This window comes from Burkholderia sp. Ac-20365 (assembly GCF_017104715.1).
Lineage (GTDB): Bacteria > Pseudomonadota > Gammaproteobacteria > Burkholderiales > Burkholderiaceae > Paraburkholderia.
Genome location: NZ_JAAGPI010000013.1, coordinates 1 through 56558, shown reverse-complemented (window position 1 = coordinate 56558; position 56558 = coordinate 1). Strand labels below are relative to the sequence as shown.

Annotated in this window: 55 protein-coding genes and 1 pseudogene (1 of these 56 running past the window's edge); 32 read left to right on the top strand and 24 right to left on the bottom strand. The window is 61.2% G+C overall.

What is annotated here, in order from left to right; translation table 11 throughout:
- A protein-coding gene (lon, locus tag G3O01_RS22790; protein WP_205807735.1) for an endopeptidase La crosses the window boundary here: on the top strand, positions 1–1891 show its 3' portion. Its footprint begins 509 nt before the window's first position; only the last 1891 of its 2400 coding nucleotides appear in the window; its start codon lies off the left edge, out of view; the stop codon is at positions 1889–1891.
- A gap of 45 nt (positions 1892–1936) precedes the next feature.
- A complete protein-coding gene (locus tag G3O01_RS22785) occupies positions 1937–2383 on the top strand; it encodes an ester cyclase (RefSeq protein ID WP_205807733.1) in 447 nt (148 codons plus the stop codon).
- A 45-nt stretch (positions 2384–2428) separates the two neighbouring features.
- On the opposite strand, the gene G3O01_RS22780 is transcribed toward G3O01_RS22785, so the two are convergent.
- The gene (locus tag G3O01_RS22780) at positions 2429–2626 is read right to left on the bottom strand and encodes a hypothetical protein (RefSeq protein ID WP_205807729.1); all 198 of its coding nucleotides are present in this window, start codon (positions 2624–2626) and stop codon (positions 2429–2431) included.
- A 324-nt stretch (positions 2627–2950) separates the two neighbouring features.
- Between G3O01_RS22780 and G3O01_RS22775 the strand changes: the two genes are divergently transcribed.
- Positions 2951–3253: a DUF6566 family protein gene (locus tag G3O01_RS22775; protein ID WP_205807728.1), complete on the top strand. Its 303-nt coding sequence runs from the start codon at positions 2951–2953 to the stop codon at positions 3251–3253.
- A 26-nt stretch (positions 3254–3279) separates the two neighbouring features.
- Here G3O01_RS22775 and G3O01_RS22770 read toward each other — a convergent pair whose 3' ends face one another.
- The gene (locus G3O01_RS22770; RefSeq protein WP_205807727.1) at positions 3280–3660 is read right to left on the bottom strand and encodes a TraR/DksA family transcriptional regulator; all 381 of its coding nucleotides are present in this window, start codon (positions 3658–3660) and stop codon (positions 3280–3282) included.
- 419 nt (positions 3661–4079) lie between these two features.
- Between G3O01_RS22770 and G3O01_RS22765 the strand changes: the two genes are divergently transcribed.
- From G3O01_RS22765 to G3O01_RS22705, 13 genes are all read left to right on the top strand, one after another.
- Positions 4080–4304, top strand: a complete 225-nt coding sequence (locus G3O01_RS22765; RefSeq protein WP_205807726.1) for a hypothetical protein — start codon at positions 4080–4082, stop codon at positions 4302–4304.
- A 48-nt stretch (positions 4305–4352) separates the two neighbouring features.
- On the top strand, positions 4353–4577 hold the full coding sequence (locus G3O01_RS22760) for a hypothetical protein (protein WP_205807714.1): 225 nt from the start codon (positions 4353–4355) through the stop codon (positions 4575–4577).
- Between the two features lie 73 nt (positions 4578–4650).
- On the top strand, positions 4651–4884 hold the full coding sequence (locus G3O01_RS22755; RefSeq protein WP_205807712.1) for a hypothetical protein: 234 nt from the start codon (positions 4651–4653) through the stop codon (positions 4882–4884).
- Between the two features lie 365 nt (positions 4885–5249).
- Positions 5250–5816, top strand: a complete 567-nt coding sequence (locus G3O01_RS45780; protein ID WP_205807725.1) for a hypothetical protein — start codon at positions 5250–5252, stop codon at positions 5814–5816.
- 94 nt (positions 5817–5910) lie between these two features.
- Complete coding sequence (locus G3O01_RS22745) at positions 5911–6138, top strand: hypothetical protein (protein WP_205807724.1); 228 nt, start codon at positions 5911–5913, stop codon at positions 6136–6138.
- Between the two features lie 49 nt (positions 6139–6187).
- Entirely contained in the window at positions 6188–6412 is a 225-nt protein-coding gene (locus G3O01_RS22740) for a hypothetical protein (RefSeq protein ID WP_205807722.1), read from the top strand.
- 48 nt (positions 6413–6460) lie between these two features.
- A complete protein-coding gene (locus G3O01_RS22735; RefSeq protein WP_205807721.1) occupies positions 6461–6685 on the top strand; it encodes a hypothetical protein in 225 nt (74 codons plus the stop codon).
- A 48-nt stretch (positions 6686–6733) separates the two neighbouring features.
- Positions 6734–6958: a hypothetical protein gene (locus tag G3O01_RS22730; RefSeq protein ID WP_205807719.1), complete on the top strand. Its 225-nt coding sequence runs from the start codon at positions 6734–6736 to the stop codon at positions 6956–6958.
- A 48-nt stretch (positions 6959–7006) separates the two neighbouring features.
- On the top strand, positions 7007–7231 hold the full coding sequence (locus G3O01_RS22725; protein ID WP_205807717.1) for a hypothetical protein: 225 nt from the start codon (positions 7007–7009) through the stop codon (positions 7229–7231).
- Between the two features lie 48 nt (positions 7232–7279).
- Entirely contained in the window at positions 7280–7504 is a 225-nt protein-coding gene (locus G3O01_RS22720) for a hypothetical protein (RefSeq protein WP_205807716.1), read from the top strand.
- Positions 7505–7552: 48 nt separating this feature from the next.
- Positions 7553–7777, top strand: coding sequence for a hypothetical protein (locus G3O01_RS22715; RefSeq protein ID WP_205807714.1), 225 nt, complete (start codon positions 7553–7555; stop codon positions 7775–7777).
- 73 nt (positions 7778–7850) lie between these two features.
- Entirely contained in the window at positions 7851–8084 is a 234-nt protein-coding gene (locus tag G3O01_RS22710; protein WP_205807712.1) for a hypothetical protein, read from the top strand.
- Between the two features lie 496 nt (positions 8085–8580).
- A complete protein-coding gene (locus tag G3O01_RS22705; protein WP_205807710.1) occupies positions 8581–9696 on the top strand; it encodes a transglutaminase domain-containing protein in 1116 nt (371 codons plus the stop codon).
- A 107-nt stretch (positions 9697–9803) separates the two neighbouring features.
- Here the strand turns inward: G3O01_RS22705 and G3O01_RS22700 are convergent, their stop codons facing one another.
- Entirely contained in the window at positions 9804–9968 is a 165-nt protein-coding gene (locus tag G3O01_RS22700; protein ID WP_205807708.1) for a hypothetical protein, read from the bottom strand.
- Between the two features lie 368 nt (positions 9969–10336).
- Here G3O01_RS22700 and G3O01_RS22695 point away from each other — a divergent pair, with 368 nt between their 5' ends.
- Positions 10337–11386, top strand: a complete 1050-nt coding sequence (locus G3O01_RS22695; RefSeq protein ID WP_205807706.1) for a proline racemase family protein — start codon at positions 10337–10339, stop codon at positions 11384–11386.
- Entirely contained in the window at positions 11386–12399 is a 1014-nt protein-coding gene (locus tag G3O01_RS22690) for an aldo/keto reductase (protein ID WP_205807697.1), read from the top strand. Before G3O01_RS22695 ends, G3O01_RS22690 begins: the two co-directional genes overlap by 1 nt.
- Before the next feature lie 28 nt (positions 12400–12427).
- Here the strand turns inward: G3O01_RS22690 and G3O01_RS22685 are convergent, their stop codons facing one another.
- The 4 genes from G3O01_RS22685 to G3O01_RS22670 form a co-directional block, all read right to left on the bottom strand.
- Positions 12428–12628, bottom strand: a complete 201-nt coding sequence (locus G3O01_RS22685; protein ID WP_205807679.1) for a hypothetical protein — start codon at positions 12626–12628, stop codon at positions 12428–12430.
- 120 nt (positions 12629–12748) lie between these two features.
- A complete protein-coding gene (locus tag G3O01_RS22680; RefSeq protein WP_241024189.1) occupies positions 12749–13927 on the bottom strand; it encodes a lactonase family protein in 1179 nt (392 codons plus the stop codon).
- A 122-nt stretch (positions 13928–14049) separates the two neighbouring features.
- The gene (locus tag G3O01_RS22675) at positions 14050–14967 is read right to left on the bottom strand and encodes a helix-turn-helix domain-containing protein (protein ID WP_205807677.1); all 918 of its coding nucleotides are present in this window, start codon (positions 14965–14967) and stop codon (positions 14050–14052) included.
- A gap of 183 nt (positions 14968–15150) precedes the next feature.
- The gene (locus G3O01_RS22670) at positions 15151–16137 is read right to left on the bottom strand and encodes a porin (protein ID WP_241024187.1); all 987 of its coding nucleotides are present in this window, start codon (positions 16135–16137) and stop codon (positions 15151–15153) included.
- Between G3O01_RS22670 and G3O01_RS22665 the strand changes: the two genes are divergently transcribed.
- The 5 genes from G3O01_RS22665 to G3O01_RS22645 all read left to right on the top strand — a co-directional run bounded on the left by G3O01_RS22665 (position 16136) and on the right by G3O01_RS22645 (position 21792).
- Entirely contained in the window at positions 16136–16414 is a 279-nt protein-coding gene (locus tag G3O01_RS22665) for a hypothetical protein (RefSeq protein WP_205807674.1), read from the top strand. The genes G3O01_RS22670 and G3O01_RS22665 overlap by 2 nt on opposite strands.
- A 374-nt stretch (positions 16415–16788) precedes the next feature.
- Entirely contained in the window at positions 16789–17772 is a 984-nt protein-coding gene (locus tag G3O01_RS22660) for a hypothetical protein (RefSeq protein ID WP_205807671.1), read from the top strand.
- A gap of 194 nt (positions 17773–17966) precedes the next feature.
- Positions 17967–19274, top strand: a complete 1308-nt coding sequence (locus tag G3O01_RS22655) for an MFS transporter (RefSeq protein ID WP_205807669.1) — start codon at positions 17967–17969, stop codon at positions 19272–19274.
- Positions 19275–19433: 159 nt separating this feature from the next.
- Complete coding sequence (locus tag G3O01_RS22650; protein ID WP_205807667.1) at positions 19434–20969, top strand: methyl-accepting chemotaxis protein; 1536 nt, start codon at positions 19434–19436, stop codon at positions 20967–20969.
- Positions 20970–21057: 88 nt separating this feature from the next.
- Complete coding sequence (locus G3O01_RS22645; RefSeq protein WP_205807658.1) at positions 21058–21792, top strand: metallophosphoesterase family protein; 735 nt, start codon at positions 21058–21060, stop codon at positions 21790–21792.
- A gap of 48 nt (positions 21793–21840) precedes the next feature.
- Here the strand turns inward: G3O01_RS22645 and G3O01_RS22640 are convergent, their stop codons facing one another.
- From G3O01_RS22640 to G3O01_RS22600, 9 genes are all read right to left on the bottom strand, one after another.
- Positions 21841–23685: a PD40 domain-containing protein gene (locus G3O01_RS22640; RefSeq protein ID WP_205808191.1), complete on the bottom strand. Its 1845-nt coding sequence runs from the start codon at positions 23683–23685 to the stop codon at positions 21841–21843.
- Between the two features lie 194 nt (positions 23686–23879).
- On the bottom strand, positions 23880–24776 hold the full coding sequence (locus G3O01_RS22635) for a phosphate ABC transporter substrate-binding protein (RefSeq protein ID WP_205807656.1): 897 nt from the start codon (positions 24774–24776) through the stop codon (positions 23880–23882).
- Positions 24777–24810: 34 nt separating this feature from the next.
- On the bottom strand, positions 24811–25668 hold the full coding sequence (locus G3O01_RS22630; RefSeq protein ID WP_205807654.1) for an aldolase/citrate lyase family protein: 858 nt from the start codon (positions 25666–25668) through the stop codon (positions 24811–24813).
- Positions 25669–25708: 40 nt separating this feature from the next.
- Positions 25709–26695, bottom strand: coding sequence for a protocatechuate 3,4-dioxygenase (locus tag G3O01_RS22625; RefSeq protein WP_205807652.1), 987 nt, complete (start codon positions 26693–26695; stop codon positions 25709–25711).
- A gap of 62 nt (positions 26696–26757) precedes the next feature.
- A complete protein-coding gene (locus tag G3O01_RS22620; RefSeq protein WP_205807650.1) occupies positions 26758–28044 on the bottom strand; it encodes an MFS transporter in 1287 nt (428 codons plus the stop codon).
- 80 nt (positions 28045–28124) lie between these two features.
- Entirely contained in the window at positions 28125–28973 is an 849-nt protein-coding gene (locus G3O01_RS22615; protein ID WP_205807649.1) for an amidohydrolase family protein, read from the bottom strand.
- 23 nt (positions 28974–28996) lie between these two features.
- Positions 28997–30022, bottom strand: a complete 1026-nt coding sequence (locus tag G3O01_RS22610) for an amidohydrolase family protein (RefSeq protein WP_205807647.1) — start codon at positions 30020–30022, stop codon at positions 28997–28999.
- 20 nt (positions 30023–30042) lie between these two features.
- The gene (locus G3O01_RS22605; protein ID WP_205807645.1) at positions 30043–31020 is read right to left on the bottom strand and encodes an ABC transporter substrate-binding protein; all 978 of its coding nucleotides are present in this window, start codon (positions 31018–31020) and stop codon (positions 30043–30045) included.
- A gap of 170 nt (positions 31021–31190) precedes the next feature.
- Positions 31191–32216: a porin gene (locus G3O01_RS22600; protein ID WP_205807634.1), complete on the bottom strand. Its 1026-nt coding sequence runs from the start codon at positions 32214–32216 to the stop codon at positions 31191–31193.
- A gap of 417 nt (positions 32217–32633) precedes the next feature.
- Here G3O01_RS22600 and G3O01_RS22595 point away from each other — a divergent pair, with 417 nt between their 5' ends.
- The 5 genes from G3O01_RS22595 to G3O01_RS22575 all read left to right on the top strand — a co-directional run bounded on the left by G3O01_RS22595 (position 32634) and on the right by G3O01_RS22575 (position 39029).
- Complete coding sequence (locus G3O01_RS22595) at positions 32634–33368, top strand: ABC transporter substrate-binding protein (RefSeq protein WP_205807632.1); 735 nt, start codon at positions 32634–32636, stop codon at positions 33366–33368.
- A 131-nt stretch (positions 33369–33499) separates the two neighbouring features.
- Positions 33500–34486, top strand: a complete 987-nt coding sequence (locus tag G3O01_RS22590) for an alpha/beta hydrolase (protein WP_205807630.1) — start codon at positions 33500–33502, stop codon at positions 34484–34486.
- A gap of 122 nt (positions 34487–34608) precedes the next feature.
- Positions 34609–35502 carry a LysR family transcriptional regulator gene (locus G3O01_RS22585; RefSeq protein ID WP_205807628.1) on the top strand — a complete coding sequence of 298 codons (894 nt, stop codon included), beginning with the start codon at positions 34609–34611 and terminating at the stop codon, positions 35500–35502.
- 95 nt (positions 35503–35597) lie between these two features.
- Entirely contained in the window at positions 35598–37556 is a 1959-nt protein-coding gene (locus G3O01_RS22580; protein ID WP_205807626.1) for an aconitase family protein, read from the top strand.
- A 30-nt stretch (positions 37557–37586) separates the two neighbouring features.
- Positions 37587–39029: an MFS transporter gene (locus G3O01_RS22575; RefSeq protein WP_205807624.1), complete on the top strand. Its 1443-nt coding sequence runs from the start codon at positions 37587–37589 to the stop codon at positions 39027–39029.
- Between the two features lie 30 nt (positions 39030–39059).
- Here G3O01_RS22575 and G3O01_RS22570 read toward each other — a convergent pair whose 3' ends face one another.
- A complete protein-coding gene (locus G3O01_RS22570; protein ID WP_205807622.1) occupies positions 39060–39965 on the bottom strand; it encodes a LysR family transcriptional regulator in 906 nt (301 codons plus the stop codon).
- 101 nt (positions 39966–40066) lie between these two features.
- Between G3O01_RS22570 and G3O01_RS22565 the strand changes: the two genes are divergently transcribed.
- Together G3O01_RS22565 and G3O01_RS22560 are read left to right on the top strand one after the other, a co-directional pair.
- Positions 40067–43660 carry an indolepyruvate ferredoxin oxidoreductase family protein gene (locus G3O01_RS22565; RefSeq protein ID WP_205807620.1) on the top strand — a complete coding sequence of 1198 codons (3594 nt, stop codon included), beginning with the start codon at positions 40067–40069 and terminating at the stop codon, positions 43658–43660.
- A gap of 643 nt (positions 43661–44303) precedes the next feature.
- Complete coding sequence (locus G3O01_RS22560) at positions 44304–46517, top strand: TonB-dependent siderophore receptor (protein ID WP_205807618.1); 2214 nt, start codon at positions 44304–44306, stop codon at positions 46515–46517.
- Here the strand turns inward: G3O01_RS22560 and G3O01_RS22555 are convergent.
- The 7 genes from G3O01_RS22555 to G3O01_RS22525 all read right to left on the bottom strand — a co-directional run bounded on the left by G3O01_RS22555 (position 46469) and on the right by G3O01_RS22525 (position 53687).
- Positions 46469–48103, bottom strand: a complete 1635-nt coding sequence (locus G3O01_RS22555) for a PepSY-associated TM helix domain-containing protein (protein WP_205807616.1) — start codon at positions 48101–48103, stop codon at positions 46469–46471. The two genes, G3O01_RS22560 and G3O01_RS22555, sit on opposite strands and share 49 nt — an antisense overlap.
- 5 nt (positions 48104–48108) lie before the next feature.
- Positions 48109–48411, bottom strand: coding sequence for a hypothetical protein (locus G3O01_RS22550; RefSeq protein WP_205807615.1), 303 nt, complete (start codon positions 48409–48411; stop codon positions 48109–48111).
- Positions 48408–48680: a hypothetical protein gene (locus G3O01_RS22545; protein ID WP_205807613.1), complete on the bottom strand. Its 273-nt coding sequence runs from the start codon at positions 48678–48680 to the stop codon at positions 48408–48410. Before G3O01_RS22545 ends, G3O01_RS22550 begins: the two co-directional genes overlap by 4 nt.
- 86 nt (positions 48681–48766) lie before the next feature.
- Positions 48767–49762, bottom strand: coding sequence for a helix-turn-helix domain-containing protein (locus G3O01_RS22540; protein ID WP_205807611.1), 996 nt, complete (start codon positions 49760–49762; stop codon positions 48767–48769).
- Between the two features lie 88 nt (positions 49763–49850).
- Positions 49851–50621, bottom strand: a complete 771-nt coding sequence (locus G3O01_RS22535) for an aldolase (RefSeq protein WP_205807609.1) — start codon at positions 50619–50621, stop codon at positions 49851–49853.
- A 27-nt stretch (positions 50622–50648) separates the two neighbouring features.
- Entirely contained in the window at positions 50649–51980 is a 1332-nt protein-coding gene (locus G3O01_RS22530; protein ID WP_205807608.1) for an MFS transporter, read from the bottom strand.
- Between the two features lie 117 nt (positions 51981–52097).
- Entirely contained in the window at positions 52098–53687 is a 1590-nt protein-coding gene (locus G3O01_RS22525) for an FAD-dependent monooxygenase (RefSeq protein ID WP_205807606.1), read from the bottom strand.
- Between the two features lie 333 nt (positions 53688–54020).
- Here G3O01_RS22525 and katG point away from each other — a divergent pair, with 333 nt between their 5' ends.
- Together katG and G3O01_RS22515 are read left to right on the top strand one after the other, a co-directional pair.
- Complete coding sequence (katG, locus tag G3O01_RS22520) at positions 54021–56285, top strand: catalase/peroxidase HPI (protein ID WP_205807604.1); 2265 nt, start codon at positions 54021–54023, stop codon at positions 56283–56285.
- Positions 56263–56558 (top strand): annotated as a pseudogene (locus G3O01_RS22515) (hypothetical protein); the annotation flags it as partial. The gene katG and the pseudogene G3O01_RS22515, both read left to right, overlap by 23 nt.

Sequence of the window (56558 nt, the reverse complement as noted above, 5' to 3'; positions counted from 1 at the left end):
CGAACTGGTGAAAGCGCTGGACGCGATCGATTCACCCGGTCTGCTGGCCGACACCGTGGCGGGTTTGATCGAGATATCGCTCGAAGCCAAACAGGAGATTCTGCAAACCCTCGAGTTGTGCAAGCGGCTCGACAAGGTGCTCGACGCGGTCGCGGGGCGTATCGAAGTGCTTCGCTTGTCGCGCGAAATCGGGGACCAGACGCGTAGCCGCATCGACAAGCGTCAGCGCGAGATGATGCTGCGCGAACAGTTGAGGACCATACAACACGAACTGGGCGATGACGTCGAAGGCCAGGAACAGGCGCGCAAGCTGACCGAGGCGATTGCGAAGGCCAATATGCCGCCCGACGTCGAAACGCATGCCCGCAAGGAACTCGCCCGGCTGGAACGGATGCCGGAGGCTTCTTCCGAGTATTCGATCAGTGTGAGCTATCTGGAATGGCTGACCGAACTGCCGTGGCAACTTCCGCCCGAAGCGCCCATCGACATCGCGCGGGCGCGAAACATCCTCGATGAAGCGCATTTCGGCCTCGATAAGGTCAAGCGCCGCATCCTCGAATACCTTGGTGTCAGAAAGCTCAATCCGCAAGGCAGGGCGCCCATTCTGTGCTTTCTGGGGCCACCAGGGGTAGGCAAGACGTCATTGGGCCAGAGCATCGCGCGGGCGCTGGAGCGGCCTTTTGTGCGCGTGAGTCTCGGTGGCGTGCATGATGAGGCCGAGATTCGCGGTCATCGGCGTACCTATATTGGCGCGATGCCGGGAAATATCGTCCAGGCCATCCGCAAGGCAGGCGCGCGCAACTGTGTGATGCTGCTGGACGAACTCGACAAGCTTGGACAAGGTGCGCATGGCGACCCTGCTGCTGCCATGCTGGAGGTGCTGGATCCCGAGCAGAATGCCACGTTCAGGGATAACTACCTGGGCGTGCCGTTCGATCTGTCCGCTGTCGTGTTCGTGGCTACCGCTAACCAGCCGGAAGGCATTCCCGGTCCGCTGAAAGACCGCATGGAGGTGCTAGATCTGCCGGGATACACAGAGGCCGAGAAGTTCGAGATCGCGCGGCGCTACCTTGTTCCGCGTCAGCTGGAAGCCTGCGGCCTCACATCAGCGCAATGCGATCTGCGCGACGAGGCGTTGCGGTCCATCATTCGCGACTACACCCGCGAAGCCGGCGTGCGCAGCCTGGAGCGGCAAATTGGTGCGGTATTCCGGCATGTCGCATTACGCGTGGCGGAAGATCCTGCCACGCGCGAGAAGATCGAACCTGACAATCTGCCGTCGATACTCGGATATCGCCGCTTCGAGAGCGAAGTGGCGATGCGCACCAGCATGCCGGGCGTGGTGACGGGACTCGCGTGGACACCCGTTGGCGGCGATCTGCTCTTCATCGAAGCGAGCAGCACGCCAGGCGGCGGCAGGCTGGTCCTGACCGGTCAGCTGGGCGATGTGATGAAGGAAAGCGCACAAGCGGCGATGACATTGGTCAAATCGCGTTGTGACGCGCTTCATATCGACTGTACGAGCTTCGACAAGCGCGACATTCACGTCCATGTGCCCGCTGGTGCGGTCCCGAAGGACGGCCCGAGTGCGGGCGTAGCCATGTTCATTGCGATCGCGTCGCTGCTGATGGGACAGGCCGTGCGCAGCGATTGCGCCGTGACGGGCGAAATCAGTCTGAGAGGCGTCGTGTTGCCTGTCGGCGGGATCAAGGAAAAGGTTCTGGCCGCTCTGCGCGGAGGCATCAAAACGGTATTGCTACCCGCGCGCAATGCGGCGGACATCGAGGACATTCCCGCCGATGCACGCAGCCAGTTGCGCTTCGTGCTGCTTGAGACCGTCGATGATGCGGTGCGCGAGATCATTGAACCCAGCGCGCCGAAGTCTGCCTAGCACATGTTGTCACGATCAACTCAACACTCCGGAGAGCAGTAGACCATGACCCAGGCAATCAGCGAAGACGTTGTCCACACGACCATCAATGCGTTCTACCGGGCTTTCGCCGAGAAAGACGTCGACCTGCTACGAGAGGTCGTGACGCCGGACTGGGAATATCTTCCGGAACCGTCGGGTGCAAAGCCAGGTGCCGATCAGATGGCGGGCCCATTTGCCCGAATGGCCGTCGCGCTTCCTGACATGAAAATTACGATTCTCGATCTGTTGATCCACGGAGACCGGGTCGGTGTTCGCGCTGAAATTACGGGAACCCAATCGGGAGAATTGCTTGGCATCGCGCCGAGCGCAAAGCAGATCAAATTTGCCATTCACTCGTTTCATCAGTTGCGCGGTCCGCTGGTTGCCAAAACCTGGCATCTGGAAGACTGGATGTCCGTGTTCAAACAGATTGGTCAACTACCCACAACGCTCGACGTGCATCCCGTCTGAATCGTCATGCGGCGCATTCTGGCGAGTGAAAAGGCGCGTGAAAACTCACGCGCCCAGTTCCTGAAAAGCATGACCGTTTTTATTGAGCTCGGCCAGAATGGTGGGAGTGAGTTCACTCTCCCATACGTGTCCTTCGAACTGCCATTCCTGCGGATTCGCAAGATCAGTCAGGCCTGCCCCGTTTCGAACATATAACCCAAGTGTCGGCTTCTTGAGGTTGATGTAGAAATCGAATTCCTGCATTTTGGAAACTCCATGGAATCGCTTTAATGATGCATTGCTGCAGAAACCAGTAGATGAAACGGAAGCACAAGCAACGCTGTGCCGACTACGCCGAGTAGCCATAACGCTACGAACCAGAACATGCGTTTCACGAACGTGTTATCAGGATCGCTGCCTGCTTTCGACACGGCATCCTCCGGCATATTGGTGAACATGCATAAGCATAGGTCAGCATCCGGATACGATGGCTCCGATAGCAGATATCGGTGAACAAAACGGATACGCCGCCGATCAAAACAATCGTGATCGGCACCGCACATTGTCTCTGTTCAGGCGAAATCACTGATGGATACGAGCACCTCTTTCCCCGATGGCTTTCTGATTACGGTTCGACCAGAACGCAACGCGTATGGTGCATGGGTCGCGCATTTAAACATCAGCCGTGGTGGCCAGACGGTTGTCGATACGCGCCCGGAAACGATTCAACCCGAGTGGTCGACCGAAGAAGAAGCGATCCGCGACGCGACTGAGTGGGGGCGTCGTTATATCGATCACCACTTCGGAGAGCAGCAACCCCGATCGTGGGTTGTTGACCGCTCTCGCGCTGAACAGTGGTTTGAAGGAATCGAAGAGAAAAAAGACCGTTGATGCGACTGACGCGAAGGCATCAGCGTCTAATTGCCCGAGTCCCGTTTTTCTTGCTCCTGGACCGTCAGGATAGCCTCCGGTACCGCTTTGAGCCTCTCGACCGGGATTGGGTCACCGCTCAGGTCCGAAAAGCCATAGGTTCCATCCGCGATTTTCTGCAGCGCGCGTTCGATGTCGCTAATCCTTAGATCATTTACATTACGCAGGTTCTGGTTGATTTCCTGCTGCGCCATCGCCTGCGCCGCGTCCTCGAACTCTTCAGCTTCGCTGCCGTGCTGCTCCTGATCCATACGCTCGTTTGCGATCGTGTTCTCTTCCCCACCAAGCAACGTTTGCCGCAAAGCGTCGAGACGCTCGCGCTGCTGCTCGAGAAATTCTTTGCTCAACGTCTCCCTTTGATCCGACATGACGTGTCTCCTGATTGACCTGACGCATTGAGTTGCATCTCGCGCCCAACTGGCACCTCGATGATGAACGAACGTGGCGCCGGCGAGCAAGACGGCTTTGACGCGTCCTTATCATGCTCGCAAAAAATCGGGGAGCGTATGGTGCACGCGATAGCGCGACAGCCGCATTGCCTGCTGTTCGATTCAAGCCGACAGCTTCAAGGGGATCTGTTTGCGAAACGCAGACCTACTTCTGTACTGATCCCTCTGCAAAAGGAGCCTCCGAGAAAGACAATCGCATAAATCTCTATTATTTTCATATAGTTAGCCATGTCTTGCCGAGTGTTCGGCACGACTGGCACATCCCATGCATATGTAGCAGCGAGCGCAAACAAATCGTGCTCTTCCAACCCGAAACAACTGATCCAAGGAGATTGACCATGAGCTCGCTGACCATCAAAGACCTCTCGCACAACGCAGAACTGTCCGTCGAAACGCTCGCCTCCGTACGCGGCGGCAGCAACTACAACGTCGGCAACATCAATGCCGCATTCGGCGGCGGCTTCGCCAGCCCGGGCGTCGTAGTCGCACCCGTCACGCAGACCGACACGAAGGTCGTGATCCCGACGATCCAGAACTTCGGCGGCCTGCAGGCTGTGCTGTAAATCACAAACGCTTCGAACTCTTTCCGCACCCCATCCAGGAGACTGACCATGAACTCGCTGACCATCAAAGACCTTTCGCATAACGAAGAACTTTCCGTCGAATCGCTCGCCTCCGTGCGTGGCGGCAGCAACTACAACGCCTTCAATACGAATGCGGCATTCGGTGGTGGCTTCGCCAGCCCGTCCATCGTGGTGGCACCCGTCACCCAGACCGACACGAAGGTCATCATCCCGACGATCCAGAACTTCGGCGGCCTGCAGCTGGTCAAGTAAAGCAACACACACGGGAGAGTCCGCCGCGTGCATGCTCTCCCGTCCAACAACACGCCACACCTGGAGTTTCACCATGGCCTCGCTCGCAATCACGGACCTTTCGCATCATCAGGCACTGTCCAACGACGCGCTGTCCGCGGTGCGCGGCGGCAGCAACTTCAATTTCGGCAACGTGAACGCGGCGTTCGGCGGTGGTTTTGCCAGCCCGGCTATCGTGGTTGCGCCGGTCATCCAGACCGATACGAAGATCGATATTCCGACGCTGCAGAATTTCGGCGGCCTGCAGTTTCTCAAGGGCTTGCTGTAAGTCCTCGGCGTGAAACAGCCGTCCCCATATAAAAACGTTTGTCGGGTTCCACCGATCCCTTCGAACAGTTCGAGACAGCGCCACAGCACGGGGTAAGCATTCAGAAAAGATGTGCGCCAGAACTTCCTTCTGAGAGGAATGCCGTCGGGTCTTGTCCCTTGACGGCCTCAGGCCCGCCAGTGCGTTCTCCGCTGGCGGGCCTCCTTGTTTGTTGAACGTTGGTCGCGACCGGATCCTGGTATGCGATTACGTACCTGTTCAGGCGCCGGTCATCGCGCAGGCGCACAGACGCATCGTCGCGCATCGCGAGCGCGGCGCTCCCCCCGCGCAAACGAAATCACCGTCAGCACAATCATCCCGCGTTCATGCCGGCCGATGAGCGTCGTCATATCGATGCTGTCGGGCCGCTGCCGCGCTTCGGCCGCATCGAGCACCGGCGTGCTGCCCTTTCGCGCGATATGCATAGCACCAGGCACTGGACGCAACACAAATTGTGCGACACGGTCTGTGGAGCGCAGATGGCGGATTTCCGCCAGTCGCTGATGCCGGTCGGCGTCGGAACACTACGCGAGAAAATCGCCGGCCGCTCGCGCGCACGCACGACGCGTGTGCGGGTTTCTGACCGCCGATGCAAAGAACTCAAGGAAGCACACGCCTGCCAGGTTTGCCGCTTCTTCCTGGCGCTTGTGGTGCGATGTATGCCCGCACTCGCGCGTTTCAGGACGTTGCAGTTCATCCGCCGTGCAAAGCGCATTCGTCATGGAAACGGCCGCATTACGTGCTGTTCGATTCAAGCCGACAGTTTCAAGCTGATCTGTTTGCGGGACGCAGACCTACTTTTGCGCAGGTTCTCTTGCCAGCGGGCCTTTCGAGAAAATCCATCGAATAAATATCTTTTGTTTTCATATAGTTATCGCCATCTCACCAAGTGAGCGGCACGACTGGCACACCCCATGCGTATGTAGCAGCGAGCGCAAACAAATCGTGCTCTTCCAACCCGAAACAACTGATCCAAGGAGATTGACCATGAGCTCGCTGACCATCAAAGACCTCTCGCACAACGCAGAACTCTCCGTCGAAACGCTCGCCTCCGTACGCGGCGGCAGCAACTACAACGCCTTCAACACGAATGCGGCATTCGGTGGTGGCTTCGCCAGCCCGGCCATCGTAGTCGCACCCGTCACGCAGACGGACACGAAGGTCGTGATCCCGACGATCCAGAACTTCGGTGGCCTGCAAGGTGTTGTGCTGTAAATCGCAAACGCTAAGTCCTCTTTTTCGCACCCTATCCAGGAGATTGACCATGAGCTCGCTGACCATCAAAGACCTCTCGCACAACGCAGAACTTTCCGTCGAAACGCTCGCCTCCGTACGCGGCGGCAGCAACTACAACGTCGGCAACATCAATGCCGCATTCGGCGGCGGCTTCGCCAGCCCGTCCATCGTGGTCGCACCCGTCACGCAGACCGACACGAAGGTCGTGATCCCGACGATCCAGAACTTCGGCGGCCTGCAGGCTGTGCTGTAAATCGCAAACGCTACGTCCTCTTTTCGCACCCTATCCAGGAGATTGACCATGAGCTCGCTGACCATCAAAGACCTCTCGCACAACGCAGAACTGTCCGTCGAAACGCTCGCCTCCGTACGCGGCGGCAGCAACTACAACGTCGGCAACGCAAACGCCGCATTCGGTGGCGGCTTCGCCAGCCCGGCCATCGTGGTAGCACCCGTCACGCAGACGGACACGAAGGTCGTGATCCCGACGATCCAGAACTTCGGCGGCCTGCAGGCTGTGCTGTAAATCACAAACACTTCGCACTCTTTCCGCACCCCATCCAGGAGACTGACCATGAACTCGCTGACCATCAAAGACCTTTCGCATAACGCAGAACTCTCCGTCGAAACGCTCGCCTCTGTACGCGGCGGCAGCAACTACAACGTCGGCAACATCAATGCCGCATTCGGCGGTGGCTTCGCCAGCCCGGCCGTGGTAGTCGCGCCCGTCACGCAGACCGACACGAAGGTCGTCATCCCGACGATCCAGAACTTCGGCGGCGCGCAGGCTGTGCTGTAAATCACAAACGCTTCGAACTCTTTCCGCACCCCATCCAGGAGATTGACCATGAACTCGCTGACCATCAAAGACCTTTCGCATAACGAAGAACTCTCCGTCGAATCGCTCGCCTCCGTACGCGGCGGCAGCAACTACAACGTCGGCAACATCAATGCCGCATTCGGCGGCGGCTTCGCCAGCCCGGCCGTGGTAGTCGCACCCGTCACGCAGACGGACACGAAGGTCGTGATCCCGACGATCCAGAACTTCGGCGGCGCGCAGGCTGTGCTGTAAATCGCAAACGCTTCGAACTCTTTCCGCACCCCATCCAGGAGATTGACCATGAACTCGCTGACCATCAAAGACCTTTCGCATAACGAAGAACTCTCCGTCGAAACGCTCGCCTCCGTACGCGGCGGCAGCAACTACAACGTCGGCAACATCAATGCCGCATTCGGCGGCGGCTTCGCCAGCCCGGGCGTCGTAGTCGCACCCGTCACGCAGACCGACACGAAGGTCGTGATCCCGACGATCCAGAACTTCGGCGGCCTGCAGGCTGTGCTGTAAATCACAAACGCTTCGAACTCTTTCCGCACCCCATCCAGGAGACTGACCATGAACTCGCTGACCATCAAAGACCTTTCGCATAACGAAGAACTTTCCGTCGAATCGCTCGCCTCCGTGCGTGGCGGCAGCAACTACAACGCCTTCAATACGAATGCGGCATTCGGTGGTGGCTTCGCCAGCCCGTCCATCGTGGTGGCACCCGTCACCCAGACCGACACGAAGGTCATCATCCCGACGATCCAGAACTTCGGCGGCCTGCAGCTGGTCAAGTAAAGCAACACACACGGGAGAGTCCGCCGCGTGCATGCTCTCCCGTCCAACAACACGCCACACCTGGAGTTTCACCATGGCCTCGCTCGCAATCACGGACCTTTCGCATCATCAGGCACTGTCCAACGACGCGCTGTCCGCGGTGCGCGGCGGCAGCAACTTCAATTTCGGCAACGTGAACGCGGCGTTCGGCGGTGGTTTTGCCAGCCCGGCTATCGTGGTTGCGCCGGTCATCCAGACCGATACGAAGATCGATATTCCGACGCTGCAGAATTTCGGCGGCCTGCAGTTTCTCAAGGGCTTGCTGTAAGTCCTCGGCGTGAAACAGCCGTCCCCATATAAAAACGTTTGTCGGGTTCCACCGATCCCTTCGAACAGTTCAAGACAGCGCCACACCACGGGGTAAGCATCAAGAAAAGATGTGCGCCAGAACTTCCCTCTGAGAGGAATGCCGTCGGGTCTTGTCCCTTGACGGCCTCAGGCCCGCCAGTGCGTTCTCCGCTGGCGGGCCTCCTTGTTTGTGTGGGGCGCTGCAACGCCGGGATAAGTGCACTTGTGTGCGCGTGACACCAACAGATATCGCGTGCCTGTTGGGCCACCGGATTCATTCGGGCGTTCGCAGCATCCCGACATAAAACACAATTTCCCGTTTAATCAATAGCTTGGAGTGGCACGACGAATTGGCACGTCCCATGCAATGTTGGTTTTCAAGCCACCGCTGCCTTGCGCCACATGGCGCAAACGGCATCGGGAGGCTTCGAAATACCGGCTGCATCGACGTCTGGTGTGGCTTTCGGGAGTTCCAAATGCCGCTCGCTCGATTGCTCCGCTGCTTTCTCCAGTGCTCGCTCGCCGCCGCAGTGCTCTTGCCCGCCGTCGCGGGCGCCGCGAGCCTGCAGGCCGCATCGCAACGCTATGCGTCCGGCACACACGGCTCGGACGCCGGCGAATCGACCACGCCTCGTGCACTGAAAGCGGGTATCGAGCGCCTGCGCGCCGGGACCTGGTGGGAGGCTAATCGCAAGATCCGCCCCGAACTCGCGCAAGTCGGCGATCTGATGTTCCTGCTGCCGCTTGCCGACAGAGACCTCGAACCATCGTCGGATGCGGTCGGCCGCGTGCAGCGCCTGCGCGAAGCGCTGCGCAGTCACGTGACGCACGAACCCGCCGGCTGGCCGCGCCTCGTTGCGCAGGTGCGCGCAGAGCGCGTGAAGGCCGGCGATGCATCAGCCGTGCTGCTCGCCGACGCGCTCATCAACGAAGTCCGCTACCGCGACGGAACCGACGGCACCTACTATTCTCCGGCACGGTTCTTCGCCGAGAGCGGCGTGTGCAAGGACTTCGCCGTCGCCAAATACCTGCTGCTGCGCGACGCGGGTTTCGACATCGCGCGGCTGCGTCTCGTGTCGCTCGCGCCGCGCTACAACAACACGCCGGACGACTGGCACGTCATCCTCGTCGTGCAGATCAACGGCGCGAGCGAACCGCTTGCACTCGATTCACCGAGCGCCCCTACGGCGAAGCGCGCCGGCAATACGGCCAGCGAAGCATCGGCTTCGAGCGGCCCGTCCGCGCTGCTCGGCGCGATCCTCGCCGGCCGCGAGCCCGCCGACGCGGTATTGCGCGCGCCCGCCGGACCGCTCGCCACATCGCTTAGCCGATCGGGCCAGGCGCGGCGGCCGCTCGCGACAGTGTTCAACGAGCAGGGCAGCCGGTCGTTCGAACGCGCCGCGCCGGCAGCGCCACGGCGCGCGTCGGCGGCCGGGCGAGGCGCAAACGCGATGTATGTCGACGAGATGGGCGAGCCGTGGAAAGTCGATAGCTCCGGGACGTTTCCGAAATGGCGTGTCGCCGTTGATCAGGTCGATGTGCTGGCGAAGCCTGGTCCGGCGGAAGGAATGATGCGCGTAGCGGCACGCTGACCGAGGCGTCGGCCTTTGCGGAAATTGCCCGGTGAGTTGCTCAGCGACCGCTTTCAACGACAAAGCGGCCCGTCTCTGTCGCTCCGACGAGACTATCGCCCTGAGCATCAGGCGTGCTGAGACAACCCCGCCTCGATCCCGGCGTCGACACCTTGCCATCCCCTCATCATCGCGCTGACTTCAACGTCGAGCCATTCGCGAAACTCGGTATATTCCGGGCGCATCCGCGCGTTCCTGTGCGCGGCGAGATAGTGATAACGCTCGTGGAACACGAGCGCCTCCGTTGCGTCCTCTCCGTTGCGTCCTCTCTGTAGCGTCAAATCAGCGTAACGCGCCAAATCGGCCGATCCCGCTACTTTTTTGTATGGCTGTTCCCATACTTCTGGTAATGGGTGCGCGCGGCCGAATGATCAGACATGGCGTGCCCGTCTCGAACGCCACGGGTAACGACTGCTAGCCGCCCCGCGTCCATTACCAAACGTGTGGGATCAGCATCAGGATTTGTTCACGAAGCGCTGGATTTGTACCAGTACGCTGTGTTCCTGAGCATGGCGGGGCGCAACGCGAGGATCGCGTCGACTTCGGCGAACGGCGCCGGCGCCGGCGCAGTGCTCATCATCGATAGAAAGGAGAATCGGCGATGACGTTCAAGAGAACGTTTCAGACAGTGGAGACGCACGCGGGCGAGCCCATGCGGGTAATCACGGGCGGCGTCCCTCACATTCCGGGCAATACCGTGTACGAGCAGATGAAGTGGCTCGAACAGAACGACGATCAGATCCGGATGCTGATGCTTCGGGAGCCGCGTGGCTACCCGCCGGTATGCTGCAATCTCGTTGTGCCCGCCAAGCACCCGGATGCGGCCGCTGGATACATCATCATGGAGCAGACCGAATATCCCGTGATGAGCGGTGGTAACACGATCTCCGTGGCAACTGCATTGCTGGAGACCGGAATGATCCCGATGCACGAACCCGTGTCGGAGTTCTTTCTGGAAGCGCCCGCGGGCCTGATCGGCATCAAGGCGGACTGCAAGGACGGCAAGGTCACTCAAGTGACCTTCAGGAACGTTCCAGCGTTCGCCGCCTATCTCGATACCGTGATCGACGTGCCGCATCTCGGCAAAGTGACGGTGGACGTGGGTTGGGGCGGCATGTTCTACGTCATCGCCGACGTGCGACAGTTCAAGCACCTGAAGCTCGAACCCGAGTATGGACGCGAGATCACCCGCGTGTCAGCGCTGATACTGAAGGCGGCTCAGGATCAGCTTCCGGTTGCGCATCCCGACTATCCCGGCATCGGCATCACAGTGTCCCAATTGTCCGGGCCGACCGACAACCCACACGCGGACTGGCGCAATACCGTCACCGTTCAGAACGCACCGATCGACTTCGATCACCCCGCCACCTGGACCGGCGCGCTCGACCGTTGCGCATGCGGCACCGGCACGTGCGCGAAGATGGCGACGCTGTATGCAAAGGGTGAGTTGAAGCTGAACCAGCCTTTCCGTCACGAAGGCATGCTCGGAGTCGTCTATACGGGAAATCTTGTCGACGAGGTGCGGATCGGCAATCGCACAGCGGTGGTGCCGACAATTTCCGGCCGGTCATGGATCTACGGCTTCAATACTTATGTACTCGATCCGACCGATCCTTTTCCGAACGGCTTTACTGTCGGGGATATCTGGTGATGAATCCTGTAGCGAGACAAAGATGGCCGCGTTCCGGCCTCGAAACGACCGTGATGGGCTTCGGTGCGGCCCCGCTCGGCAATTTCTTCAGCGCGATGAGCGATAGCGATGCCGCCACGCTCATCGAAGCCACATGGCAGGCAGGTATCCGCTACTTCGATACGGCGCCGAGTTACGGACACGGCTTGAGCGAAGCGCGCTGCGGCCAGGGTCTGCGCTGGTACCCACGCGATCAGTTCGTTCTCTCGACCAAAGTCGGGCGGCTGCTGACACCGCGAAAGCGTGAGGAGATCGACTTCACGCCATGGGTCGACGGACTGCCCTTCGAATGGCACTTCGACTATAGCTATAACGGAACAATGCGTTCGATCGACGACAGCCTGCAGCGCATGGGTCTGGATCATATCGACATCGCGCTGATTCACGAAGTCGACGCCTACACGCATGGCCCGCGTCAACCCGAGATCTTCGAAGCGGCGATGTCGGGAGCGGCAAAAGCGCTGCTGCGCTTGCGTGATGAAGGCGTTGTCAAGTCGATCGGCGTGGGCGTGAATGAATGCGACGTGGCGGAGGCCGCGATCGAGCGCAACGACTTCGACTGCGTGTTACTGGCGGGCCGTTACACGCTGCTTGAACAGGACGCGCTCGACACGTTCTTGCCGATGTGCGAGCAGCGAGGGGTATCGGTGATCGTGGGCGGCGGCTACAACAGCGGCATTCTCGCGACCGGCGCCGTGCCCGGCGCGAAATACAACTACGCGCCGGCAACCGAAGCGATTCTCGAACGTGTGCGCAGAATCGAACAAGTGTGTCGTGAATTCGACGTGCCGCTCAAGTCAGCCGCATTGCAGTTCGTGGTGGCGCATCCGGCGATTCCAACGATCATTCCGGGTGTGCGGAGCGTTGCACAGCTCGACGAGAATCTGCGGACCTTTGCAGTCGACATTCCGTCCGCGTTCTGGTCGGAACTTCGGCGCCTGGAACTCATTCGACCCGATGCACCAACTCCGTAAAAATGTTCACTCGAAAGATCCAGGCCCATCACTCCGGCGCGACTTCCCCAATCAGATGAAACATCTCGAGCGTATATCCCATGCTGAAGTAGCCCGCGCACGCATACGTGGCGATCCGTTCGAGGCGCTCGGGATCGTCGCGCAGTGGCGCCGTTTGCTGCTTCTGAAAGATTGATTCCAGCGGCCGCGTTATGACCCGACGGTACAACGATACGAAGCTCATCGACATGATGCGCGCTCCTGCCCGTGACTATATCCATCGAATCTAGTCACCCGCGCGCTCATGCGCAAACAAGCATTTCTGCAATGCTTTGCAAGGCACTGCAAAAGGTCACGCGATACCAGCCTGTTACTTCACGAACGCAATGCTGACAGGTGTCGGCATATCGACCGATTCTCCCGTGTTGGCCAGCATGCCCGTTGCGGTGTCGATGCTGAATACGCTGACTTTGCCGTTACGCTGATTCGCCACCAGCATCCATTTTCCGGATGGATGAATCGCAAAACCCCACGGCTTGTCGCCACCCGACGAAATGCGCTGCATCTCCGAAAGCGTGCCCGACCCGGCATTCACGCGATACACCACCAGTTCGTTCTCTCCGCGGTTTTCCACGTAGACGAAGCGGCCATCGCGACTCAGCGCAATTTCAGCGCCGCTTTTTACGCCCTGAAACGACGTACTGCTGACAGGCAGCGTTTGCACGAGCGTCAGCCGCGCGTTCGCCGCGTCCCAGCGCAGCACCATGACTTCCGCCGACAATTCGGTGAGAAGGTAGGCAAGCTTTCCATCGGACGCAAATGCGATATGGCGAGGTCCACTGCCAGCCGGTGCGACGAACGGAGCCGGACCAGACGAGGCATCGCCCAGCAGCGCATGCGTCGCGGGATCGTAGCGATAAATGAACACGCGATCGGCGCCGAGATCGGGAACGAGTACATATCGGCCCGACGGATCGATCACTGCGCTGTGCGCATGCGCGCTCGCCTGCCTGCGGTTCGGCCCGGAACCCGTCTCCTTGATCGTCGATATCAGCGAGCCCAGGCTTGCGTCGGCGTTGACCGTGATGCTCGACACAGAGCCGCCACCAAAATTCGCGGCAAGCAATGTCGTTGCACGCTCGTCCAGCCACAGATTCGTGGTGCCGCTGCCGCCAGCGGGAACCGCGTTCATTTTCGTCAGCGCGCCCGTCGCGCGGTTCACGGCGTAGGCGGTAACGCTGCCTTCCCGCGTGTTGTCGTCATCGACGGAATAGAGCGCGGGCAGTTGTGGATGCGCAGAAACCCACGTCGATTTCGGGCCCTGCGCGACAACGCCGATCTCATTCAGCGCGCCCGTCGCGGTATCGAAGCGCAGCGCGCGAATCCGGCTCTCTTGCGTGCCGACGTAGACGAGATCGGATTGCGAATCTTTCGAGTGTGTGTCGACGCTCGTGCATGCGCCGATCAACCCCGTCAGCGACATCAACGCAGTCAATGCAGCGACGAATCCGTAACGCGTCAGCCTGTCTCTCTGGGAGGATCGAATCATTACCAGTTAGCAGCGAGAACAAATAGGCCAAGCGTAGTGGAATTGCAATCGTGCGTCCTTGCACAAAAATTGGATTCGCCGGTACTTTTTCGAGCTGGGCGCTATGACGCGCCTGCCAGGGGCTATTGTCGGGCTGCCGAGCGGAACTGACTCGGCGCCTGCCCCACTTCCCGGCGGAAGAAGCGCGTGAAGTACGCGGCATCCGCGAAGCCAAGACCGAAAGCGATCTGCTCCACCGACATGTTTCCGAAGATCAGATCGCGCTTGGCCTCCGTGATGATGCGCGCGTGGATCATCTTGGTCGGGCTCTGCTCCGTCGCAGAAGCGCAGGCGGCACGAAGCTGCACCAGCGACACCGCCATCATCGACGCATAGTCCTGCAGCGCCAGATTCTCGCGGTAATGCTGGTCGATCAGCTTGCGAAAGCGGTCGACAAGGCGAATATCGTTGCGCGTCGCGTTCTCGCTGCCCGTCTGGTCGAGCCGCGCTTCGCGAAGCAGTATCAGCAGCAGCGTCGTCAGCAAGGCTTCCGTGCCGACCACTTGCCCCACCGCGTCCGACTCGACTTCGTCCTTCAGGCGCTGAATCAGGCTGTAGAACGCCTCGCCTGCGTCGGCGGAATCCGGGAACGGAATCATCCGGGGCGCGGCCCACAGTTCGATGAATTCATGCAGCTTGGCGTTCACTTGCGTCAGATAGGCGACCTCGATCGTCACGACCCATCTGTCGACATCCACCTCGTAGTCGAGCCCGTGAACGCATTCGGTCGGCAACAGCAGTGCGCACGGGCCTTCGAACGGCACGCTGCTGCCTTCCAGGTTCATCACGCCGCGCCCGCCACGAACGAAGATGATCTGACCGTACGCCGGATGCGCGTGAGGTTCGGTGCGCCAGCGGCCGCGGTCCGTCACGTGCCCGACATGCACGAACCAGTGCTTTTCTTCGGGGCGTTCGACATACAAACGGACCTTCGGAACGGTGGCGTGCTTCGCCTTGTCGTTCAGCCTGGGTTGAACTTTTGCCATCGCACTGTACGTCATGATGTCTCTCCGACGGCTGACCGATCAGGAATCGGCCGCCATCGTCATTTCAGCAACTCAGCACCTCGCGGTGCCGATCTGCTTGATTTACCGTCTCCACGTTGCTCTCCATATTCCCACACCGTTGCGCGCGCAGTCACTTGCGATTTACCCGCACGCCTCTACGTCACCCGCGTTCCTGCGTCAGAACGTGTGCACCATGCCAAGCGTGATGCCGCGAGTATCGTTGCCGGGCGCAACCGTTACGCCCGTATAGGCCGTGCCGTTCAGCGTGAATTTGGCCTGGTTGCGATTCTGGATGAACCCCGCCGACGCATACAGCGTCGTCCTCTTTGAAAGAAAGTGTTCGTAAGCAAGACCCACTTGCTGCGCGTTGTTGCCCTGCCCCGTTCGATCGTGCGCATAGCCGTACATCAACGCAAGCATATCGGCGGGGCCGAACAGATACGACCCCGATGCTTCGTAGACGTCGCGCTTCGTGCTGTTGTCGGTTTGACGTTCCGTGTGATACGCCAGATAGAAGCGCGCCGCCCCTACTCCCATAGACGCACCGGCATTGAAAATCTTCAGTATCGACGTACCCGCTGCATTGGCCGCCTGCTCGTAGCCAGCCGCTGCGCGGAACGGTCCGTTCACATAGCGGACAGCCGCGTTATAGAACTGCAACCCGTTGGTTGGCTTCGTCGTTGAATCGCGCATGGCGACCATGAACTGCGCAGTCAGTCCGTAGACAGTCGGCGTGAAGTACGAGATCGCGTTGTTGACCCGCACGGTCAGGCTGTTGAAGTTGTTCATCGGCGAAGCGATGCTCATCACGGCAAGCGGGTCGAGCTCGGGGTTCATGAAGATGTATTGCGGCGTGTTCTGAAGCCCGAAACGCATTTCGCCGAAACTGCCCGACATGCCGACCCATGCCTGCCGGTTGAAGGCTGCCGCAGAGTTCGAAGCCGCGCCCGTCACGCCCGAAAAGCCCTGCTCCAACTGAAAGTTGACATGCAGGCCGCCACCGATATCCTCACTGCCCTTCAAGCCATAGCGGCTCGCGAACAGTCCGCCCGACTCCGCGCGCGTCACGGCGCCCGAACCCGGATTCTGATACTCGATCCCATTGTCGATCACGCCATACAGCGTGACGGCAGATTGCGCAAAGGCGATGTCGGCGGCGCACATGCATGCAACGCCTGATGCAACAGCGATCAGCTTCTTCATTTCGTCTCCGGACAGCTTCTTTTTCTGGAACCAGCCGAATCGCCGCGAGCACGCGACTCATGGAAAACCCAGCTATGCGGTTCAGTTGATTAAATTCGTAGAGCTGATTGCGTCGCTTGCGCTGCTGCGCGGCGAGACGACCGGTTTTGCTGGCGGAGCGCGTTTCCGGTTCGTAGAGAAGTGGAAGGAGACAGAACGGGTTCAACGCCTCGCAGCGAGTGCAAAGCGACAGCGTTGACTGGGTCGGCATGGCCGGGCAATAGCGTCTCCTGTTGACTTCGCTCACCGGCAACCTCGACACGCTTCGAGTCGCCGGACGCATTGTCTTGTGAGAGCAAGAATAGGTTTGAAGCGCCCGCACGTCCCTACACAAAACACAGATTCGCTGGCATTTTTTTTAACACCGTCTTTGGACGCAGCGTCTGAACTCATCGCACAAAAATGCCAGCGAATCTGATTTTTGTGTAAAGGCAAACGTCGACACGTTCAATAGTATTTGTTCACACCGCGACACCATTTTTCCATGTTGATTCGTTGAACGACGAGTTGGCGGGGCGGCTGGATCGAGAGCCGAAAAGCGGGGTTGATAACAAATCCACATTGGACGGAGACATGAAACACATACCGGTAGCTTTGCGCGCCTCGCTTGTTGGCGCAGCCATGTTCTGTTGCCTGAACCAATCCAGTTTCGCGGAGGTCTACACCGCGCCCGCCACGTCGGCGCCACAAGATGCGCCGCAAAAGCAGCAGACACCGGCTAATGCGGTTGCGCCGCTCACCGCACCGAGTCTGAAGTCAGGCGAAGAACCCGGCGAGCCGCCCGTGTCGTGGAACGATACGTATATCGGCTACCGCTACGGTAACGACTTTCACTATCCGGGCATGAGCAGCAAGATCGTGCAGAACATCGGCTATCTCACGACGACGGGCGGCTTCCGCTTCGGCAGCTACGCATTCAATGTCGATTACCTCGTCTCCAATGCAGCGAATCCCGAAGCGGGCGGACCGTCGTCGGGTGGAGCGCAGGAGGTCTACAGCATCGGCCGCGTCGAACTGAGCGCCGGCAAGATTCTCGGAAAGCCCGTTGGCATCGGCATCATTCGCGATGTCGGCTTCACAGGCGGCTTTGAGTTCGGCTCGAAGAACGATTCGTACGCGGAGCGCGCGCGTATGCTCGTATTCGGCCCGACAATCGAGTTCGCATTGCCGCGCGGCTTTTTGAATCTGACGGCAGGCGCGCGTACTGAAAGCAATCACAACGGCATTACCGGCGTGGACGTGCATTTCCATACTGCGTGGCACGTCGAAAGCTCATGGCTCTTTCCGTTCAGGGCCGGCCCCGTTCCCTTTATTTTCCGCGGCTTTGCGAGCGTGACGGGCCCGAAAGGCAAGGACGGCTTCGGCGTCGAGACGACAACCGAATTCCTCACGCGCGTGTCGCTGCTCGCGGATCTCGGCTCGTTCGCCGGTCATCCTCGTGCGGTCTATGCGGGTGTCGGCTATGAATACTGGCATCACATGTACGGCACGCCAACCAGCGAAACCGCCGGCACTATTACGTCGGCGCCGATGCTGATGGCCGAAATCCATTTCTGACCGGCAGCGTTATCGAGCATCGAAAATGGCGACCCTTACAGCGGGTCGCCATTTTGCATTGCGCGCTTTCAATCGACACAACCGCTCGCGACTTCTGTAGGCTATGTCCCTATGGATCGCTCCCCTGGTCCGGCGCGTCTCGACGCGCGCCTTCATGGCCAACCCGGCGCAGCGAGCCTTATCTCAGGAAGTCTATGGCAGCGAATCCACTGAAGCATTCAAGGGCCGAGAACCCGTGGGGCATTCTGGTCCTTCTCGCGGCAGGGCTTCTGATTTCGTTCGTCGACCGCACGAGCCTGTCTTCCGCACTCGCCGACAGAAGTTTCGTTCATGAGTTTGCGCTGACGAACGTCGAGCGCGGCTGGCTCAATTCGGCGGTGTTCTGGTCGTATGGTCTCTTTCAGATGCCGATGGGCTGGCTCGTCGACCGATATGGCGTGAAGTGGCCTTACGCGATCTGCTTTCTGCTCTGGTGTATAGCCGCGGCAGCCACGGGCGTCGTGACGACACTATCGGCGTTGATCGTCATGCGTCTTCTGATCGGCGTCGCCGAATCGATCGTCATTCCCGCGACCTATCGTTATCTTGCGGACCACTTCGAAGAGACACAGAAAGGCACCGCACTCGGCATCTTTTCGATTGGCGGCAAGATGGGGCCCGCGCTCGGTGCGCCGATTGCCGCATGGATGATCGTGACGTATTCGTGGCAAGTCATGTTCATTGCGACGGGACTCGTTGGACTGATCTGGCTGGTGCCATGGCTCTTGATGCTGAGAAACGATTACCCGTCCCGGGAAGAACTCAAAACAGCCGTCATGCGCGCGTCATCGGTGCCGCTGAAAAATCTTCTGGCAAGTCCGGTTGTCTGGGGCGGATTGATCAACAACTTCTGCTACAGCTATTTCGCCTTCTATTGCATGACCTGGATGCCCGCATATCTGGTCGAGCAACGCGGACTTTCTCTGGAGAAATCCGGCCTCTACACCTTCTTCAGTTTCGCGGGCATTGCAATCGTCGCCGCTATCGCGGGGTGGGCCGCGGACAGAATCATCGCGCGTGGCAACGACGCTGTGATCGTGCGCAAGTCGTTCATTGTGGCCGGGTTTATGGGTGGAACGACTGTTCTACTCGGCGCGTATGCGACCTCGTTGCAAACAGCACTGTTCTGGAATGTGCTGTCGCTATCGTTGCTCGGCCTCGTCACCGCGAACAACCTCGCACTCGTCAAACTGACCTTGATCCCGAAGCAGGCCGTCGGTTTGAACACCGGCGTGCAGCAGGTCGCCACCAGTCTTGCGGGCGGCGTATCGGCGAGCCTGTCGGGCTGGTTGCTGCATGTGGGCGGCAACTATGAACTGCCGATGCGCGCGATCTTCGTGTTCCTGCTGGTCGGCGCAACGAGCACGGTCGTGCTGCTCCAGCGCAAATGGGCGCCGAAGGTCAACGTCATCGCCCCCGATGCGCGTCCAGCAGAAGCACCAACCCCTGCCGATCAAGCCTGACCTCTTCATTCCCAGCAGCGCGCAAGCCGCGCTTCGTCCGTCTTCGCGATAAGAAAAACTGAGCGCGATATCGCATATTTCGAAACCGTCCTGCACTCAATTTATCGGCCCATCAGCCGATAAACCTTGCAGAGCCCTAACGATTCCAACCGCAAGACAATGAAGATTTCTACCCGACTGATCGTGCTGGTCACGGCAGCACTCCTGGGCATGGCATGTGTCGTCGCTATTTCGCTGCATGAGTTGAGCAATGCATTGATTGCCACCCGTAAAGCCGAGGCCGTCAATCTTCTGACGAAAGCAGAACACATGATCCAGTCTTATCGCGAGCTCGAAGCGAACGGCAAGATGACGCGCGACGAAGCGCAGGCAGCTGCAAAGCGCGCGCTGAATGCACTCAACGCCGACAAGAAGAGCTATTACTGGGTGATGAATCCCAACGGCCTGATGCTCGTGCATCCCGTGGATGAACTGGTTGGCCGGCGCATGGTCGGCAAAGGCGCGCTGCCGGGAGAAACGGATCTGGATGCATACGGGCGCGGTTTGTCCAGCAGCCACTATGCACTCGTCGATGTATTGATCCAGCGCTCGCAGAACGGCAAGTACGAGGCGAAGCTGCAAGGCATCGTCGCAGTGCCGGAATGGAACTGGTGGGTCGGCACCGGCTTCTTCTACGACGACATCGATGCAGCCTTCTGGCGCACCGCGACGCGGCTAATTGCGATTTCAGCGGCGATTTTCGTGGTGGTGTGCGTGATGGCGTGGTTCATGACGAAGAGCATCCGCAAGACGCTCGGCGGCGAGCCCGCCGATGCCGCCGCATTCGCCGCGCAAATCGCGGCAGGCAATCTCGCCGCCGAGATCGATCTTGCATCGGCGGGCAGCGGCAGTCTGATGCTTGCGTTGCACGAGATGAAGCTTAAGTTGCGCGAACTCGTGCGCGATATCCAGCTAACGAGCGAATCCATCGCAACGGGCTCGAGCGAAATCTCGCAAGGCAACACCGACCTGTCGCAACGCACAGAGGAACAGGCGGCTTCGCTGCAGGAAACGGCTGCGAGCATGGAACAGCTCACGACGACGGTACAGCACAACGCCGACAACGCGCGCCAGGCCAGCCAGCTTGCCGTGCAGGCATCGGCAGCGAGCCGGAGCGGCGGTGAAGCAGTGGATCAGGTGGTCGGCACGATGCAGGGTATCGTCGAGCAGTCGCGCAAGATTGGCGACATCATCGGCGTGATCGAAGGCATCGCGTTTCAGACCAACATTCTCGCGTTGAACGCGGCCGTCGAAGCGGCGCGCGCGGGCGAGGAAGGCCGCGGCTTCGCGGTCGTCGCAGGCGAAGTGCGTTCGCTCGCGCAGCGCAGCGCGTCGGCGGCGAAGGACATCAAGGCGCTGATCGAAACATCGGTTGCACGCGTCGACGAAGGCACCGGACAGGTTGCAGAAGCCGGCGAGCGGATGCGCGAAATCCTGCAATCGATCGCGCGTGTCAGCGACATCATGGGCGAGATCGCGGCGGCATCGACGGAACAGAGCACGGGCATCGAACAGGTCAATCGTGCTGTCTCGCAGATGGACGAAGTCACGCAGCAGAATGCCGCGCTGGTCGAACAGGCTGCGGCCGCAGCGGCATCGCTCGACGATCAGGCTGCGCGTTTGCGTGCTTCTGTTACGCAGTTCCGGTTGAGTTGAGTGGCGCCGCGCGTCGGTTGGACGCGCAGGGCCGGATCGTCGACAATGAAAAGTCATGTCGATTCGGCCACCGTTGCCCTCACACACCATGAAGATTGCAGCACTATCGGACATTCACGGTAATCTCGCCGCGCTCGATGCCGTGCTGGATGACGTGCGCCAGCAAGGCGCCGACGTGATCGTCAATCTCGGCGACATTCTGTCTGGCGCGCTGTATCCGTCCGAAACCGCCGACCGGCTGATTCCTCTCGCGCTGCCCACTATCCGCGGCAATCACGAGCGTCAGCTTCTCGCTGAAGACACTGCGCGCATGGGTTTGTCCGACCGTTTCGCGCACCGCGCGCTCCGCGCCGATCAGCTCGCCTGGATACGCGCTTTGCCCACCACGCTGCGACTGGACCACGACGTTCTGCTCGTGCACGGCACGCCCGAAAGCGATCTTGATTACTTTCTCGAAACGGTGACCGCGAACGGCTGTCGCCCGGCAACTCAGGATGAAGTCGAGTCTCGCGCAGGCGCCGCCGATGCAAGCTTGATTCTCTGCGGCCACACGCATCTGCAACGTTCGATGCAACTGCCCGATGGCCGCCTGATCGTCAATCCCGGCAGCGTCGGATTACAGGCCTATGCGGACGACCGCCCGTTCCCGCATCGCATGGAAATGCGGTCGCCGCATGCTCGCTATGCGAACGTAACGAGAACCGCATCGGGATGGAACGTCGAGTTTCGTTCAGTCGAGTATGAATGGAACAAGGCCGCCGATGTGGCAGCCTTGAATGGTCGATCCGATTGGGACATTGCGCTTCGCAGCGGGTATTGCTGAAGTCTTGTGCGGATGACCAGAGCGCAGAACGCGCTCTGGTCGTCACGCTCAGGGATTGGGAATGTACATCGGCATGGCTTCTTCCCACAGCGTATCCGTGATGGCGTGCTGATCGGAGCCGTCGGCGTTCATCACCCAGTTCTGGCCGTCTGGCTGGAAGCTGTTGTCGTAGAGCGCAAGCTCATCCCGGAAGCCATACGTGCCCGAGCTATACGCGATGCGGCCATCCCACGTCCACACCGCGTGGCCCTGATTCGAACCATCGTCGGTCAGGCGGCTAAGCCCGGTGCCATCCGGCTTGATCGTGAACACGTCGTAGTTGAACTTGTTCGGATCGCTCGGGTTGATCTGCTTGCGCGTAAAGACGATCTTCGTGCCATCCGGCGACCAGCCCGGCAGATTATCCGCTTCGGTGGTCAGAACAGTCGTGGTGCGCGTCTCCAGATCGAGAATGCGCAGTCCTTGCACCTTCTGACTCCACACGCGATAGACGATCTTCTTGCCGTCCGGCGAGTAGCTCGGGAAACCGGCATTGATCGAACCATCCGTCAGGAATTCCGGATGTCCGTTCATGCTGCCATCGGCCTTGATCCGCACGATGCGACCCGGACCCGCACCACGCGTGAAGAACCAGTCACCCACGCCGAATGCAACCCATTCCCGGTCCGGTGACCACGTCGGCTGGAAAGCGCCTGCCAGACCCTTCTTGACCATGTCCGCGTCGAGCCCGCTCGTCGACGGATCGTAGATGCGCGTATAGCCGGAGAAATCGGGGTTGATGATCGCAATCGACGAATTGATCGCCTTTTCCGTGTACACGAGCTTCTTGCGATCGAGCGACAGTTGCGGGAACACGTCGATGTACTTGTAGTTCCAGTTGCGATCGAAGCTGAAAAGCGGTGTACCGTTCGCGCGCGCCGGGCGGAAGGTTACCTTCTCGTAGACCATCTTGCTGCCGTCCGCCGAATAATGGGGCGAGCGGATGCCCGTGCCAGCCGTCGAACGGAACGTGCCTGCTGTCGTGTAGATGCCTTCCGTATCGCCGCCCTTGACGTGATACGCGACGTTGGTCGCGCTCACGTATTGCGGAAACACTTTCAGGCCGGGCGTCGACGTCAATGTTGTCCGAGCCAGGCTCGACACATCCACCGACACCACTTGCGAACTAACCGAATTGATCCCTTCAGGACGATGCGCGCCCCACGTCGACTCAACCGGCGTTTCGTAAAACACGACCTGCTTGCCATCCTGCGACCACGACGGCGAACCTTCGTCGAAGCCCGGATTGCTCGCGAGTTTCTTCCACCCTGAGCCATCGGGCCGGATCAGATAGATGCTGCTTTCCTGCGTGCGTTCCCAGCCGACGGGCAGGTTATGGCCGCGCCAGTCCGAGCCGATATCCGACGACAACGCAATCCACTTGCCATCCGGCGACCACGACGGGCGGAAATAGCTATGCGGCTTGCCCGCGTCGAACGGAATCGAACCCGTGACGTTCTTCAGCGCGCCCGTGGCGATATTCAGCGTCCAGATATTGGTCGTGCCGAAACCCGCTTCGCCCTTGCGCGACGAAACGAACGCGATGATGTTCGGATCGGTTGGGGAAATGGCAGCGGCATCGTCGACGGCGATGTGGTCGGTCAAACGTTGCAGGCCCGTCCCATCGATCTTCACGCGATACAGATTAGATTGACCAAGCCCATCGCGCTCCGACGTGAACACGACCCACTGGCCGTCCTTCGAAAACGAAGCGTGATAGTCGAAGCCATCGCTTGCGATCAGCCGGTGTTCACCCGTGCCATCGGCGTTCGAGACGTACAGCTCGGACGTCACCGGTCCGATGCGATTGAGCAGCAGGTCCCCGTTCTGCGCTGCATCGGCTACAACCGGCATCACGATGCACGCGCCGACAGCGGCAATGCACGCCAGCAGTCTCTTGAAAGACGAAGTCAAATACACAGCGAAATGCCTCCAGTTAATTATGCGTCGGAGAGCGGCTATCACTGCCGCGCCGCTCCTGCGTCTCCATTGTCATGAGCGCTTTGTGTTTCTGTCTCTTACTGCGCCTTGCGGTATCCCCGTCGCGATTACGCGAGACTGCCCGTCGTGTCGTCGAACAGTTCATCCACCGTCAGACGATGCGGAATGATCTTCTGATCGAGCGCCCAGTCGATTGCGAGCTGAATGCCCTTGCGGTTCGCCTCGAGCCCGATCGGCGGGAATACGGCAGGCACGCCGCCTTCCGTCTGCGCACGGCTCTCGACGATCATCCGGTACAGTTCGCGCACGATATCCGGCCGCTTCTTCGACAGGTCTTCGTGCACGACGAACATATGATTGATGGGGACCACGCCTTCACGCACGAACCAGTCTTTCGCGGCCGCCTGCGCGTCGGGCACGAGCGTGCGCACGCGCGGATCTTTCGGCATGTCCTCGCCTAGCAGCGCTGCGCTCAGTTGGCCGTCGAGCATCATTTGCGGAATCGACGACCCTGCAGGCAGGCGCTCGCAATTGTTCGGATCGCGATATTCGGCGAGGTGCCCGTCGCCGAGCGTCATCCACGTGACCTTGTCGAGATCGACGTTGTATTCGTGACGCAGAATGCCGCGAATCCACAGCGCGGTAGTCTGCGTGTACGTGCGCACGCCGACCTTCTTGCCTTCGATATCCTTCGGATCCAGATGACCGAAGTCGATATTGAAGCCCGCGCAATGATGCTGGAAGCGGCCCGAGATCGGCGCGGGCAGCAGGACGTAGGGCTTGCCATACGCTTTGGCCTGGAGGAACGTCACGATCGCGAGTTCACCCGCATCGAACCTGTTCTCGCGCACCATCGCCTTGAAGCCGTTGTGCGCGGGCGTCGGGCCGCAGAAGTCGAGATTGACGATATCCGACGCAACCCGCCCTTCCTTGATCGCCTTCGTCACCGGGTAAGTGGCGAGGTTGGTGCGCAGCGTCGGCACTTCAGTGAGAGTCGTAGTCATGGTTGTGCGTCCTTGTGCCTGAATAAACGACTATTCAATAACCCGCCATTTCGCGCGCCATGCCGACCACGCCATAGCTCTTCAGCGGCGCCGACATCAGGAAGCGATAACCTTCTTCGAGCAAGCGCTTGTGATTCTTCGCGTTCACATGCGGATTGCCGACCACCACGTTGTGCTTGTGGCAAATCGAAACGATCTGCCGCATTGCATCGGCGACGACGGGATGCTCGTAGTCGCGCGGAAAACCGAGTTGCTGGCTGAGATCGCCTTCGCCGATCAGGATGAAGCCGATGCCGGGCACATTCGACAGAATGTCGTCGAGGTTTTCGATTGCCTCGGTGCTCTCGCACATCAGGCCAACGAGAATTTCGCCTTGCGGCGCGAGCGGCCACACATCGGCCTTCCTGTAGTAGTCCGCCATGCTCAAACCCCAATAGCGCGCGGCCGTTGCGGGACCATCGCCGCGGATGCCTTTCGGCTCGTACAGCGGCGCATTGTTGGGCCGTGCATAGCGGCACGATGCGACCGCGTTATACGCCTGCTCGACCGTCGATACATGCGGCCACACCACGCCATATGCGCCGCGATCGAGCACCTGCTTCGCGAATGCCTGGTTCATTTCCGCGCCGTTGGCGGGAATGCGGGCAATCGGCGTCACGCGCGGCGCAACCGATCCCGATTCGACGATCTGCTTTCGGCTCAGCATGTACTGCAACGCATCGCCGAGCGCCGACACGTCGTACGGGTTGTGTTCCATCTCGAAGACGATGCCGTCGTACGGCGCGTCGCTCATCTCGATGGCCGACTGCTTGTCCAGTTTGGAAAAGGCGGCAAATGCAGGCTTGCCGGATTCGAAAGCGCGAATGATGCTGTTCAGGCGCGTGTCGCTCATGGTCTTGACTCTCTGTTGAATGGTGTAGATGCGATGCGAATCAGTCGGCGGCTTTCCAGTACATGAAGCCCATGCCTTCGCCGGTTCCGGCAGGCGTGCGCCAGCACGGCACGTAATCGACCAGCGTCATCTGCGCGCCCGTTTCCTGCACGGCCTTCATCACGCTCACGTAGAGCTTGATTTCCGACGTGCCCGACTGATACGAGCGGTTGTCCACGGCAGCGAGGCCGTCGTAGTCGTACTCGGCCAGCATCTTCATGATGCTGTGATCGAACTCTTCGTCATTGACGAAGTGCGACAGCCCGCCCGACGCGAAGATGCCCACGCGCACGTCTTCGGGCCACGCGGTGATCGCATCGCGCAGTACGCGGCCAAACTTGATGCAGCGCGACATCGAAGGCTGCGTCGGCGGATAGAAGCAGTTCATGATGATGGGCACATGCGGCGGCGGATCGTCGCTCATGATCTGGTGGTACACAAAGCTGTACGCATGCGGCACCACGGGATACTCGGGCAACGGCTTCATCCACACGTTGTCGGGCCACGCGAACAGATCGGTCAGATCGAAGTTTTCTTTCTGGAAGTGCTCGATCAGATACGTCGCGAGCTGCGGATGGCACTTGTGCGTGACATGGTGATCCGGCGCATACACCGAGCGTTGCGGCGGACCGTTGTGCACTTCCTCGCCGCTGTAGATCGCGATCGACGGAGAGAAGTCCGTAAAAATCTCCTTCTGGTCCTTGCCCAGAATGATCGCGACATCGACCTTCGCTTCACGATACGCAGCCGCCATGTCGTCGAGCGCGGCGCGGCAGCGTGCTGCACGCGCGGTGCGTTCTTCCAGCGTCAGGTATTTTTCGAATGCAGCCTCGCGGTGCGCTTCCAGTTCCGGATAGGTCCACGTCCGGTTGCGATACCACAGCTCCGGATTATTGCGGTCGCGCTCGCCGTTCTTGAGCCAGTCTTCCGGTGCCTGACCCAGCATGCCGCTGTGCGGCACTGCCATCCCGAATACGATCTTCGCCATGTATGGTTTCTCAATGATTGACTATGTTCTTCAGGGCCGAAGGTCCCGGCCTTGCTCTATGACTAGGCCTGACGTAGCGAGCCTTGCGCCTCGCTCACTTTCGGCGCCCATTCAGGGCGATACAGGATCAGCGTGGCCGTCGCGCCGATCAGCAGGAAGCCGAGGATCACCATCATCGGCAGGTCGTAACTTCCGCTGACATGCAGCAGCCATCCCGACAGGCTCGCGGCGATACCGCCCGCGAGACTCGTCGCGACCTGCTGCACGCCCGTGACGAGACCGATTGCCTGCTTCGGAATCAGCGTGAGGCGCGACAGCACCAGGTTGTTCGCGGTGACGAAGCCGAGCAGCGACAGCGACAGCACGTTCCAGAACAGCGCCATATCCACGGTGTGCGCATACGCGCCGAGCAGCACCGTGCATCCGCCGAAGAAACCCACCACGGTGAATGCCTTGCGCACGCGGATCGGGTCGTGTCCTCTCGCGATCACGCGGTCGGCGGCCCATCCCGCGAGCGCCGCGACGATCGCGATTCCCGCGAAGCTGAAGAACGTGAACAGGCCGGAGCGCGAGATCGACAGATTGCGTTGTTCGACGAGATACGCGGGCATCCACGTCATGCAGTAGAACGTGAAGTAGCCGTAGCAGAAGTTGGTGATCATGCCGCCCCACACGACGGGGCTCGCCAGGACGCTTCCAATACCCACCGAACACGCACTGCGATTCTTCGTTGCGAGTTCAGCCTTCGACGGCAGATCGTTGCGCACCAGCAGCAGCCATGGTGCGAGCCAGATCAGCCCGACGAGCCCCGTCGCGATGAACATGATCTGCCACGAGTAATTGACGATGAACCACGCGCCGACGGGCGCGCCGAGCGCCGGACCGAACTTGTTGCCCATCGCGAGAATGCCGACGGCGAGACCGTTCTGGCTTTCGTCAAAGTTGTTGCGGATCCAGCGGTAGCTCGCCGGAATCACGATCGCTTCCGCCATGCCGATGATCAGACGCATCACCACGAGACTCGTGAGCGCCGTCACGGCGCCCATCAGCGCCGTCGCCACACACCACAGCGCAAAGCTGATCGCGTAAGGCCACTTCACGCCATAGCGGTCCGCCACCCAACCCATCGGCACCTGAAACAGACCGTACGACCAGAAGAAGGCCGCGTTGATCCAGCCGCGATCGATATCCGTCAGCCCGAAATGCCGGATGAAGCCCGCGTCGGCGAGCGTCGACGAAATGCTGGTGCGGTCGATAAAGGAAACCAACACGCCGATCGCAAGGAGCGCGAGTGTCGCCCAGCGGCTCCCGCTTCCTGGTCGCCCAGATTTGTTTGTCTCCATCTGCATTGTCTCTTCCGTTTGATTGTGTTCTGCGTGCTGCCTCGGGCCGGACGGGTCGCGCCTTTGGGGACGCGACCCGTCGTGCGTCAGGCCAATGCCGGATACAGCTTTTGCGCCGTCTTGCCGAAGATCCACGCGCGGTCTTCATCGTTCAGGCTTGCAAGACCCGCCTGCGCCGTCGCGAGAATCTCGCCGAGCGTGCCCGGCGACGTCGGGAAGTTCGAGCCCCACGCCATCCGTTGCGCGCCGAATGCGGCGACCACGCGCGGGAAGAACGTTTCGGCGCTCGCCTTTTCCTTCTTCACGTCGCCGAAAATGCGCGGGGTGAGCTTCAGGTAAATGTTATCGAGCGGCGCGAGATCGAACAGGCTTTGCGCGGCCGCGTAAGGCGCGCCGTCGGCCACTTCGGGGCGCCCGAGGTGATCGAGGATGATCGCCACATTCGGAAAGCGCTTCGCGAGCGCGGTCACTTGCGGCAGACCGATCGGGCCCGTCTGGATGCACATCGGCAGGCCGAATTCGCCGCACAGTTCCCACGCCGGGAATGCACGCGGATCGTCGAGTTCGCTCGGGTCGAAGTCCTTCGTGCTGCCGCCTGTGAACAGACGCAAACCCGCCAGGCCGCGTCCGACCGATTCGCGAATGCGCTTCGGCGCATCTTCCTGCAAGACGTCGACCGAACCGACGGCCACGAGGCGATCCGCGTATTGCGCGCAGCCATCGACTACATAGCTGTTGTCGAAGCCATAGGTGGTCGACGAATGGACTACGGCGGCCTTCGCGACACCGGCTTCGTCCATCGCGGCGATCAGCGTTTCGACGGTCGTCGGACGCTCCTTCGACCACTCGGAACGCTTGCCGAACAACGGCGCGGGCGGGTAACGGCCTTCGTCATCGGAGATGATGTGCGGGTGGATATCAACGATTGAAGTCATGAATGTCTCTGTGTCTGTCTTCGTTACTTGCCGCGTGCTTTCAGTCGCGCATCGAGGCGCGGATACACGCGCCGCGCGTTGCCTTCGAAGATCTTGAAGCGGTCTTCGTCGTTCAGTGCCGGGCAGGCGTCGATATAGCGCTTGGTGTCGTCGAAATACTGGCCTGTCGCCGGATCCTTCCCGCGCACCGCGCCGATCATTTCGGAGCCGAACAGCACGTTGTCGGACGGAACCACCTTCGTCAGCAACTCGACGCCCGGCTGGTGATACACGCACGAGTCGAAGAAAATGTTGTTCAGCAAGCCTTCGAGCGGACGCTCGCGCATTTCCAGCGACATCCCGCGATACCGGCCCCAGTGATACGGCACCGCGCCGCCGCCGTGCGGAATCACCAGACGCAGCGTCGGAAAGTCCTTGAACAGATCGCCTTGCAGCAGTTGCATGAACACCGACGTATCCGCGTTCAGGTAATGCGCGCCCGTGCCGTGAAAGCACGGATTGCACGACGCGGCGACGTGAATCATCGCGGGCACATCGAGATCGACCAGCGCTTCATAGAGCGGATACCATTCGCGGTCGGTCATCGGCTTGCCGGTCCAGTAGCCGCCGGTCGGGTCCGGGTTCAGGTTGCAGCCGACAAAGCCCATCTGCTCGACACAGCGGCGCAGTTCCTTGACCGAATTGCTAGGCGCCGCGCCCGGCGATTGCGGCAACTGGCACACCGGCGCGAAGTTGTCCGGATACAGTTCCGTCACGCGATAAACGAGATCGTTCGATACTTTCGCCCATTCGAGGCTCGTACGCTCGTTGCCGAGGTGATGGCTCATCAGGCCGGCGATCGGCGAGAACAGCGTGAGGTCGCTGCCGCGTTCGCGTTGCAGCTTCAACTGACCGTTGCCGATCGCTTCGCGGATTTCGTCGTCGCTCACAAAGGCGCCGTCACGCGACGGCGCGTTGGCCGGATCGTTCGCGAACTCGACCTGTTTGGCGCGCCAGGCGCGGAAGGATGCGGGGACGGTCGTGAAGTGACCGTGGCAATCGATAATCATGGTGTCTCCGTTCTTTCTGCTCAGCGCGCCTGCGGGTCGACGAAGAGTTCGCCGATCGACATGCGGCGCGGCGTCAAGCCTTGCTTGAATGCAGTGGCTTCCAGCGTTTCGATGGTCTTGAGGTTTTCCTGCAGGCCGTACGGCAGCGGGTCATGGCCGACGATCTTGCGCAGTTCGAGGTATTTCTTGTCGCTGGCGCTGGTGGCTTCGCCTGCATCGAGACGCGCGAGCCATTCTTTCTTGGCCTGTGCGAACGCATCGAAAATCGACTTCGCGATCCACGGATGCTCGGCCAGCACCGAGTCCTTCACGACGATCGTGCCGTGCATCGGATAGACGCCCGTGCGCTTGTAGTATTCGGTTTCGAGTTCGGCGGCATTCGGCAGCAGATCCGGATAGTCCGCTTCGACTTCCTTCCAGCCGCCCGTCGGCGCGCCCGTACGGCCGATACCGGCCGCCGCCGCAAATCCCGCCGACAGTTCGCGCTTCTCCATCATTTCCGCGAGCGAGCTGCCAGCGGGCGCGTGAATCACGTTCGACGGCAGCTTGAGCTGCGTGACGTGCTCTTCGTCGTCGACAACCCACGTCACTTTCGACGAATCGAGGCCGAACTCGTCGATCAGCACCTGACGCGTCCACACGCCCGTCGTCACCGAGTAAGCGCGCACGCCGACTTTCTTGCCTTCGAGATCCTTCGGCTCCTTGATGCCCGCATCCGGACGCACCAGCAGCCCGCCGTGATGGAAACGCCGCACGACGAAGATCGGCAGGCCGACAAAAGGCGCGCCGTAAGCACGCGCGATGATGTACGTCGTCGGTGCCAGTTCGCACACATCGAACTCGACATCGCGCACCATCCGGCGAAACGCGCCGATCTGCGGCTTCACGGTGATGAACTCCGCGTCCACGCCTTCGATGGGAATGGAGCCGTCACGAATGGCCGATGTATGCGGATGCTCAGCGATCGCAATTTTGAGCGGGACTTTCCTGGTCAACATCCTCTCCTTGGTTGATCGTCGCCGGCGGCTGGATCAGCGCCTGGCGACTCGTCTCGATGGGATGAGAATATTTGACCGGCCTCGCCGTGTCCCTACACAAAATGCAGATTCAATGGCACTTTTGTGGGAGGTGCGTGGGGGCTGGATCGGGCCCGTATTCGGGTCTTGTGTCAGAACCGGTGCACGATCCCGATGATCACGCCGCGCACGTTAGCGCCGGGCGCGACGTCGATGCCGGAATATTCGGTGCCGTTCAGCGTGAACTGCGCCTGGTTACGGTTCTGGATAAAGCCCGCAGAGGTGTACACGGTGGTGGCCTTGGAGAGGAAATACGCGTAGGTCAGGCCCACTTGCTGCGCGTTGTTGCCCTGGCCGGTGCGGTCGTGCGCGTAACCGTACATCAGCGAAAGCCGGTCGAACGGGCTGAACGAGTACGAACCGGACAAGGCGTAGATGTCGAGCTTCTCGCTGTTGTCGGACTCGCGCTCCGACTGATACGCGAGATAGACGCGTGCAGTCTTGTTGCCGTATGACGCCACGGTCCTTAAAACGCGTTGCAGCGATGTGCCCGTTGCGTTGCCTTGCTGCTCGTAACCGGCAGCAAGATGAAAGTGCCCGACTACCCAACGCGCGACAGCGTTATAGAACTGGATGCCGTTGGTCGGTCTGGTTGTGTCGTCTCGCATCGCGACCGAGAACTGCGCGGTCAATCCATATGCCGTCGGCGTGAAATACGTGATCGCGTTGCTCGCGCGCACCGATACGTTGTTGAAGTTGTTCAGCGGCGACGCAATGCTCTGCACGCCGACGGCGTCCATTTCCCGATTGAGAAACAGGTATTCGGGCTTCTTCTGCCGCCCAAAGCGCAATTCGCCGAAGCCACCCGACAGCCCGACCCATGCGAGCCGATTGAATGCATCGGCGGGATTCGATGCCTGGCCGTTCACTGCGGAAAAACCCTGCTCGAGTTGAAAGTTCACATGCAGGCCGCCGCCGATATCTTCGTCGCCTTTCATTCCATAGACGGTTGCCGCCAGTCCCCCCGACGATGCGCGCACGACCGATCCCGCGCCGCCGCTTTGATATTCGATGCCGTTGTCGATCACGCCGTAAAGCGTGACGGAAGATTGCGCGTGCGCAGTGCCGAAAACGCAGGCTGACGTGACAGCAGTGCTGAGAAGGGCGAGTTTTTTCATTGTCTCCGGATCTGTTTGTGATGGTGCAAACGCGTTGGCGCGGCTTGACCAGACGCAGCAGCGTTGCGTTATTGATCGAATGCGTACTGATGCGATCGCGCACGGATGCGCGACGGCGAACGTGATGAGCCCGGCGACGCCGGTGAACACGGCTAAAGCCGGGAATGCGAAGAACTACGCGATGGATGACTTATGCGACTCACATGCGAATATCGATGCTTGTGTCGCGTGCGAAGCGCATCGTTTGAAATATCGTCTCCATGAGGTAACGATATTTGAGGAAGGCGTTCGCGTCCCTAGATAAAAGTGAGTTTTGGTGGGACTTTTGTTAGCCGATTTTGTTAGCCGAAACCAAACAGGATTATTCTTGACCCTTTGAACCGCGACCGTCGACAACACGGCCGCCACGGAGCATCCATGACTATCGATTCATCCGTCGTCACCGCGTTCACATCCACCGGCAAGGTGCGTGCGTCGATCAATCTCGGCAATCCGATTCTCGCCAACAAAAACGCTGAAACGGGCGAACCGTTCGGCGTGTCAATTGATCTGGCTCGCGCGTTCGCCGAAAGACTCGGTGTCGAACTGGAACTGGTTGTCTTCGATACCGCCGGCAAATCGGTTGAGGCCATCAACGAAGAGCGTGCGGACTTTGGCTTCTTCGCCATCGATCCATTGCGTGGCGAAATGATTGCGTTCACTGCGCCGTATGTGCTGATCGAAGGCTTCTATCTGGTGCGCGACGATTCGCCCGTCAGGACGAATGCCGATGTCGATCAGCCGCACAACCGCGTCGCTGTCGGCAAAGGCAGCGCCTATGACCTGTTCCTGACGCGAGAGCTTAAGGCCGCGCAAATCGTGCGCGCGCCGACTTCTCCTGCTGTCGTGCAGACTTTCCTTGAGCAGAATCTCGAGGTCGCTGCGGGCGTGAAGCAACAGCTCGAAGCCGATGCAAGGAAGGCGAGCGGACTTCGACTGCTCGATGAGCGCTTCATGGTGATCCAGCAGGCAATGGGCACGCCGAAGAGCCGCGGTGAAGCGGCTGCGGCGGCGCTGCATGCGTTTGTCGAAGAGATGAAGGCTTCCGGGTTTGTCGCTGATGCGCTGAAAAGGCACGGAATTGCTGGGGCGTCGGTCGCGCCGAAGGCATAGCCGTCGCACCGGATCGATCTGGCTCACATGTTCGACTGCATCGCACGAGTTCATCGGCGAACGCGTACGTCTCTCTGGCCCGTTGTCCCTACTATCGTTTCCAGTCATCCTTCGGACCGTCTGGAAACATCATGCACAACAAGTTCGTATCCATGCTGCTCGCCGCGTCGATCGTGTTGACGGGCGCGGCGCACCACGCCCGCGCCGCCACCAGCGACGACTATCTGCCCACAAGCTCGACAGCCATCTCCGCCGCGACCGCAAAAGTCCAGGACGGCAAAGTCGATGTGAACGGCGTGCGCTATCACTATCTGCTCGCGCAGGGCAAGAAAGACAGCCCGACTGTCGTGCTGCTGCACGGCTGGGCGTCGACGTCGTACATGTGGCGCTTTGTGATGCCGCAACTCGTCGCGCGCGGTTATACGGTGCTCGCGCCGGACTTGCGCGGCCTAGGCGATACGTCGAAGCCCGCGACGGGCTACGACAAGGCGACCGTCGCGGAAGACATCCACGCGCTCGTAGCAAAGCTCGATCTCGGTCCGCAGGTCAACATCGTCGGCCACGATATGGGCGGCATGGTCGCTTATGCTTACGCCGCGCAGCATCCCGACGAAGTGCGCACGCTCGCCATTCTCGACGTGCCGCTGCCCGGCATCGAACCGTGGGATCAACTCGTGCAATCGCCGCGTACGTGGCACTTCCGCTTTTACTCCGTGCAGGACGTGCCTGAAATGCTGATCGCCGGGCGCGAACTCGAGTATCTGAAGTGGTTTCACAACTCGGAGGCAGTGAACGCCCGAGCCTTCACGCAGGATGTCGAAGAAACCTATGCACGCGAATACGCGATGCCGGGCGCGCTGCGCGCGGGCTTCGAGTACTACCGCGCGTTTGCGCAGGACATCAAAGACAACCGCGCGTTCTCAGCGAAGAAGCTGACGATGCCCGTGCTCGGGATCGGCGGTGCGGGAAGTCTTGGGCCGATCATCGGCGATCAGTTGCGGCACGTGGCAACCAACGTCGAAGCCGTCAATGTGCAAGGCTCGGGGCATTGGGTGGCCGAAGAACAGCCGGCTATCGTGACGAATGCGCTGCTGAAGTTTCTGCCGCCTGCGCGTTAAGTGCTGAAACGCCGCCAACCACGATCGGGGACGCAAAAGCGACGCTGTTAAGATGCCCGCTGACGGACTGTGTCAACAGGTCCGCACAACGAGCCACGAACGTCGACAAGGTCCCCGGCAGCATGCGAATCGATCCGTACAGCCTGGAGCTGTTCATCTCCGTCGTGCAGGAAGGCTCGATCGCGCGGGCAGCGAGTCGCAATCACATTGCGCCTTCCGCGCTGAGCCGGCGCATTGCCGATCTCGAAGCTGCCATGGGTCTTCCTTTGCTGATCCGCTCGCCTTCGGGCGTCGAATTGACGGAGGCCGGCCGTCACGCGTTCTCGCGCGCGGTATCGGTTCACGACCAGTTGCAGTCGCTCGCGCGCGAGGTTCAGTCGCTCAGCGGCCAGGTGGCGGGCGTTGTGCGTCTGTATGCCAATGCATCCGCGATCGTCGGCTTTTTGCCCGAGCGTCTAAAGGCTTTTCAGGCGCGCTACCCGCTGGTTCAGATCGCACTGACCGAGGAAATCAGCGACGAAGTGATCCGCGCGTGTATGGACGACCGTGCGGACGTGGGCATTTGCGCGAGCGGCAAGATACCGGGCGGCCTGGATTGCTGGCACTTCGCCGACGATCCGTTGATGGTCGTGCTCCCGCCGGATCATGAACTCGCCGCCATCGACGCTCCCACATTCAGCGAGGTCATCCGTTTTCCGCTCGTCGCGTTGCAGGCGGGCGGCTCGCTGGATCAGATGCTGAAAGAGCGCGCCGATGCCGTTCGAACGCCGCTCAACGTCTCTGTCACGGTCAACAGTTTCGATGCGCAATGCCGGATGGTCGAAGCGGGACTCGGCATCGGCATCGTTCCGACCAGCGCGGCGTCCGCTTTCGCCGGATCACGCGGTTTCGTGCGACGTCCGCTCGATGAAACATGGGCACGCGGCCGCACGCTGCGGATTCACGCACTGAAGAAGTCGTCACGCCTGAAGGCCGTGCAGGCGCTGATCGATTCGCTCGCGCACTTAGAGGGTTAACGCGGACATCGCGATTTGCGATGTCCCCTTTGCCGATCGAGCACTTCGTTGTCGGTGCCATCGCCGTCTAGATTTCCCCATGAAGGAGAAATCAGATGGCAACACTGGAATTGACGGGCCGGATACTGTTTCTTTGCGACGACTCAGAACGGATCGAGCGACAACTTAACGGTTCGGATCTGACGCAAGCATCGGCGGGAACGTTACGCGACGACGTCTCGACCGACGAAATCACGCCGATGAGCGTGCTCACCCGCTTCGACGACCGTCTTGGCCGTTTCCCTTACGTCGGTTTCCGCACGGGAAATCGCAATCCGATCGGGCCTGATGCGATACGCGCCGGCGGCTTTTGCGTCACCGTCGCGGGCAACCGGTACGGCAAAGGTTCATCGCGTGAACACAGTCCGCTCGCGGAATTCAGCGCGGGCATCCGGCTCGTGATCGCGAAGAGCTTCGAACGGATCTACCGGCAGAACGCGGATAACCTCGGCCTGTTCACATCGACGGATTTCGGGTTGGTTGAGCGCATCGCGCGCGGCGAGCCGATCGACATCGACGAACTGGTTGCGTCGCGCGACAGCCTGTCCGCGTCGATATTGCGCAGCGGCGGCCTGCTGCGCTACGGCGCGCGGCACATGCAGCACGTGCAGCCCGCTTCCGTGCCCGCCGATAGCGAACCCCGCACGCTCGCGCAGAAGATTCTGGAGCGCCACGCGCTGCGCACCGAAGGCACGGGCGATTCGCTGACGCCAGGTTCCGGCGTGTTCGTTCGTGCGGACCGGCGCTTTATCCACGAGTACTACACGGGCATGGCGACGCATATGCTGCACGCGACCTTCGGCAAGCCGCTCAAGCTGCATCAGCCCGACACCATCCTCACGTTCGAAGACCATCTTTCGTATTCGCACAAGAGCGAGCTGCATGTCAGAAACGGGCTGCTGTCCGATGTGCGCGAACTGTCGGCGGCGCATCGGCAATTCGCTGAAGACTACGGCCTGACAAATCACGGCTATCTGAACACGAACGGCGACGCCTCGGCGGAAGGCTCAGAAGGCATCTCGCACGCGATGATGGCGGAACGCTACGCGCTGCCGGGGCAACTGATCGTCGGCACGGATTCCCATACGCCGCATAGCGGCGCGCTGGGTTGCGTCGCGTTCGGCGTCGGCACGACCGACATGGCCAACGCGTTCGTCACGGGCGCGGTACGGATGACCGTGCCGCAATCGCTGCGTATCGAATTCAACGGCGACGTCCCGCCCGGCGTCACGGCGAAGGATCTTGCGCTGCATCTGCTCGCCGATCCGCGCATCCGTTCCGGCGCGGGCGTCGGCAAGGTATTCGAGTTCACAGGCTCCGCGATTGCGCAGCTGACGACCGACGAACGCGCAACCCTCACCAACATGACCGCGGAACTCGGCGGCTTCACGGGCATCGTCGCGCCCGACGAAGAAACCGTCCGCTTCCTGAAAGAGCGACGCGGCATCGACTTCACGATCGAGCCGTGGATGCACAGCGATGCAGGCGCAGCCTACGCCGACGTGATCGCCATCGACTGCACGCAAATCTCGCCGATGCTCGCCGCACCGGGCGACCCCGGCAACGGCATCGCGCTGCGCGATCTTGCGCAGCGTCCGCGCGTCGAGATTGCGTATGGCGGCTCGTGCACGGCCGGCAAGCGCGAAGACTTCGATCACTATCACGCGGTGCTGGCATGGGCCGCCGCGCGCGGCATGCGCGTGCCATCCGACGTGAAACTGTATCTGCAGTTCGGCACCTCCGATGTCAGGGACTACTGCGTGCAGCGCGGCTATATCGATGCGTTCGAACAGGTCGGCGCGATCCTGCTGCAACCGTCGTGCGGCGCCTGCGCGAACTGCGGGCCGGGTTCATCGACGCAGGCGAGCCAGGTGACGATCAGCGCGATCAACCGCAACTTCCCCGGCCGCTCCGGACCCGGCCAGGTATGGCTGGCCAGTCCGCCGACCGTCGTGGCGAGCGCGCTGGCGGGCAAGATCGCCTCGTTCGCCGAGTTGCAGGAACAGTACGCATGACACATTCAAACTACGAGACAGGAGACAGACATGGCTATTCTGGAGGGCGCATCCGATCTACGCGCCACTGACCTTCCCACGCGGGTCGAGACAGCGTCGGCGGCCGCCGCGGGCGCAATTTCGGCGCGGCTCGACAGGCTTCCCGCGACGCGCGCGGTGTGGAAGCTGATCCTGCTGCTGAGTCTCGGTTTCTTCTTCGAGCTCTACGATCTTCTCTTCACCGGCTACATCGCGCCGGGTCTCGTCAAAAGCGGCATTCTCACGCCGACGACCACGGGTCTGTTCGGCACGTCAGGCGTTGCGAGCTTTATCGCCGCGCTGTTCTGCGGACTGTTCGTCGGCACCGTCGCGTGCGGCTTTCTGGCCGACCGGTTCGGCCGACGCGCGATCTTCACGTGGTCCCTGCTCGCGTACGTGGCCGCGAATACGGTGATGGCCTTCCAGGATACGGCTGGCGGCCTGAACTTCTGGCGCTTCGTCTCGGGCATGGGGATTGGCGTCGAGCTGATTACCATCGGCACCTATATGTCGGAACTCGCGCCGAAGCATCTGCGTGGCAGGGCATTTGCGATCTGTCAAACGATCGGCTTTTCGGCCGTACCGGTTGTCGCGTTTCTGTCGTGGCTGCTCGTGCCGAAGGCGCCATTCGGCGTGGACGGCTGGCGATGGGTCGTGCTGCTCGGCGGTGTCAGTGCACTTTTTGTCTGGTACTTCAGAAGAAATCTGCCGGAAAGTCCGCGCTGGCTGGCGGGCAAAGGGCGACTACGCGAGGCCGATGAAGTCCTCGCCCGGCTCGAAGCGCAAGTCGAGCGGCAGCATGGAAAGCCGTTGCCCGAGCCGGGACCGGCGGACCCGGTGCCGCGCAAGGCTCAATTCGCCGATATCTGGAAACCGCCGTATCGCAAGCGCACCGTGATGCTGATCGTTTTCCACATCTTCCAGACGGTCGGCTTCTTTGGCTTCGCGAACTGGGTGCCGACGCTGCTCGTCAAACAGGGCATTACGGTGACGTCGAGTCTGATGTATACGACCGTAATCGGGCTGGCTGCGCCGCTCGGGCCGTTGGTCGGCTACTGGATTGCAGACCGGTTCGAGCGCAAGCATGTGATCGTTTGCATGGCGGCGCTCAATATCGTGAGTGGTCTGCTGTTCAGCCAGGCGTCGGCGGCGGTTTCCATCGTGATACTGGGTGTGCTTCTGACGCTAGCCGGCAACATCATCTCGTTCACCTATCACGCGTATCAGCAGGAGCTTTATCCAACGGCGATCCGTGCGCGGGCAGTGGGCTTCGTCTATTCGTGGAGCCGGCTGTCGGCCGTATTCAGTTCGTTCGTGATCGCGTTCATGCTCAAGGATTTTGGCGTGACAGGCGTGTTCGTCTTCATTGCAGGCGCGATGACGCTCGTGATCTTCGTCATCGGCCTGATGGGCCCGCGAACGCTCGGCAGATCGCTTGAGAGCATTTCACATTGAATCGCGTGTTGCGTGTGCGTGCGGCGCCGTTCACGTGCCGCACGCGTGAATCAGAAATTGCTGTAACGCCGTCGCCGGGCCGCTCAACTGCGCGCCCTTCGGCCAGATCATGCCCGCATCCATCTGCGGCACGACGTCGGTGATGGGCCGCGCGTCGATCCGCTTGCCTTCCAGCGACCACGGCCGGAACACCATATCCGACAGCACGGTCACGCCGAATCCATGCGCGACCAGCCCGCGCAGCGCTTCCATCGAACTCGTGCGAAACGCGATGTTCGGCTGGATGTTTTTCTTCTTCCAGTAGCGCAAGGTGGACTGCTCGCCTTCGTCGACGGTAATCAGGATGTACGGATGCTCCGCGATGTCCTTCAGCGACGGCGCATCCACCTGCGCCAGCGGATGCGACGGCGCGACCCACAACTGCCGCCGCGAGCGGATCAGCACCTGGCTGCCGAACCGGCTGAGCTTCTCGACATTCGACAGCAGCACCACGCCGATCTCGACATCGCCATCCAGCACCGCCCGTTCGATATCTGGCCGCTCCATGTCGCGCAGATCGAATTCGATAAACGGATACGTCGCACGAAAGCGCGCCAGCAGTTCGGGCAGGAAATAGCCGAGCACCGTGTACGACGCGGCGATCCGCACCGTGCCGCGCATGTCGTACGAGCGGAACGGCGGCTTGTGCACCGCGTCGCGCGCCGCGTCGAGCACGCGACGCGCGTGGTTGTAGAAATCCTGGCCGTCGGGCGTAAGCGTGACGCCTTGCGGCAAGCGCTCGAAGAGGCGCGTGCCGAGGCCGCTTTCCAGCGCCAGCACGGCATTGGTGATCGCCGATTGCGACACATGTTCGTTGGCCGCCGCCATCGAGAACTGGCCCGTCTGCGCCGCCGCGACGAAGTAGCGCAACTGCCGGAGTGTGAGATCGAACGCCATCTGATTTTCGAATACCAGAATTGTCTATTTGTGATTTTACGATAGCAAATCGGCTTCCTATACTCGGCTGAAAAATACGATTCCCCGGAGACAGCCCTGCCATGAATGCGCCCGATCTAGCCGTCACATCCGATCTAGCCGCCGAAACGCCCAGCACACCCGTCACGCTCGACGACAAATACACGCTCGAGAAAGGCCGCGTCTATATCAGCGGCACCCAGGCGCTGGTGCGTCTGCCGATGCTGCAAAAAGCACGCGATCTGAAAGCGGGCCTGAACACCGCCGGTTTCATTTCCGGTTATCGCGGCTCGCCGCTCGGCGCGCTCGATCAGTCGCTGTGGAAAGAAAAGAAACATCTGCACGCCAACGACATCGTCTTCCAGCCCGGCGTCAACGAAGACCTCGCCGCGACGGCCGTCTGGGGCACACAGCAGATCAATCTGTGGCCGGGCGCCACGCGCGACGGCGTGTTCGGCATGTGGTACGGCAAAGGTCCCGGTGTCGACCGCACGGGCGATGTCTTCAAGCATGCGAACTCGGCAGGCAGCGACCCGCGCGGCGGCGTGCTCGTGCTGGCGGGCGACGATCACGCGGCGAAGTCGTCGTCGGTGGCGCATCAGTCGGAGCATGCGTTCATCGCGGCGGGCATTCCCGTGCTCTATCCGGCGAACGTGCAGGAATACCTCGACTACGGGCTGCACGGCTGGGCGATGAGCCGCTATTCCGGCTTGTGGGTCGCGATGAAATGCGTGACGGATGTGATCGAATCGACGGCTTCGATCGATCTCGATCCCGATCGCGTCGAAATCGTCACGCCGACCGATTACACGATGCCGGAAGGCGGTCTGAACATCCGCTGGCCTGACGCGCCGCTCGCGCAGGAAGCGCGGCTGCTCGACGAAAAATGGTACGCGGCGCTCGCTTACGTGCGCGCGAACAAGCTGAACCGTATCGTGATCGATTCGCCGACGCCGCGCTTCGGCATCATCACGGCGGGCAAGGCATATCTCGACGTGCGCCAGGCGCTCAGCGATCTCGGCCTCGATGAAGACACGTGTGCGCAAATCGGCTTGCGTGTGCTGAAGGTGGGCTGCGTGTGGCCACTCGATGCGCAAGATGCGCGTTCATTCGCAACCGGCCTGGAAGAGATTCTGGTCGTCGAAGAAAAGCGCCAGATTCTCGAATACGCGCTGAAGGAAGAGCTATACAACTGGCGCGAAGATGTGCGCCCAAAGATCTACGGCAAGTTCGACGAACGCGACAACGAAGGCGGTGAATGGTCGGTGCCGCGCGGCGACTGGCTGCTGCCTGCGCATTACGAACTCTCGCCCGCGCTGATCGCAAAGGCCGTTGCGCGACGTCTCGCACGCGCCGATTTGCCCGCCGATGTGCGCGCACGCATGCTCGCACGCGTCGCGATCATCGAGGCGAAAGAGCGCGAAGCCGCGAGGCCGCGTGTGGCTGTCGAACGCAAGCCGTGGTTCTGCTCCGGCTGTCCGCACAACACGTCGACGAATGTGCCTGAAGGTTCGCGCGCACTCGCGGGCATTGGTTGCCACTACATGTCGATGTGGATGGATCGCAAGACGGAAACCTTCAGCCAGATGGGCGGTGAAGGCGTCGCGTGGATCGGCCAGATGCATTTTTCCGGTGACAAACACGTGTTCGTGAATCTCGGCGACGGCACGTACTTCCACTCGGGCCTGCTCGCGATTCGTGCGGCGATCGCGGCAAACGCGAACATCACCTACAAGATTCTCTACAACGATGCCGTCGCAATGACGGGCGGACAGCCTGTCGATGGCGTGCTGACCGTGCCGCAGATCGTGCATCAGGTTCATGCGGAAGGCGCGAAGCGCATCGTCATCGTCACCGATGAACCGGAGAAGTATCACTCAGGCATCGTGCTGCCGGCGGGTGTCGATGTGCATCATCGCGATCAGCTCGATACCGTTCAACGCGCGCTGCGCGACATGCCGGGCACGACCGTCCTGATCTACGACCAGACCTGCGCGACGGAGAAACGTCGTCGGCGCAAGCGCGGTGCGTATCCCGATCCGGCACGCCGCGCGTTTATCAACGACGCCGTGTGCGAAGGCTGCGGCGATTGTTCGGTGCAATCGAACTGCCTGTCGGTCGAACCGCTCGATACGCCGCTTGGTACGAAGCGCAAGATCAATCAATCGTCGTGCAACAAGGACTTTTCGTGCGTGAAGGGCTTTTGTCCGAGCTTCGTCACGGCTGAAGGCGCGCAGCTTCGCAAGCCTAAAGCGGCGGCGCGCGAGAACGGCAACGCGGACGCAGGAAGCTTCGACGCACTGCCCGTGCCGTCGCTGCCCGCGCTCGCGCGGCCGTACGGCATTCTGGTGACGGGCGTCGGCGGCACGGGTGTCGTGACGATTGGCGGTTTGATTGGCATGGCCGCGCATATCGAACGCAAGGGCGTTACCGTGCTCGACATGGCGGGCCTCGCGCAAAAGGGCGGCGCCGTGCTCAGCCACGTGCAGATTGCGTCCGCGCCCGATGTTCTGCACGCGACGCGTATCGCCACGGGCGAAGCGCGGCTCGTGATCGGATGCGACGCGATCGTGTCGGCATCGAACGATGTGCTGTCGCGCACGCAGCACGGTGTGACGTGCGCCGCGATCAACAGCGGCGCGACGCCGACGGCCGAGTTCGTCAAGAACCCGAAATGGACGTTCCCCGGCACGCAGACGGAAACCGAACTGCGCGACAGCCTCGGCGAAGGATGTGAATTCATCGACGCCAATGCGCTCGCGCTGACGCTGCTCGGCGACACGATCTACAGCAATCCTCTGCTGCTTGGTTTTTCGTGGCAGAAGGGCTGGCTGCCGCTTCAGCTGTCGAGCCTGCTGCGCGCGATCGAACTGAACGGCGTGTCTGTCGAGAAGAATCAGCTGGCGTTCAACTGGGGCCGATATATCGCGCATCACGGCGACGCAGCGGTTCAGGCGCTGCTCAAGCCGGCCGTCGCGCAACAGGCGATCGTCATGCAGTTGCCGGAATCGCTCGACAAGCTGGTCGCATCCCGTGAAGCGTTGCTGACGGCGTATCAGAACGAAGCGTATGCGCAGCGTTATCGCCAGGTAGTCGATCGGATCCGCGCGAAGGAAACGCAGATCGCCGGCAACTCGAAACTGCCGCTCACGCGCGCAGTGGCCGCAAATCTCGCGAAGCTGATGGCCTATAAGGACGAGTACGAAGTCGCCCGCCTTTACGCCGATCCTGCGTATCTGGACAAATTGCGTCAACAGTTCGACGGCGAGCCGGGACGCGATTACAAGCTGAGCTTCTATCTCGCGCCGCCGCTGCTCGCGAAGCGCAACGAACACGGCAATCTGCAAAAGAAGAAGTTCGGTCCGTGGGTGCTGCCTGTCTTTCGTGCACTTGCACGCATGAAAGGACTGCGCGGTACCTCGCTGGATGTGTTCGGCAAAACCGCCGAGCGACGCGGCGAGCGTCAACTGATCGCGGAATACATCGCACTCGTCGATGAGTTCTGCGCGACGCTCGATCTCGAACGTCTTCCTGCTGCGCTCAAGCTCGCAAGCCTGCCGGACGATATTCGCGGCTTCGGCCATGTGAAAGAGCGCAATATCCAGGCAGCGGCGACGAAGAAGGAACGGTTGCTCAACGACTACCGGATGCCGGAACGGATGACCGCGAGCGCGTAACATCGGCTGACTGGCCTCTCGCTGCGGAGGCCGCACCGGCACGCGCTTCGAGGTGCGACATGTTCAGGCTTCACACACGGAAAACGATCGCGCAGGCAGGGATGTTCTGCGTGGTCGTTTGTCTGATCGCCGGATGCTCGACTTCGAATCAACCGCAAACCGGTACGCCGCCATGCCGCGTACCCGGCCATTTCTGCCAGACATTCTTCGGGCCGTGAACTGAAAAACCCACGCGCCGCACGCAAAACCAAAGGGACAAAAAGAAAAGCCCACCGCGGGGGTGGGCTGAATCCATATCAAGAGGAGACATGGAGGAGACAGTTCTAAGTATAAACCCCTATCTCATTAATGCAAGCGTTTTGTGTCGCGGCAACAACGCAATTTTCCCCGCCAAGCCCCTCCAGCCGCCCGCGCGTCGCCTGCACGCCACACCACACGCCTCTTCCTGTTGCAACCGAGCAACGCTTTCCAATTCTTCCCGCCGCGTTTATTGAAATCGCATATGCGAATCATTCTTATTTGAATAGAATCGCTTCACCCGCCTGCATCCGTCGCCTCGACGACCGCTTCGCGTTTGACAACAAGTAGTTGACGCCCCGCCGTCATCCCCAAAAAGAACTGTTTCATCCAGGGATTGGTCATCATGTCCACCAGTGTTTCGTCGCGCCTGCGCGTGCTGCCGCTGCACGCCGCTGTCCGTCATCTGTTCGCCTGCGCAGCCTTGCCGCTGACGATGGGTATCGCCATCTCCGCTCACGCGCAGTCCGACGCGCCCGCGAACGGCGCCGCCGACAGCACCACGCTGCCCGCCGTCAAGGTGCAAGGCCAGGCCGAAGCACTGCCCGGCGATTTCGCGCCGACCTATTCGGGCGGCCAGATCGCGCGCGGCGGCCAGTTCGGCGTGCTCGGCAACCAGAAGAACATCGACGTGCCGTTCAGCATGACCAGCTACACGGCGAAAGCGATTCAGGATTCTCAGGCGCAAAGCATTGGCGATCTGCTGTCGCACGATCCCGCCGTGCGTCCGGCATACGGCTTCGGCAACTTCTCGGAAGTGTTCGTGATCCGCGGCTTCCAGCTGAATGGCGATGACGTGTCGCTGAACGGCCTGTACGGCATCACGCCGCGTCAGCTGGTCTCCGTGGATGTGCTCGAGCGCGTCGATGTGTTCAAGGGCGCCAATGCATTCCTGAACGGCGCATCGCCGACGGGTTCGGCGATCGGCGGCGGCATCAATCTCGAACTCAAGCGCGCCGATGACAAACCGATCACGCAAGTCACCGTCGACGGCACGGCGTCCGGCCAGATCGGCACGCATGTCGACGTGGGCCGCCGCTTCGGCAGCGAAGGGCAGTTCGGCATTCGCGTGAACGGTTCGATCGACGGTGGCGAGACGAGCATCGACGACGAATTCCGCCACAACCAGACCACGGCTGTATCGCTCGACTGGCGCGGCGAGAAGCTGCGTCTGTACGGCGATTTCCTGTATCAGCGCAAGAACATCGATCAGGGCCGCTCGACCGTTTCCGTCACGGGCGACATCGTGCCCGAGCCGCCGTCGGCCACGCACAACTTCGCGCAACCGTGGACGCAGAGCACGCTCGAAGACACCGTCGGCATCCTGCGCGCCGAGTATGACTTCCTGCCTGGCTGGACGGCGTATGCCAGCGGCGGTGTGCATCGCTCGCACGAAGACGGCACGTACTCTTCGCCGACTTTCAACGCAGTCACGGGCACGACGGCCACGCGCGGCGACATTCTGCGCACGACCAACGCGGAATCGGCGGAAGTCGGCGTGCGCGGCCGCTTTGCGACGGGCCCGGTCACGCACATGGTGACGTTGGGCGCGGCGATCACGAGTCTCGTCGATCGCGAAGCGTTCGCCTTCAGCAGCTCGTTCCCGACCAGCCTGTACGGCGGCGGCATCGTGCCGGAACCGGCGGCGAACGGCTTCGTCGCGGGCAGCTTCTCCGAACCGAGCCTCGCGGACCAGATCCTGACGAAGAGCGTCGCCGTGTCGGATACGCTCGGCTTCCTGAACGACCGCGTGCTGTTCACGATCGGCGCGCGTCACCAGCAGCTGCATCAGAACAACTACACGGTCGGCACCGACCAGATTTCGAGCACGTTCGACCAGTCGATCAACACGCCGATCTTCGGTCTCGTCGTCAAACCGACCAGCGAGATCTCGCTGTTCGCGAATCGCTCAGAAGCGCTCGCCGCGGGCCAGACGGCTCCGTTCGGTTCGTCCAACGTCGGCCAGACGCTGTCGCCGCGCCGCTCGAAGCAGTATGAAGTGGGCGCGAAGTACGACACGAATCACTTCGGCGGCGAACTGTCGCTGTTCCAGATCGAGCAGCCGACGGCCTACACGGATAGCACGACCAACGTGTTCGGCACGAACGGCACACAGCGTCATCGCGGGATCGAACTGTCGGTGTATGGCGAGCCGATCAAAGGCGTGCGCCTGCTCGCGGGCGCGACGCTGCTCAACGCGAAGCAGCTCGATACGAACCAGGGCCTGACGGACGGTTATCGCCCGATCGGTGTGCCGGCGTATCTGTTCAATATCGGCGGCGAATACGATCTGCCGTGGGTGCAGGGTCTGACGTTCACGGCCGCGTGGGTCCACACGGGCAACCAGTATCTGGATGCCGCGAACAAGCTGTCGATTCCAGCGTGGGACACGTTCGACCTCGGCGCGCGCTACACGACGACTGTCTTCAAGCACACCACGACGTTCCGCGCGACTGTCGAGAACATCACCAACAAGTCCTACTGGTCGTCGACGACGGGCGCTTACCTGACTCAGGGCAAGCCGCGCACGTTCCTGATGTCGTTGACCACGGACTTCTGACGCGAGCGGTCGAACCAGACGCTGTCGGTGCGCCCCATCGATACGCGTCTGGCCGTCGCACGCCACATCCACGCATAGCAGGCGGCGCCGAGAGCCGCGACGATATCGACGGCCAGCGAGCCGTCGCTGCCGCCTGCCCACCAGTTCGTCGACGGAAAGAGCCAGCCGCCGATGCTCGTCAAGGGCAGTGCCGCCGTTGCAATAACAGCGCACAGCAGCAGTTCAACCGCCGCACGCGGCGCGCCACGCACGAACGCCCACGCGATACACACGAGAAACACCGTGTAGTAGATCGACGCGTGCCACTGATGCATGTCCGCGACATGCCCACCCAGCCATTTCGCCGCGACGATGCTCAACGAAATTCCGTTGATACAGCCCAGCGCGACGCCCAGCGTCAACGAAGCCAGGAAACTCGCCGAGCGCCGTTGCGCGACCGGTTGATTCTCCTCGCGCTGCGACTTGCGCCGGCTTTCGATCCACAGCAGATTGCCCGAATAAAACAGAAACGCGCCTGCGAGACCGAGCAGGAAGTAGCCCCATTGAATCGGCGCGCCACCATAGCTGCCGAAATGCAGCGCGTAGATCGCGCTCGTCGTCGCAGCCCAGTTGTCGCCGTTGCCGTCGCCGGGTAAGAACTTGTGGTTCACGAACTCGCCGCTGACCGGGTCCATCAGCGCGAAGCCGCCGCTGCGCGCGAGGTAGTTTCGATCTTCGCCGCGTACGAATACCGTTGCGCCGGGTTGCCCCGCGCGCCGCCATGTCAATTCTTCTGGCTCGAAACCGGGCGCCTGTGTGCGCACCTTGTCGAGCAACGCTGCGGGCGCAAGCAGCTTCGTTGCGTCCTGATCGGGCTTCGCGGACGCCTTGCCGAAGAACGGATTCTGCGCAACGAGCATCGGTTGAAGCTTGCCGTCGTAGATCAGTTTGTCCTGCGCGCTGTAGATGTAGTCGTGCAAACCAAAGCCCACCACCGACAACGCCATCACCAGATGAAACGGCAAGCTCAGAATGCCGACCACGTTATGCGCATCGAGCCACATCCGCTTCAGATTCTTGCCGATACGCAGCACGAACAGGTCTTTGATCAGCGTCGGCAGCAGCACGATTACGCCGGACACCAGCGCGAGACCGTACAGCAGCGACACCACACCCATCACGCCCATGCCGACGTCGAAGCCGCCCGGCACGCCCGCTGTCATATGCAGCACGTTGACGAACTGCGCGACATCCGATGGATGCGTCGTTTCAACGCGAAGCTGGCCGTTTGCATCGAGCGTGGCCGTCGCGCGCTGCGTGCGGCCGTGCGTGGGCCACGAAAGCCACGCGTGATCGCGATCATGAAAACGCAGCGACAGATACTTGCGTGCATCAGGTTGTGTCGCGAGCACCTGGTCGATCAGCTTCGGCGAATCTTCGACGCAAATCAGCTGATGCACGCTCGCGGGCGGCGTCGTCCAGTCGATCAGCTGATCCTTGAACATCGTAATCGCGCCCGCGTAGAAGCAGATGAACAGCGCGAGACCGCAGATCACGCCGGTCCACGTATGCACGGTCTTGTAGACGCGTATGAGATCGGTGCGCATGCGGGCTATTTGAAGATTTCGAAGATCGCGAGCGTTACGACGCTCGCTGCGCCGAGCCACAGCCACGCGCGCAAACCACTGCGGAACAGATAGGCGACGGAAAAAACGCCCGTCCAGACAAGCGGCACGAACAGCATCGCCGTCTCGGCTTTGGCGGCATCGATGCTCGCGCCCGGCGCGAGCCGCACGAGCAGCCCGCTCAACGCAAGCGCAATGATGAATCCGCAGATCGCGCCCGCTGTCGTCTTGCCGATCCAGTGTCCTTCGACTTTGTGTTTCTTCGCCACGTCGCGGGAAACGTCGCTCATCGCGCGGTTCCTGCTGAGCGTTTGCACAAAGCCGCCACGAAGGGAAAGGCGACGAAGCTCGCCATCAGCGTCGTGATGACGATGGACAGCGTGGTCGCCAGATGACCCGCCGCGCCGCCAGAAATCACGGCTGCGATTAGCGCGATCAACGCAGCGCGGCGCGAAAAACGCGGCCACAACGGCGCCGCGCGCCATTGCTGACCGGGCGATCCGAGATAAAAGAGAAGCGCGCTGACAAACGCGAGCGCGACCGGCAAGAACTCGCGCATGGGCGGAACGCTGGACGAAATAGTGTCTTAATGAGAATCATTATCATACATCAGCGGCGCTGCGGTCGCTTTGAAGGCCACCGCGCTCAGGACGCGCTTTCGCGCTTGCGAAACTCGCGCGGCGACGCGCCGTAACAGTCGCGAAAGCGCCGGCTGAAATGCGCGGCGTCGTTGAAACCGTTGCGATAGGCGATCTGTTCGATCGACAGGCCGGACAAGACGGGATTGAGCAACTCATCGCGACACCGCGAGAGACGTTGCTGCAGGACATATTTGCCGTATTGCAGATCGAGCGCTTCGAAGAGCTTGTGCACGTAGCGCTTCGATACGCCCAAAGCCAGCGCGCACGCTTCGACATCCAGTTCCGGATTGCAGAGATTGGCTTCGATAAAGCGCGTGAGTTGCAGCCAGCGCAGCGGTTGCGCAACGGCCGGCGTCGTTTCGCTGCCCGTGCGTTGCGCGATTTCCTCCGCTTCCCGATACGCCGCGCCGAGCAACGCGACGAGCGCTTCTTCAGCAGCGGCAAGCGTGACGGGACTCATGCTTTCGAAAGAAGGCAGCACCTGATCGACGAAACAATGCAGACTCTTCACGATGCCCGACGCTGCATCCGCGCGCTGCGGGCGAAATTGCGCATGCCGCGACACCGCTTGCCCGAGAAAACGCGCGATCGGCAAACGGATCATCAGCAGATGCGCGGGTTCGTCGATCCGTGCCACGGACGGCACGCGCGCGCGTCGAAACGTAATGTCGCCCTTCGCGAACGGCAGCGTGCAGCCTTGCTGCGTGACCGTGCCGCGCCCGGCCAGCGTGACCAGCACGACCACGTCGTCGCCCGTGAGCCAGCGCAGATGATCGTTGTCGTGCCGTACTTCCTGGCGGCCCATGTGCGCCGTCGCGAGCACGCCGCCGCCCGTCAGGCGGCACGCGCGCAATTCGTCGTGCGCAAGCTCGTCGTCGAACAGCAGTTCGCCCGGCATCACGATGTAATCGAGCGAACGCTTCAGTTCGTCGATACCGCTCGACGGCATCGGAAAAAGCTTCGGCGCGAAAGGCAGACGGAACGCAGAACTGTCGGGCATGGCGAAATCCTCCCGGCCTGGATGCCGCTGGAAATTCATGACGTCGCAACGGCCCATTCTCGCATGCGTTTTCCAGCGCGCGCCGCGCTCAGAACAGCACGTCGGGTTCCCGCTTGATCACGCGCCGCGCAAACAGCGCAAAGCTCGACTTGACGATGCTCGGCAGCAGCAGAAAATCATGCGACTCTTTGGCGCGTTCCGCGTCGATCGGTTTCAGCTCGCCGATGGATTGCGCAAGAATCTGGCTGCGCGCCGCGCGCTCGATCAACACCGACAGATACGCCGATTCCTCCAGCGAAGATGTGGCCGCGAGAAAGCCATGGTTCGCCAGCAGGATCACACGTTTTTTTCCGAGCGCCGTCGAAATGATCTCGCCTTCGCTATCGCCGATCGGCAAGCCGGGCCATTCACGCAGGAATGCGCAATCGTCGTGGAAGGGCGTCGCGTCCATGTGCGCGACTTCGAGCGGACGGCCTGTCATCGACAGTGCGTTCACATACGGCGGATGCGTGTGCACGATGCAATTGACGTCGGGCCGCCGCCGATAAATCCACAAGTGAAAACGGATCGCCGGATTCGCCATGCCGCGCCCTTCGATCACGTTCATGTCGTTGTCGATGCGAATCACGTTGCCGCGTGTCGCTTCGTCAAAGCCGTATGCCATGGCCGTGGTCAGAAACGTGCCATCGGGTTCGCGCACGGTGATCTGTCCGGCGAGCGTTTCCGAATGGCCTTCGTGTGCGAGCATGCGGCACGTTAGCGCGATTTTCTGGCGCGCATCCCACGCGCCCTGCTCGAGCTTGCTATCCATCTTTGCGACGAGTCCGTCGTTCAAACCGGCTTTGTCCTGTTCATTCATCGACTGCTCCATTGAAAAGAGTTTGCATCACGCGGAACGTGCGTCGCCAAGCGGGCTCGTGTCGACATCGGCAGTATGGTTCGCGGATGCGTCGTCTGCGCGACGCGGCGCGAAGAACGTGAAGCACGCGGCAACGAGCGCGCTCGCGGTGATGTAGGTGGCGACAGCATTCGGATTGCCGTGCCCTTGCGCAAGCAGCGACGAGCAGATCAACGGATTGATACCGCCGCCGACGATCGCGCCGATCGCACCAATCGACACACCCGAAAAGCGCACGCGCACATCGAACATATCGGCGAAGAAGCCGCCCTGCGGGCCGTACATCATCGGATGCACGACGCCCAGCGCGAGCACGACGGCAACGCTGATCCACATCGGATCGCGCGTATTGAGCATCGCGAAGAACGGCCACACGTAAAGCGCGCACGCGATCAAACCAGCGAAGTAAATCGGCTTACGTCCGATGCGATCCGACAGCGCCGCGAACAGCGGCACCATGAAAACGCCAAGCGCCGCGCCGCTCATGATCGCGCCGAGAATCACGGATTTCGGCAGCTTGAGCTGCACCGTGACATACGCGACCGCGAACAGCACGACGAACACCGACCACGTGATTTCACCCAGCCGCGCCATGAACACGACCAGCACGGCGCGCGCGTGGTCGCGCATCAGATCGCGCAGCGGAAAGCGCGCTACGCCGTGACGGGCCTGCAATTGCGCGAACTCGGCGGTCTCCGGCAGACGCGCGCGGCCGACCAGCCCGATCACCACCAGCACCGCGCTGAACAGAAACGGCAGACGCCAGCCCCACGACAGAAACGCGGGCTCGGGCAATAGCGACGTGAGCAGCAACGCGCCCGTCGACAGCAACACTCCGCCGTAGCTGCCCGAATTGCTCCAGCTTCCGTACAGCCCGCGACGATGCGCCGGCGCGCTCTCGACGCCGAGCACGATCGCCCCGCTCTGCTCGCCGCCGATCGCGAAGCCTTGCAGCACGCGCAGCGTCGTCAGCAGGATCGGCGCCCAGATGCCGATGGATGCATAGGTTGGCAGGCAGCCGACCAGCGTCGACGCGATGCCCATCACCAGCAGCGTGACCATCAGCAAGGTCTTGCGGCCGATGCGGTCGCCGAAGTGTCCGCAGATCAGCGCGCCAGCGCCGCGCGCGAAATAACCGGCCGCGTAAGTGCCAAGCGACGCGATCGTGCCCGCGAGCGGATCGAGGTTCGGGAAGAACAGCCGGTTGAACACCAGCGCTGAAGCCGTGCCGTACAGCAGGAAATCGTATTGCTCGATGGCCGTGCCGAGAAACGCGGAGACAAACACATACGGCCAGCGGGCGCGGGCAGGCGTAGACATGAGGACCTCGGGCGTGGGGTGTGATGCGTGCAGTATCGTTTTTGACGCGCCCGAGGATTTGTCTATGCGTGAACCGATGTCTTGTTTGGATGTGAACTGCACGTGCGACATCCGGGTTTATCCGCGAAGAATTCGCCCCCAGCCATTCACCGCATCGGCCGAGCAATGGTCGCTTCGCCATCCAATATGCCCATCCGGCCGCACGATCCACGCTGCGCTGCCCGACGCGCGAAACGTCGCCGCAAATTTACCGTTCACATCCGTGAGCACTGACATCGGTTCATCGGTCGACACTTCACAGCCCGGTGCCGCGACCAGCACCGCCGACGCCGCGCCTGGCAGCAACCCGGCGAGCGCGCGGCAACCATCGGCGAATGCCTGAACCTGCGTGTCGGCGGAATCGACGTAGCCGAGCAGCACGTGCTGACCACGCCCAATGAATTCATGCAATCGCCGCGGACGCCCCACGAAACGCTGCGACAAACCGCACACATCCGGCACACGATCGCCGGGCGCGGGTGACTCCGGGTCCGCATCCGCGCACAGGTCGGCGACGATCGGACTGCCGCGATACGTCACCAGCAATTGCGTCTCGCGCATCGCCGGATTGGCCGCCTGCCTCGCGAGCACGGCATTGAGCGCCGCGCTCGTCGCCTGCACGACATCCACGCCCACGGGATGCCGTTCCGCCGAATAGCTGTCGAGCAACGCGGAATGCGCGAGACCTTTGGCCACGTACGTCAGCTTCCACGCGAGGTTGTGCGCATCCTGCAAGCCCGTGTTCATCCCCTGCCCGCCGACGGGCGGATGGATATGCGCCGCATCGCCCGCAATAAACACGCGTCCCCGGCCATACGACGACGCGATCCGATGACTCACCCGATACACCGACGACCAGCGCATGCCCGACAGCCGCGTGCCTTCCGGCAACGCAGGCATCAGCAGTCCGCACATCGTGTCGAAGTCCGGCGCGGCCACGCTCGCGAGCGACGCCGCGTGCTCTTCGGGCACGATCATCGACAGCCGGTAGCGCCGCGCCGAACCGCGAATCGGCACCGCTGCAATAGTGGTCTTCGCGCGTGCTGCATCGCTCCATTCGAAGCGGTACATCGGACCGCGCGGATGCGCCCAGTCCACATCGAGATCGGCGAGCGCAAAGGTCTGCGGAAATTGCGCGCCTTCGTACGACAGGCCCAGCGCGGAGCGCACCTTGCTATGCGCGCCGTCGCATCCGACCAGCCATCGGCAGCGCACCGTGCGCGCCTCGCCTTGCGGCCCGGTCAGAAACGCGTCGACGCCATCGTCCGTTTCGACGAAGCTGTCGAGCGTGAAGCCGTAGCTCACGCGCCCGCCATGCTCCGCGAACGCCGCTTCGAGCAGCCGCTCCGTCTCATACTGCGCAAGCGAAAGCGATCCATACGGCAAGCCTTGCGTGGGCAGGTGCATGCTGCGCGCGGGCACCATCGCGCCGTCCACCCACGTTTCGACGCCCGTGAGCCACACGCCCGCCTCGATTGCGCGATCAACGATGCCCACGTCGTCGAAAATTTCCAGCGTGCGCGGCGTGATGCCGAGCGCCTTGCAAAAGAAATTTCTCGATGGCATCTGGTCGATCACACGCACTGCAACACCCGCGCGTTGCAATTCGATGCCAAGCAGCAGACCGACCGGACCCGCACCCACGACGAGCACATCGGCGTCTTCCATGTTCAGATCCTCACGGTGTATCGCGTGGCCGCGAACCCAAAAAGAATAGGCGATCTGGTGATATGGCACCGCACATCAGCGCAGCGCCGCAGTGGGCCCGATGCCCGGGGCTATAGCGCCGGTCTATTGACGACATTGCCGCAATCGAATTCAGTTGCTCTTCGTCGTCGCATATATTGAAGTGGCGCAGATATGCCAACACGCCACGATATGCGCAATCGCACAATCGTCGCGTTCGCGAGCCCACACGCCGATGTGGGCCGGCAATCTGTCACGCAAGCCTGACACGATCGTAAAACGCATAGTGGAGACATCCTCCTAAGGAGACGACGCATGTCAAACGATGCAAAGTGCCCCTTCATCCATGCTGCCGGCGGCGGAACGACGAACCGCGACTGGTGGCCCAAACAGCTTCGGCTGGATCTGCTCAGCCAGCATTCCAGCAAGTCCGATCCGCTGGACAAGGATTTCAGTTACGCCGAGGCGTTCAAGAGCCTCGACCTCGCCGCCGTGAAGAAAGACCTCGCGGCGCTGATGACCGATTCGCAGGACTGGTGGCCCGCCGATTTCGGCCACTACGGGCCGCTATTCATCCGCATGGCATGGCATAGCGCCGGCACCTACCGCACGGGCGACGGACGCGGAGGCGGCGGACGCGGCCAGCAGCGTTTCGCGCCTCTCAACAGTTGGCCTGACAATGTCAGCCTCGACAAAGCCCGCCGCCTGCTATGGCCGATCAAGCAGAAATACGGCCAGAAAATTTCGTGGGCCGACCTGCTGATTCTGTCCGGCAACGTCGCGCTCGAAACCATGGGTTTCAAGACCTTCGGCTTCGCGGGCGGGCGCGAGGACGTATGGGAACCGGATCAGGACGTCTATTGGGGCAATGAAAAAGCCTGGCTGGGTGGCGACGTCCGCTACGGCAAGGGCGCCGCGCCGCGCGATAAAGGCGACGAAGGCGTGCTGGTCGCCGACGAAGAACTGCACGGCGAAGAATCCAGCCGCACCGATAGCGGCCGCCATCTGGAAAATCCGCTAGGCGCGGTGCAGATGGGCCTGATCTACGTGAACCCGGAAGGCCCGGACGGCAATCCCGACCCGGTCGCCGCGGCGCACGACATCCGCGAAACCTTCGGCCGCATGGCGATGAACGACGAGGAAACCGTCGCGCTGATCGCGGGTGGCCACACGTTCGGCAAGACGCACGGCGCGGGACCGGCCGATAACGTCGGTGTCGAGCCGGAGGCGGCCGAACTCGAAAGCCAGGGTCTGGGCTGGAAGAACAGCTTCGGCACCGGCAGGGGTGGCGACACGATCACGAGCGGCCTGGAAGTGACGTGGACGGCCACACCGACGCAATGGGGCATGGGCTTCTTCCAGAACCTGTTCGGCCTCGAGTGGGAACTGACCAGGAGTCCGGCCGGCGCGAACCAATGGGTCGCAAAGGGCGCGACGGCCACGATTCCGCACGCGCACGATCCGTCGAAGAAATTGCTGCCGACCATGCTCACGACGGACCTGTCGCTGCGCTTCGACCCCGTGTACGAAAAAATTTCGCGGCGCTTCATGCAGAACCCGGACGAATTTGCCGATGCATTCGCGCGTGCCTGGTTCAAGCTGACGCACCGCGACATGGGCCCGCGCGCCCGCTATCTCGGCCCGGAAGTGCCCGCCGAAGAATTGCTGTGGCAAGACCCGATTCCTGCCGTGAATCATCCGTTGGTCGACGAAAGCGACATCGCGGCGCTGAAGCAGAAGATTCAGGCTTCGGGGTTATCGGTTGCGCAACTGGTATCGACGGCGTGGGCGTCGGCATCGACGTTCCGCGGCTCGGACAAGCGCGGCGGCGCCAATGGCGCGCGTATCCGTCTCGCGCCGCAGAAGGATTGGGCGGCCAACCAGCCCGATCAACTGGCGAAGGTGCTGAAGACGCTCGAAGGCATTCAGAGCGAATTCAACGGCTCGGCAGCGGGAGGCAAGAAGATTTCGCTCGCCGATCTGATCGTGCTGGCGGGCGGCGCGGCGATCGAGCAGGCGGCGAAAAGCGCGGGACATATCGTGAGCGTGCCGTTCACGCCTGGACGCATGGATGCTTCACAGGATCAGACGGACGTGGAATCGGTCGGCGCGCTGGAGCCTGTCGCCGATGGTTTCCGCAACTTCCTCAAGGGTAAATACAGCGTGCCGGCAGAAGCGCTGCTGATCGACAAGGCGCAATTGTTGACGCTGACGGCACCGGAGATGACGGTGCTGATCGGCGGCTTGCGGGTGCTGAACGTGCACACGGGGAGCGATTCGCACGGCGTCTTCACGAAGCGGCCCGAAACGCTGACCAACGACTTCTTCCGCAATCTGCTGGATATGGGCACTGAATGGACGCCTGTTTCGCCGGCGCGCGATGTGTTTGAAGGTGCAGATCGCAGGACGGGGGAAGTGAAGTGGACGGGCACGCGGGTTGATCTGATCTTCGGGTCGCATGCGCAGTTGCGGGCGTTGAGTGAGGTTTATGCCAGTGAGGATGCGCAGGAGAAGTTTGTTCGCGACTTTGTCGCGGCTTGGGGGAAGGTTATGGAGCTTGATCGGTTTGATTTGGGTTGAGGTTGGGTTGGTTTTTTTTGAACTCGCGGTGCGATTGTCGGTTTGGGGGCGGCGTCGCGCCGGTTTTCGTTTTTGGTTTTCGTTTTTGGTTTTGGTTTTTTGGTTTTTGGTCTGGTTTGGTTTTGCTTTCGCTGGCATCCGCGATGTGTTTTGCCTTGTTCACGCGTCGCCCCTGTGCGGGGCGGCACTTACTTTCTTTGCCGCCGCAAAGAAAGTAAGCAAAGAAAGCGGGCTAACACCGCCCGTTCTTGACCTCCGCCTGAGGGCCCCCAA

Excerpts from the sequence above, each read along its gene's own strand:
- G3O01_RS22695 (WP_205807706.1), top strand. The coding sequence starts at position 10,337 with ATGACGTTCAAGAGAACGTTTCAGACAGTGGAGACGCACGCGGGCGAG.
- G3O01_RS22665 (WP_205807674.1), top strand. The coding sequence starts at position 16,136 with ATGCATGCAACGCCTGATGCAACAGCGATCAGCTTCTTCATTTCGTCT.
- G3O01_RS22560 (WP_205807618.1), top strand. The coding sequence starts at position 44,304 with ATGTCCACCAGTGTTTCGTCGCGCCTGCGCGTGCTGCCGCTGCACGCC.
- G3O01_RS22590 (WP_205807630.1), top strand. The coding sequence starts at position 33,500 with ATGCACAACAAGTTCGTATCCATGCTGCTCGCCGCGTCGATCGTGTTG.
- G3O01_RS22615 (WP_205807649.1), bottom strand. The coding sequence starts at position 28,973 with ATGACTTCAATCGTTGATATCCACCCGCACATCATCTCCGATGACGAA.
- G3O01_RS22555 (WP_205807616.1), bottom strand. The coding sequence starts at position 48,103 with ATGCGCACCGATCTCATACGCGTCTACAAGACCGTGCATACGTGGACC.
- G3O01_RS22540 (WP_205807611.1), bottom strand. The coding sequence starts at position 49,762 with ATGCCCGACAGTTCTGCGTTCCGTCTGCCTTTCGCGCCGAAGCTTTTT.
- G3O01_RS22685 (WP_205807679.1), bottom strand. The coding sequence starts at position 12,628 with ATGTCGATGAGCTTCGTATCGTTGTACCGTCGGGTCATAACGCGGCCG.
- G3O01_RS22720 (WP_205807716.1), top strand. The coding sequence starts at position 7,280 with ATGAACTCGCTGACCATCAAAGACCTTTCGCATAACGAAGAACTCTCC.
- G3O01_RS22715 (WP_205807714.1), top strand. The coding sequence starts at position 7,553 with ATGAACTCGCTGACCATCAAAGACCTTTCGCATAACGAAGAACTTTCC.
- G3O01_RS22640 (WP_205808191.1), bottom strand. The coding sequence starts at position 23,685 with ATGCCGGTTGTAGCCGATGCAGCGCAGAACGGGGACCTGCTGCTCAAT.
- G3O01_RS22570 (WP_205807622.1), bottom strand. The coding sequence starts at position 39,965 with ATGGCGTTCGATCTCACACTCCGGCAGTTGCGCTACTTCGTCGCGGCG.
- G3O01_RS22690 (WP_205807697.1), top strand. The coding sequence starts at position 11,386 with ATGAATCCTGTAGCGAGACAAAGATGGCCGCGTTCCGGCCTCGAAACG.
- G3O01_RS22525 (WP_205807606.1), bottom strand. The coding sequence starts at position 53,687 with ATGGAAGACGCCGATGTGCTCGTCGTGGGTGCGGGTCCGGTCGGTCTG.
- G3O01_RS22635 (WP_205807656.1), bottom strand. The coding sequence starts at position 24,776 with ATGACTACGACTCTCACTGAAGTGCCGACGCTGCGCACCAACCTCGCC.
- G3O01_RS22770 (WP_205807727.1), bottom strand. The coding sequence starts at position 3,660 with ATGTCGGATCAAAGGGAGACGTTGAGCAAAGAATTTCTCGAGCAGCAG.
- G3O01_RS22660 (WP_205807671.1), top strand. The coding sequence starts at position 16,789 with ATGAAACACATACCGGTAGCTTTGCGCGCCTCGCTTGTTGGCGCAGCC.
- G3O01_RS22620 (WP_205807650.1), bottom strand. The coding sequence starts at position 28,044 with ATGCAGATGGAGACAAACAAATCTGGGCGACCAGGAAGCGGGAGCCGC.
- G3O01_RS22625 (WP_205807652.1), bottom strand. The coding sequence starts at position 26,695 with ATGGCGAAGATCGTATTCGGGATGGCAGTGCCGCACAGCGGCATGCTG.
- G3O01_RS22645 (WP_205807658.1), top strand. The coding sequence starts at position 21,058 with ATGAAGATTGCAGCACTATCGGACATTCACGGTAATCTCGCCGCGCTC.
- G3O01_RS22575 (WP_205807624.1), top strand. The coding sequence starts at position 37,587 with ATGGCTATTCTGGAGGGCGCATCCGATCTACGCGCCACTGACCTTCCC.
- G3O01_RS22535 (WP_205807609.1), bottom strand. The coding sequence starts at position 50,621 with ATGAATGAACAGGACAAAGCCGGTTTGAACGACGGACTCGTCGCAAAG.
- G3O01_RS22545 (WP_205807613.1), bottom strand. The coding sequence starts at position 48,680 with ATGCGCGAGTTCTTGCCGGTCGCGCTCGCGTTTGTCAGCGCGCTTCTC.
- G3O01_RS22760 (WP_205807714.1), top strand. The coding sequence starts at position 4,353 with ATGAACTCGCTGACCATCAAAGACCTTTCGCATAACGAAGAACTTTCC.
- G3O01_RS22745 (WP_205807724.1), top strand. The coding sequence starts at position 5,911 with ATGAGCTCGCTGACCATCAAAGACCTCTCGCACAACGCAGAACTCTCC.
- G3O01_RS22585 (WP_205807628.1), top strand. The coding sequence starts at position 34,609 with ATGCGAATCGATCCGTACAGCCTGGAGCTGTTCATCTCCGTCGTGCAG.
- G3O01_RS22605 (WP_205807645.1), bottom strand. The coding sequence starts at position 31,020 with ATGTTGACCAGGAAAGTCCCGCTCAAAATTGCGATCGCTGAGCATCCG.
- G3O01_RS22580 (WP_205807626.1), top strand. The coding sequence starts at position 35,598 with ATGGCAACACTGGAATTGACGGGCCGGATACTGTTTCTTTGCGACGAC.
- G3O01_RS22565 (WP_205807620.1), top strand. The coding sequence starts at position 40,067 with ATGAATGCGCCCGATCTAGCCGTCACATCCGATCTAGCCGCCGAAACG.
- G3O01_RS22610 (WP_205807647.1), bottom strand. The coding sequence starts at position 30,022 with ATGATTATCGATTGCCACGGTCACTTCACGACCGTCCCCGCATCCTTC.
- G3O01_RS22740 (WP_205807722.1), top strand. The coding sequence starts at position 6,188 with ATGAGCTCGCTGACCATCAAAGACCTCTCGCACAACGCAGAACTTTCC.
- G3O01_RS22765 (WP_205807726.1), top strand. The coding sequence starts at position 4,080 with ATGAGCTCGCTGACCATCAAAGACCTCTCGCACAACGCAGAACTGTCC.
- G3O01_RS22670 (WP_241024187.1), bottom strand. The coding sequence starts at position 16,137 with ATGTGCGCCGCCGACATCGCCTTTGCGCAATCTGCCGTCACGCTGTAT.
- G3O01_RS22755 (WP_205807712.1), top strand. The coding sequence starts at position 4,651 with ATGGCCTCGCTCGCAATCACGGACCTTTCGCATCATCAGGCACTGTCC.
- G3O01_RS22705 (WP_205807710.1), top strand. The coding sequence starts at position 8,581 with ATGCCGCTCGCTCGATTGCTCCGCTGCTTTCTCCAGTGCTCGCTCGCC.
- G3O01_RS22710 (WP_205807712.1), top strand. The coding sequence starts at position 7,851 with ATGGCCTCGCTCGCAATCACGGACCTTTCGCATCATCAGGCACTGTCC.
- G3O01_RS22595 (WP_205807632.1), top strand. The coding sequence starts at position 32,634 with ATGACTATCGATTCATCCGTCGTCACCGCGTTCACATCCACCGGCAAG.
- G3O01_RS22650 (WP_205807667.1), top strand. The coding sequence starts at position 19,434 with ATGAAGATTTCTACCCGACTGATCGTGCTGGTCACGGCAGCACTCCTG.
- G3O01_RS22530 (WP_205807608.1), bottom strand. The coding sequence starts at position 51,980 with ATGTCTACGCCTGCCCGCGCCCGCTGGCCGTATGTGTTTGTCTCCGCG.
- G3O01_RS22600 (WP_205807634.1), bottom strand. The coding sequence starts at position 32,216 with ATGAAAAAACTCGCCCTTCTCAGCACTGCTGTCACGTCAGCCTGCGTT.
- G3O01_RS22550 (WP_205807615.1), bottom strand. The coding sequence starts at position 48,411 with ATGAGCGACGTTTCCCGCGACGTGGCGAAGAAACACAAAGTCGAAGGA.
- G3O01_RS22785 (WP_205807733.1), top strand. The coding sequence starts at position 1,937 with ATGACCCAGGCAATCAGCGAAGACGTTGTCCACACGACCATCAATGCG.
- G3O01_RS22655 (WP_205807669.1), top strand. The coding sequence starts at position 17,967 with ATGGCAGCGAATCCACTGAAGCATTCAAGGGCCGAGAACCCGTGGGGC.
- G3O01_RS22730 (WP_205807719.1), top strand. The coding sequence starts at position 6,734 with ATGAACTCGCTGACCATCAAAGACCTTTCGCATAACGCAGAACTCTCC.
- G3O01_RS22630 (WP_205807654.1), bottom strand. The coding sequence starts at position 25,668 with ATGAGCGACACGCGCCTGAACAGCATCATTCGCGCTTTCGAATCCGGC.
- G3O01_RS22675 (WP_205807677.1), bottom strand. The coding sequence starts at position 14,967 with ATGACGTACAGTGCGATGGCAAAAGTTCAACCCAGGCTGAACGACAAG.
- G3O01_RS45780 (WP_205807725.1), top strand. The coding sequence starts at position 5,250 with ATGCCGGCCGATGAGCGTCGTCATATCGATGCTGTCGGGCCGCTGCCG.
- G3O01_RS22725 (WP_205807717.1), top strand. The coding sequence starts at position 7,007 with ATGAACTCGCTGACCATCAAAGACCTTTCGCATAACGAAGAACTCTCC.
- katG (WP_205807604.1), top strand. The coding sequence starts at position 54,021 with ATGTCAAACGATGCAAAGTGCCCCTTCATCCATGCTGCCGGCGGCGGA.
- G3O01_RS22780 (WP_205807729.1), bottom strand. The coding sequence starts at position 2,626 with ATGCAGGAATTCGATTTCTACATCAACCTCAAGAAGCCGACACTTGGG.
- G3O01_RS22680 (WP_241024189.1), bottom strand. The coding sequence starts at position 13,927 with ATGATTCGATCCTCCCAGAGAGACAGGCTGACGCGTTACGGATTCGTC.
- G3O01_RS22735 (WP_205807721.1), top strand. The coding sequence starts at position 6,461 with ATGAGCTCGCTGACCATCAAAGACCTCTCGCACAACGCAGAACTGTCC.
- G3O01_RS22775 (WP_205807728.1), top strand. The coding sequence starts at position 2,951 with ATGGATACGAGCACCTCTTTCCCCGATGGCTTTCTGATTACGGTTCGA.